A 57,671-nucleotide genomic window follows, 5' to 3' on the forward strand; every position below is an offset into this window, starting at 1 on the left:
GCTGGCTGAATTATCTGCTGGTGTGGTGGGTGCTCTATCAGCTCGGCATTGCCTGGCACGACGGCACACTGTGCCGGCGCGCGGCGATCGCGCTGGCGGTGCTTTCGGCGATCGTGTTGGCTCTGCTCGTCACGGTCGGGCCGTACCCGGTCAGCATGATCGGCGTACCGGGCGCGACCGTGAACAACACCGGTCCGCCCAACCTGGCGCTTCTGGCCCTCGGCGGCGTGCAGGCCGGCGTGGCGCTGGCGATCGCCCCGGCGGTCGACCGAATGGTGAAATCGGTTCGCGCTCGACGCATTCTGGCGGTCGCCAACGACAATGTGATGGCGCTCTATCTGTGGCACATGATTCCGGTCGTGATCGTGGCCCTCGCCGGGTATCCGACCGGTCTGCTGCCGCAACCGGAGCTGGGCTCGGCGGCCTGGTGGTGGTTCCGGCTGGAGTGGGTGGCGATCCTTGCCGTCGTCGCCGCCGTCGAGCTGGTGTTGTTGTGGTGGGGCCGCAGGTTGTTCTCCGCGCCGCTGCCGACATTTGGAGTCGCCATCCCGCCATCGCTGGGCGAGGTGCTGTTGTTCGCGGGCACCATCACGATCGCGGCGACGATCACGGTCTTCGCCACCCTCGGCTTCGCCCCGGCCGGGCGTGTCCCGGTCGCAGCGAGTGTCGGGTTCGCGGTGGGTGTGGCGCTGGTGGCGCTGGCGCCCGTCAATACGCGTCGAACCCGAGTTTGACCGCCAGCACCAGCCCGGCGGCACCGATGAGGATCCGCAGCGGGGTGCCTGGAGCGTGCCGCACGACGATCGGCCCCAGCCGTGAACCGATCAGGCAGCCCGCACCCAGTGGGATCACCGCGAGCCAGTGCACCGGCGCGAAGACCGCGAACACCACTGCCGCGACGCAGTTCGCCAGGCCGAGCAGGATGTTCTTGGCGGCGTTGGCGTGGGCCAGGCTGTCGGCGCCGGCGTTGAGGAGCAACGCCAGGAACAGCACACCGGCCGCGGCACCGAAATAGCCTCCGTAGAGCGCGATTCCGAAGATCGCGAGCGCCTCGGCCACCAGCACAGCACGGCGCCTGCGCCCGGGCTGGGGCGTACCGAGCGGCGCCACGATGGCCAGCGAGGCCACGCCGAGCAGTACCGGAACGACTTTTTCGAAGGCGTCCGCCGGGGTGGTCAGCAGCAGCACCGCACCGGTTGCACCGCCCGCGACGGTCAGCGGCGCCATCCGGGCGATGAAACGGCCCTGACCGACCAGTTCGGGCCTGGAGCCCCACGCCGAACCGATGCCGTTGAACACCAGCGCCACCGTGTTGGTCACATTCGCCGTGACCGGCGGCAGCCCGATCGCCAGCAGGGCCGGATAGGTCGCCACTGACGCCAACCCGGCGATACTGCCCGTCAGCCCACCGAGCACACCAGCGATCAGCAAGGTGACGGCGTCGAGTGCACTCAGTGCGGGTCCTCCCTACCGTTACGGACGGTCGGGCAGGAGTCTACGGATGCACCGCGGGGGTACCGCCGGCGTGGGCCCGGCGCCGATCTTTCCTCGGCGTCTCGTGCCGGACACGATCCGGAAACATTCTCGCCCTGGCTTCAATTGAGCATCAGCGACGGAAGCGTTCCCCGATTCCTGCAACGTCCATTCACGTTCGAGGGCAACGGATTAGACAAAGCCGTTGCTCATCGATGAATCACTGCGGTATGCGGTGCCGGCGGGGTCGGTGACTCAGCCGGTGTACTTCCGGGGTGGGCAACTCCACCGATGAGATGATCTCCGACGCTCTATTCCGAGACGGAAAATCGATGCGCTGGCCGACGACCGGACAGTGGCGTGCCCGTTGCGCGGTCACACCTTTCGATATGTGTTCCGGCGCAGCGGCTTCCGGCGCCAAATTGGCGGTACGCAGTTATCCGGTCACCGCAGTGAGAGGTTCGATCCGGATCAGCATGCCGACCGCGTGACCGGATCACGTCATCGCTGGGCCAATGCCCGCAGAAAGAACATCAGGTTGGCGGGGCGCTCGGCCAGTCGGCGGACGAAGTACCCGTACCACTGCGTGCCGAACGGAACGTACACCCGCACCTGACTGCCTTCGGCCGCCAGGCGGCGCTGCTCATCGTCCCGGATTCCGTACAGCATCTGATATTCGAATCGATCTGTGTCGCGGCCGAATTCGGCTGCCATTTTGCCGGCCGCGGCGATGACCAGCGGATCGTGGGAGGCGACCATTGGATATCCGGTGCCGGCCATCAGTGTCCGCAGGCAGCGCAGGTAGGACTCGGTGACCTCACCGGCGTCCCGGTAAGCCACCGACGCCGGCTCGTCGTAGGCACCCTTGCACAGCCGAATCCGCGCCCCGACGGCCGCGAACTCGGCACAGTCGGCCTCACTGCGCTTGAGGTAGGCCTGCAAAACGGTTCCCAGCCAATCGAACTCGGTGCGCAGTTCGCGCACGATCGCCAGCGTCGAGTCGGTGGTGGTGTGGTCCTCGGCGTCGACAGTAACCCAGGCGCCGACCTGCTGCGCCCGCTGACAAATCGTGTGCGCGTTCTCGAATGCGATCTTGTCGCCGTCCTTGGCCAGCGCCTGCCCGAGCGCGGACAGTTTCAGCGACACCTCGAGCGGACGGACGATCGCCGCGTTCTCGGCTCGGGCACCCAGTGCGCCGAGCAGCTGCAGGTAAGCCTCGACGGTGGCGTCGGCCGCGTCGACGTCGGTGACGTCTTCGCCGAGGTAGTCGATGCTGACCATGCGTTTCGAGTCACGCAGCGCCGCGACCGCGGTCAAAGCGTCATCGATGCTCTCCCCCGGCACGAACCGGGCCAGCACGTCCCCCGCGAGCGGCAGGTGCTCGACGCTGCGGCGTAACCGGTTCGAGCGGCTGGCGGCCAGAATGGCCGGCCGCGCAATCTTGGTGAAGGCGCTCATCAGTCCACCGCCATATGCGGGTAGACGTGGCTGGTCGGCGGGACGAACGTCTCCTTCATCGAACGCGCCGATGTCCAACGAAGCAGATTCAGCGGCGAGCCGGCTTTGTCGTTGGTGCCCGAGGCCCGCGACCCGCCGAACGGTTGCTGCCCGACAACGGCACCGGTCGGCTTGTCGTTGATGTAGAAGTTGCCTGCGGCGAACCGCAGCCGCTCGGCGGCCGTCTGGACGGCGGCCCGGTCGTCGGCGATCACCGCGCCGGTCAGCGCGTAACGTGCGCCGCCGTCGACGACGTCGAGGACGGCGTCGAACTCGTCGTCGGGGTATACGTGCACCGCGAGAATCGGCCCGAAGTACTCGGTACTGAACGCCTCATCGGTCGGATCGTCGGACAACAGAACAGTGGGACGGACGAAATAGCCTTCGCTGTCGTCACATTCGCCGCCGACCGCGATCGTGACACCGGGGGCGCTCTTGGCCCGCTCGATCGCACGCGAGTTCTTGACGAAGGCACGCTCGTCGATGACCGCCCCGCCGTAGTTCGACAGGTCGGTGACGTCGCCATAGGCCAACGCTTCGGTGGCGGCGAGCAAGTCGTCGCCCATCGTCTGCCACACCGAGCGCGGGACGAACGCCCGCGAGGCGGCCGAGCACTTCTGCCCCTGATAGTCGAAGGCACCCCGAATCAGCGCGGTCCGCAACACATCTGGGTTCGCCGAGGTGTGTGCGACCACAAAGTCCTTACCGCCGGTCTCCCCGACCAGTCGCGGGTAGCTGTCGTAGTCGGCGATGCGGGTGCCGACCTCACGCCACAGGTGCTGGAAGGTGGCGGTCGATCCCGTGAAGTGGATACCGGACAGCCGCCGGTCGGCCAGCAGCACATCGGAGACCGCAAGTCCGTCGCCCGCAACGAGATTGATCACGCCGGGCGGAAGGCCCGCGGCCTCGAGCAGCTGCATCGTCAGATAGGCCGCGAAGGTCTGGGTGATCGACGGTTTCCACACCACGGTGTTGCCCATCAGCGCCGGTGCGGTCGGCAGGTTGGCGGCGATCGCGGTGAAGTTGAACGGCGTGATGGCATAGACGAAACCGTCCAGCGGGCGGTAGTCGGTGCGATTCCAGACACCCGGGCCGCTGATCGGCTGCTGCGCCAGGATCTGCCGGGCGAAGGCGACGTTGAAGCGCCAGAAGTCGACCAGCTCGCAGGGCGCGTCGATCTCGGCTTGATAGGCGGCCTTGGACTGGCCCAGCATGGTGGCCGCCGCGATCTTTTCCCGCCAGGGGCCGGCCAGCAGGTCGGCGGCACGCAGGAACACCGCGGCCCGTTCGTCGAACGGGGTGGCCGCCCAGTCATGTTTGGCGGCCATCGCCGCGTCGACCGCGTCCACGGCGTCGGCGGCGGTGCCGTTGGACAGCGTGCCAAGCCGGGCGCTGTGCCGGTGCGGTTGGACCACGTCGATGCGCTCGCCGTCGCCAACTCGGCGACGGCCGCCGATGACGTGCGGCAGATCGATGGGCTCGGTGGACAGTTCGCGCAGGGCCGCGGTGAGGCGGGCCCGTTCGGCGGATCCGGGTGCGTAATCGTGTACCGGCTCGTTGGCCGGCGCGGGAACATCGGTGCGGGCGTCCATGCAGTTCAGGATGACGCGCCCGGCCGTCCGATCTGTTGGCTGATCGGCTAAGACTGCACATCGAAACTAGTAGGATCGGACAACATGCGTGAGACCGGCGTCGGCCTGGGTCAGCTGGTGTTGGCTCTGGATGCGACGCTGGTGCGGCTCGTCGAAGCGCCGCGTGGCCTCGACCGCCCGGTGCGCTCGGCCGCGCTGATCGATTCCGACGACGTGCGGTTGGGCCTGGCGATCAGCGCCGGCTCGGCCGACGTGTTCTTCCTGCTCGGCATCTCCGACGCCGACGCCGTCCGATGGCTGGACCGGCAGGTCGCCGCGCACGGCTCCCCCGCGGCGATCTTCGTCAAAGGCCCGTCCGAAGCCGTCGTCGCCCGCGCGGTCGCGGCGGGCACGGCCGTTGTCGCAGTCGAGGACAAGGCCCGCTGGGAGCGGCTGTATCGCCTGGTCAATCATGTCTTCGACCACCGGCGATCCGACGCGGTCACCGATTCGAGCACCGACCTGTTCGCCTTGGCTCAGTCGATCGCCGACCGCACCCACGGCATGGTCAGCATCGAGGACGCGCAGTCACATGTGCTCGCCTACTCGGCGTCCAACGACGAAGCCGACGAGCTGCGGCGGTTGTCGATCCTGGGCCGGGCCGGCCCGCCCGAGCATCTGCGGTGGATCGCCCAGTGGGGCATCTTCGACCGGCTTCGGGCGGGCACCGACGTGGTGGCCGTCGACGAGCGGCCCGAATTGGGACTGCGGCCGCGGCTGGCGATCGGCATCCATCGCCAAGACCAGCGCCCGGGCTTCGACGGCACGATCTGGGTGCAGCAGGGTTCGCGACCACTGGCCGACGACGCCGAGGAGGTGTTGCGCGGCGCGGCGGTGCTGGCGGCCAGGATGACGGCCCGCCTGGCCGCGCGGCCGTCGGCGCATCTGCTGGCCGTGCAGCAGCTGCTCGGGCTGACCGACACCGACGACGCGGACGTGCCCGCCGTGGCGCGGGAACTCCGCATCCCGCTCGACGGCCGTGCCGCCGTGATCGGCGTCGTCGCCGCCGACGGCGAGGCTCGGCTGTCCGATGTTCTGGCGCTGAGCGCCAGCGCTTTTCGCCCGGATGCCCAGGTCGCCGCCAACGGCTCCCGGGTCTACGTGGTACTGCCCGACTCCGGGCGCACCGCCGCGGTGGTGTCGTGGATCCGCGGCACCATCAGCACGCTGCGCGCCGAGCTCGGCCTCGACCTGCGTGCGGTGATCGCGGCCCCGATCGCCGGGCTGGCTGCGGTCGCCGGCGCCCGCCGCGAGATCGACCGAGTCTTCGACAGCGCGCAGCGCCACCCTGTGTTCGGTCAGGTGACAACGCTGGCCGAGGCGCGCACCACGGTGCTGCTCGATGAGATCGTCACGCTGGTGGCCGCCGACGAAAGGCTGATCGATCCTCGCGTGCGCGGACTGCGTCACTCCGAGCCCATCCTGGCCGAGACGCTGCAGGTGTATCTCGACTGTTTCGGCGACGTGGCAGCGGCCGCGGCGGCGCTGCAGGTGCACCCCAACACTGTCCGTTATCGGGTACGCCGCATTGAGCAGGTACTTTCCACTTCACTGAGCGATCCTGACGTCCGGCTACTACTCTCACTAAGCCTGCGGGCAACCGCTTGATCGGCACCGTCAAGCAGACGCGCCGCGTTCACCGAGAAATTTTTGGTCGAACCTGGTAACAATGTTGCATCTGTTGCCGATGAGGCTTTTGTCATGACTGGCTGTGAGGCCCGTCACGGCACCACAAAACCTCGGTGAACCGGGCCCCCCGATCACCGTCGAACCACTGAGCACAAGGGGTCAGCATGAAATACGTGGGTCGAGTGCTGGTGGCGATGATCGCTGCCGTCGCGGCGCTCTTTGTCGGGACAGGTACCTCGCACGCAGGTTTGGACAACGAGCTGAGTCTGGTTGACGGCGGTGGCCGCACGATGACTGTTCAGCAGTGGGACACCTTCCTCAATGGTGTGTTCCCCCTGGACCGCAACCGGCTGACTCGTGAGTGGTTCCACTCCGGCAAGGCCGTCTACAGCGTGGTCGGCCCGGGTGCCGACCAATTCGCGGGCACCTTGGAGCTGGGCTACCAGGTCGGCTTCCCGTGGTCACTGGGTGTGGGCATCAACTTCAGCTACACCACCCCCAACATCCTGCTCGACGACGCCAATATCTCCCCGACGGGCTTCAACCCGCTGGGCTCGGTGATCACCCCGAACCTGTTCCCGGGTGTGTCGATCTCCGCCGACCTGGGCAACGGCCCCGGTATCCAGGAAGTCGCCACCTTCTCGGTGGACGTCTCGGGCCCCAACGGCTCGGTGGCCGTGGCCAACGCCCACGGCACCGTCACCGGCGCGGCCGGCGGCGTGCTGCTGCGGCCCTTCGCCCGCCTGATCTCCAAGGCCGGCGACAGCGTCACCACCTACGGCGAACCCTGGAACATGAACTGACGCGTCTCTGACCCCGCTTGGGTGGAGCGGCTGGCTAACTCAGCCGCTCCACCGCGGCGGCGATACGTTCGTCCGTCGCGGTCAGCGCCACTCGAACGTGCTGGCTGCCCCGCGGTCCGTAGAACTCCCCGGGAGCCACCAGGATGCCGCGTTCGGCCAGCCAGGCCAGCGTCGTCCGGCACGGCTCACCGCGAGTGGCCCACAGATACAGACCGGCCTCGGAATGGTCGACGGTGAACCCCGCCGATCGCATCGCGGCCAGCATCACATCGCGGCGGCGCGCATAGCGCTGCCGCTGTTCGAGTTCGTGGGCGTCGTCGTCGAGCGCGGCGACCATGGCCGCCTGTACCGGCCCGGGCACCATCATCCCGGCGTGCTTGCGCACCTCGAGCAGCTCGGCGACCACAGCGGGATCGCCGGCGACGAATCCGGCGCGATACCCCGCCAGCGATGAGCTCTTCGACAGCGAGTGCACGGCCAACAGCCCGGTGTGGTCACCGCCGCTGATCGAGGGATGCAGGACCGACGTCGGCTCTTCTTCCCACGCCAGGCCGAGGTAGCACTCGTCGGACACCACGAGCGTGCCGCGTCCGCGGGCCCATTCGACGACCTTGCGGAGATGGTCGCGGCCCAACACCTTGCCGGTGGGATTGCTCGGCGAGTTGATGAAGAGGACGGCGGGCGACTCCGGACCGAGTTGGGTCACCGAGTCGGCCGGAATGACCCGGGCGTGCGCCAGCCGTGCTGCCACGTCGTAGGTCGGGTAGGCCAGTTCGGGAACCACGATCAGGTCGTCGGGGCCCAGACCCAGCAGGGTCGGCAGCCACGCGATCAGTTCCTTGGTGCCGATGACCGGCAGAACCGCCTGCTCGGGTAATCCGGTGATGCCGTAGCGCCGGTGCAGCGCGGCCACTGCGGAGGCCCGCAACGCGCGCGTACCCGCGGTGGTCGGATAACCCGGTGCCGAGCTGGCCGCGGCCAAGGCCTCCCGGATCACCGGCGCCACCGGATCGACCGGCGTTCCCACCGACAGGTCGACGATGCCGCCCGGGTGAGCTCGCGCGGTGGCCGTGACGTCGGCGAGGGTGTCCCAGGGGAAAACCGGCAGCTCCGCCGAGCGACGATGCCGAGCGTAGCGAGCAGGAGGAGCGGGCGAATCAGACATCAGCCGAAACCGGGCGACGCTGCGCGCGCAACGGGACGGGAGCCGTCAGGCCTCTTCCTTCGGCGGCAGGTCCTTGACCGCCTGCGGGTCGTTGTCGGTCTGGCCGACCTTGGAGGCCCCGCCCGGCGAGCCCAGCTCCGCGAAGAAGTCAGCGTTGATCTGCGTGTACTGGGACCACTGGTCCGGAACGTCGTCCTCGTAGTAGATGGCCTCGACGGGGCAGACCGGCTCACACGCACCGCAGTCCACGCACTCGTCGGGGTGGATGTACAGCATGCGTGCGCCCTCATAGATGCAGTCGACCGGGCATTCCTCGATGCATGCCTTGTCTTTGATGTCGACGCAGGGTTCAGCAATCGTGTAGGTCACTGAGGTTCTCCTCGGTCTGCTCTATTCGGTGTGGCTGTGTGTCTCACGGGGCAACTGGGAACGCCTAGTATCCGATGCCGGTTACCGGATAGCCGACTCAGTGTGCCCTAACTTGTCGCCCATCGGAGCACCGGTCCGCACATGGTGTTCCGCGCGGTTACTGATACTAGACGTTTCGTATATTAGCGAGCTACACCGGCAGTGTCCTTGCCGACACCGTCGGCGGGTCACCAGCGGCAGTACGTCGGCTTTCAGGCCGCAAGATCGGCGTAGGTCGTGGTGCGCTGCCGCGCCGGGCGGCCGATGCTCGCGGCGATGGCCACCAACTCCTCCGCGGACTTCGCCGAGCCGTTCTCCGAGCCCGCCATCCGGGAGATCGTCTCCTCCATCAGCGTGCCGCCCAGGTCATTGGCTCCGCCCTGCAGCATCACCTGGGTGCGCTCGACCCCCAACTTCACCCACGACGTCTGGATGTGGGAGATCCTGCCGTGCAGCATGATCCGTGCCAGCGCGTGCACCGCCCGGTTGTCCCGGTGCGTCGGGCCCGGACGCGCGCCACCGGCCAGATACAGCGGTGAGGACTGGTGCACGAACGGCAGCGGCACAAACTCGGTGAAGCCACCGGTGCGGTCCTGGATACCGCGCAGCACGTTGAGGTGCCCCACCCAGTGTTTCGGGGTGTCGACATGGCCGTACATCATCGTCGAGCTCGACCGCAGTCCCACCTCGTGCGCGGTGGTCACCACGTCGATCCATTCCGAGGTGGGTAGCTTGCCCTTGGTCAGCACCCAGCGCACCTCGTCGTCGAGAATCTCCGCCGCGGTGCCGGGGATGGACCCGAGGCCGGCCTCGCGCAGCGAGGTCAGCCATTCGCGTACCGACAGCCCGCTGCGGGTCACGCCGTTGGCGATCTCCATCGGCGAGAAGGCGTGCACGTGCATCGACGGCACCCGCGCTTTGACCGCCCGCACCAGATCGGCGTAGCCCGTGACCGGCAGTTCGGGATCGATCCCGCCCTGCATGCAGACCTCGGTCGCCCCGGCGACATGCGCTTCCCAGGCACGGTCGGCGACCTCGGCGGTGGACAGCGAGTACGCGTCGGCGTCGCCCTTGCGTTGCGCGAACGCACAGAATCGGCAGCCGGTGTAGCAGATATTGGTGAAGTTGATATTGCGGTTCACCACATACGTGACGTCGTCGCCAACGGCCTCCCGCCGCAGCGAATCAGCAAGAGCGGCAATGGCATCCAGGGCCGGACCGTCAGCGGTGGCCAAAGCCAGGTATTCGTCGTCGCTGCAGCCGCCCGGGTTGCGCTCGGCCGACCGCAGGGCCGCCAGCACATCGGTGTCGATCCGCTCGGGCGCACGGGCAGCCAACTCGGAGACCTTCTCCCGGATCGACTCCCAGTCGCCGAAGGCGCTACCGAGATCGCTGCGCGTCTCGGTCAGCCTGCCCTCGGTGTCGATGGCCGAGTGGAGGTCGGTGCGTCCCAACGACTCTGATGCCTCGTCGGGCTCCTGCCAGGGCCGGCCGACCGGCTTGGTGTCGAGAGCCCACCCGGTGTCCGGGTCAGCCAGGGCATCGACGTGCCCGCGCACCCGCGGATCGATCCAGGCCGCACCCGCCTGCACATACGACGGCTGGGCGGTAAGTCGTTCCACCAGTTCGTAACCCGCCGCGGCGGTCACCTCGGCCAGGTCGTCCAGCGCCGGCCACGGCCGTTCCGGGTTGACGTGATCGGGGGTCAGTGGAGAAACCCCACCCCAGTCATCGACGCCTGCAGCGACCAGCGCCAGGCATTCCTCCCGGGAGACCAGATTCGGTGGCGCCTGGATACGCATCTTCGGGCCGAGCACCAAGCGGCTCACCGCGATGGTGGCCAGGAATTCGTCGATCCCGGCATCGGGCACCGCGGCCATCGCGGTGTGATCCTTGGCCCGGAAGTTCTGCACGATCACTTCCTGAACGTGCCCGAACTCCTTGTGAGAGCGGCGGATCGCATGCATGGTTTCGGCGCGCTCAGTCAGGGTCTCGCCGATGCCGACCAGCAGCCCGGTGGTGAACGGAATCGACAACCGGCCCGCGTCATCGAGGGTGCGCAGCCGCACCACCGGATCCTTGTCCGGGCTGCCGTGATGCGCCAGACCCTTCGTTTCGTACAGGCGCCGCGAGGTGGTCTCCAGCATCATGCCCATCGACGGGGCCACCGGCTTGAGCCTCGACAGCTCCGTCCAGCTCATCACGCCGGGATTCAGGTGCGGCAGCAGGCCGGTCTCTTCGAGCACCCGGATCGCCATGGCACGCACGTAATCCAGGGTCGAGTCATAGCCGCGCTCGTCCAGCCACTGCTTGGCCTCGTCCCAGCGGGCCTCCGGCCGATCACCGAGGGTGAAAAGCGCTTCCTTACAACCCAACTCCGCGCCGCGCCTGGCGACGTCGAGGATCTCGTCGGGTTCCATGAACATGCCCTTGCCCTCGGCGCGCAGCTTGCCGGGCACGGTGACGAAGGTGCAGTAGTGGCAGGTGTCGCGGCACAGATGGGTCACCGGGATGAACACCTTGCGCGAATACGTCACCGGTAGCCGCCCACCCTTGCCCCGTCGGCCGGCCGAGTCCAAGCCGGCGTCGCGCACCCGGGCCGCGCTGGCGCACAGGTCGACGAGGTCGTCACCGCGGGCGGTCATCGCGATCGCCGCTTCGTCGACGTTGAGCGCGACACCGTCTCTGGCGCGACGCAGGACACGTCTGAGCGCCGCAGATGACGGAGCATCAGTCCGCGGCGGAACCACCGGCGTTGGCAGCGGACTACTTGGCTGCGAGTTCAGGGCCACTCCCCGGTAACCGTCGGCAGCAGAGAAATCATCCGCGCGTCTCACAATCTGAAACTCGGGCGACGGGCATAGGCCACACAGTAGTCCTCACGCTTGGCTGCGCGGCCCCACCCGCCGGTCCCTCTCGGTCATCGGGACACGGCCGAGAAATCTGTACCACTGACGCGCGCGCAACGTAGATTGTCGGTGTTAGCTGTGTTCGAAGCAGGGAGTTCGTCATGACCGTGTCCGTCCGTTCATATCTGACCGCCGGCGTGGCGGCAGCAGTCGTCGGCGCCATGGCGTTCGCACCCGTGCAGCCATCGACCCCTACCGTGCTCTCGGTTGACGCGCTCCGGCTCGCCGGCGCGGTGGAGCCGCTGGTCAAACAGGTCAACAACGCCGCAGCGACGTTGGGCCAGGCCGACCCGGGCACGGCGCCTCAGCAACCCCTGGCTGCGGCCTCGGCGACCGCCAACAACAACGCGTCGGACGCTATCGACGCGGCCTACAACGTGATCATGTACTGGGCCGACTACTGGGCCAACGACTTGGGCCCATATTTACTGGGGTGGGTTCCGTTCGGCTATCTCATCAGCGACCAGATCCAGATCTGGTACAACACCTTCACCGTGCCGGTGTCCGCCAGCTTCGTCTACGACTTTCTCGACCCGGTGGTCAACGACTTCTGGAACCCCGCGGTGTGGAGTGCCGGCCTGACAGCGCTCGCCCAGACCACCTTCAACAGCTTCGGCGCCACGGTGAACCAGGAGATCGCCTACGTCATCAGCTTGCAGTGGTTCCCGATCCCCCTGCCGCCCCTACCGCCGCTGCCGTTCGCCGCACTGAAGACGCCCGCCGCGGCGGCGAGTGCTGAGACAGCCGTCGCGAAGACCACCGACACGCCGAGCGCCAAGTCGGGCACGGGTCATTCCGGCCGGCCGCAGGTGGCCAAGCAGACGACCGACGCAGTTGACGACACGACCGTCGCCGAAACGGTCACCGGGACAACCGCATCGCCGGACTCCACTCTGAAGGCCGCCGCAGCCACGAAGTCGGCCAAAGACGACAACGCCGCGAACTCGGGCAAGACCGGTTCGGCCAAGTCCGGCGCCGACACCGGGAAAAAGAAGTCGACGGCGGGCTCGGCGCGCAGTCACGGCGCCACATCGGCAAAGGGTGACGGCTAGGAATTACGGTTCCCGGGTGCGTCGCCAAAGGAAGAGCGCCGGCGGGGCTGCGCCCAGGGCCAGAAAGAACAGCACGGAGTAGGCCATCACCCCTGGGCCGCCGAACACGATGTCACCGCCCGGCCCGCCCAGCGTCAGCCCCGCAACGGTGACCAGCCACGTCAGCAGCGGCAGCGCGGCAAGCCGGGGGGACTCCGTCCAGTGCCCGGCCGCCCACACCAGGGCCAGGTTCACCAATCCACTGACCAGCGCGCTGATCGGAACGGGAAAACCTCCGACATAGAACGGCAGCAGCAGAGCGCCGGCGACAGCGGAGATCACGCCGTCGACGGCCAGCAGCGCGAGCACCACGCCGCGGACGGCCGGGGCGGTCGCGCCCGGGTCCTGCGTGACCTCGACGGAACGTTTGGTGGCGGTCAGGTCGGGATGCTGTCGAGCAGCGACACCAGCGAGCCGACCACCCATTGGAAATTGTCGGCCCGGTCCTGCCAGTGCTGCAGGTTGGGATCGAGGTCGGGGTCCATGGCCGTCCCTTCGTCGCGCGTGCACCGAAGCCTACCCCGTGCGGACGTGCTTCAACCTACTGCCCGAGATCGAGCCCGCCCAGAAGGTCGGTCTCCCAACCTCGCTCGTTGGTTGGGCCCACCACGCCGTCGACGAGCACGTAGTGTTCGGCGGCCAGCACGGGCAGCACAAGTTTGTTGGACAGCGTGAACGCCCGCCGGGTGGGGCCGACCAGCATCTGTGTGGCGTGTGCGGCGACGGCGTCGACCTTGGCCTCGACATGCTCGGGCGCCTCAACGATCGCGGTGACCTTGTCGTCGGGAAAGCCGAATTCGACGTCGGGGGGCGGCATGATCCAGTCGGCCAGCACATCCTCGGGCCCGAGTGCATTGACGCCGTCGCGAAAAGCGCTGGCGCAGATGACACCCCAGTAGAACTTCGGCACCTTCCACGTCGCGGCGGCGACCGCGGCGGTGGTGATCTTGTGGGTCTGCACATGGTCCGGGTGGCCGTAGCCGCCGCCGGGGTCATAGGTGGCGACGACGTGCGGCCGCAGTTCGTCGATGACCTCGACCAGGAGGGCGACGGCTTCGTCGAAGTCGGCGTCGACGAACTTGGTCTGGTTGCGTGCGGGAGTGCCCGGCATGCCGGAATCGCGCCACTTGCCGGCCCCGCCCAGGAACCGCGGGCCGGAGACGCCCAGCGCCGCAAGCGCGGCCGTCAGTTCGCCGATCCGGTAGCCACCCAGTTGGTCGGCTTCGTCGACCCCGAGGCGCAGCCACCGCTCGTCGATGATCTCGCCCTCTTCACCGAGGGTGCAGGTGAGCACGGTGACATCGGCGCCGCGTTCTACGTAGCGCGCGATGGTGACGGCGTTGTTCATCGTCTCGTCGTCGGGGTGGGCGTGCACGAACAACAACCGCGGAGTCTCCTGCTCAGCCACGTGCGACACCCTACCGCCGCCAGTGACATAGATTCGGCCCGTGAACCGGCGCGACCTGGAGTTCGGCTGTGCGGTCCTGGCGATCGGGCTGCTGGCCGGGCTTGCGGGCGCCGCGACCACGCTGTTGCTGCACGCCGTCGAACACCTCACCTTCCACTACAGCTTCGGGACACTTCTTGAGGGCGTCACCGGGTCGAGCCCGGTGCGCCGCGCGGTCGGCCCGACGGTCGGCGGTGCGCTGGCCGGTTTGGGCTGGTGGCTGCTGCGGCGCCGGACCCGGGTGCCGTCACTCTCGGAAGCCATCAGTGCCCGCGGGCCGTTGCCGCGGCTGGCGTTGTCGCTCGACGCCGGCCTGCAAGTTCTGCTGGTGGGCACCGGTGCCTCGCTGGGTCGGGAAGGAGCACCGCGGCAGTTCGCCGCGGCGCTCGGCGATCTGGGCACGTCGAGGTGGGCGCTCACTGCCAGTGACCGTCGAATTCTGTTGGGCTGTGCGGCCGGAGCGGGCCTGGCAGCGGTGTACTCCGTGCCGATGGGCGGCGCCCTGTTCGCGATCCAGATCGCGCTGCCCGGAGCCGCCGGGCCGGCGACATCAGGCGGAAGCTGGAGCCTGCGCGCGGTGGGGACCGCGATGATCACCTCGAGCATCGCGGTGGCGGTGGCCGCCCCGGTCACTCACCTCGAGGTGCCGCTGCATTGGCCCGATCCCGAGCTGTCGTATTTGCTGACCGGATTCGCCGTCCTGATCTCACCGCTGGCGCTGGCAGTCGGCCGCGGCTTCAACCGGTTGATGGCCTACACCAAAGGCCATCGGGTCGGTGACTCATGGCTGCTGATACCGGCGATCGCGGCCGCCGGGCTGTTGGTCGGCGTGCTGTCGCATTGGTGGCCCGAACTGCCGGGCAACGGCAAAAGCGTGCTGACAGTCAGCGTCGCGTCCGGCCTGACCCTGGCCTCGGCCGGCGTCATCCTGCTTCTCAAGCCGCTGGTGACAGCGGTGTTCCTGCGCGCGGGCGCGGTCGGCGGCATGCTCACTCCCGCGTTGGCGACCGGCGCGGCGATGGGGTCGGTGGTGGCCGTGGTGGTGAATACCTGGACGCCGATGACGGTCAGCGTGCCGGCGGTGTCACTCGCCTGTGCCGCGGGGGTGCTGGCAATCACGCAGGGCGCCCCGGCCTGGGCAGCGCTGTTCGTGTGGGAGCTGGCCCGCCCGCCGTGGTGGCTGCTGATCGTCTTCGCCGCCGCCGCGTACGCCGCGAGTCTGCTCGACGGATTCCTGCGGCGCCGCCGAGAAATTCAGTTGAACTCCCCAGCGCGCCACTGACAACTGCGGCCGCATCGGGTAGAAGGACTCAGGTGGAGAACTTGCCGCTTCCCCCGACCGCAGGCTCATCGATTCAACGCGCCATGGAACGCCGGCTGCTCCGGCGTTCGATCGCCAGCGGTGAGATCACCATGCCCGCCGTGCCAGGCATGCTCGAGGCGTATGTGACCATGTGCGCCAACCTTTTCGGGACACTGGGCAGCGAATTCAGCGCCGAGCAGATCGACGAACTCCGCGGCATCCTGCATGCCCAGTTGACCGAAGCGTTCACCGCCTCCCCGCGTTCGGAGATCGTCATCTCCTACAGCGCCCCCGTCGGAACGGTGTTGAGCTACCACGTGAAAAGCCGGTGGTGGACGGTTGAAGGCGCGTACGAGAACTGGATCGCCACCCGCGAACCGCCGCTGTTCGGTTCGGAGCCGGACGCGCGGGTGTGGGCACTGGCCACCGAGGCGGCCGATCCCCCCTCCTTCCCGATCCTGGATCTGGGTGCCGGAACCGGACGCAACGCACTCGCCCTGGCGCGGCGCGGCCATGCCGTCGACGTGGTGGAGCTGACGGCCTCGTTCGCCGAAAGCATCCGCGCGGCCGCCCAGAGCGAGTCGCTCGCCGTTCGCGTGTTGCAACGCGACATCTTCGCGACGGCCGACGACCTCCGCCGCGACTACCAATTGATTTTGCTGTCGGAGGTCGTGTCGGACTTCCGGTCCACCGATCAGCTGCGCGGGATCTTCGACTTGGCCTCGCGGTGCCTGGCCCCCGGCGGCCGCCTGGTGTTCAACGCGTTCGTCGCGCACCGCGACTACATCCCCGATGACGGGGCACTTCAGCTGGGCCAGCAGTGCTACACCACGATCTTCACGCAACACCAGATGGCCGATGCATTGGCCGGGTTTCCGCTGACCCTGGTGTCGGACATGTCGGTCTATGACTACGAGAGGGACCATCTGCCGGCCGGGACCTGGCCGCCGACCAGCTGGTACGCCGAATGGGTCAGCGGGCAGGACGTGTTCGACGTCCCCCGCGACGAACGTCCGGTCGAGATGCGCTGGCTGGTGTACGAGAAGTCGAGCACACCACCTACGTGACGCACCGAAATTAGCCGGTTTGTGCGTATTCAAACTCCCTTAGCCGCCCTTAAGGTTTCCGGGAGAACTAATTGGGTTGGCTCCCAAGGATTTTGTGCCCTCACCTCGGTGAATGAGGGTTCTCGGGCAAAAAAATTCTCAGGCGGAGTCTTTACCCTTATCAGCCTTTTCTCAGGTATCGTTCTTGTAGCCGGTGCCGCAAACATGGATAGGGAGACGGCATGCGACGGGCGTTGGGGCCAGTCCTTACTACAGGAGTGGCACTCGTGGCGGCGACTGTGGTCGTGGCCAACCCCCTCGCGCCTCCGTCCAGGGACATGCAGATTTCGACCACCCAGTTGTCGACCAGCCCTGATCTGCTCAGCCCGTCGGACAAATCCCTGCTCAGCGCGTTGACTCCCAAGGTGGCCGTGTCCGATATCGGCCCGGCGCTTGCGCAGATTCTGGCCGCCCTCGCCGCCGACGCCGACCGGATCAGCCGCGAGGTCAGCTCGGCGATCAACCCGGAGCCGGTCGTAATTTCGGCGCTGCCCGAGCAAACCGCGTATCGGCCCGAACCCGTCGTTCCGGCCTTCGTCGAGTCGGCGAATGCCACTCCTGCGGCGCCCACCAGCTTCGCCTCCGCGGTCGTCAGCTCTGAGGTCGTAAAGGCACTGAACGGCCTGGTCCTGGACACCTCCGTTCTCAGCGGGAAGGTGGTCGAGGCTGCCTATGCCGTCGTCGACGTGATCTTGCGGGTGCCTCAGTACGTCATGACCGCCGCTCTGGACGTCCTCAAAGGTGATATCGCCGGCGCGCTGGACACCGTCAAAGCCGCACTCAACGCGATCTGGGCTCCCGGGCTGACCATTCTCGACGGCATCCGGGACTTCTTGTACGGCCGAGCCCCTGCGCCCATCCCGCCGCCCGCAGCATTCAAGACTGTCGCCGCATCGGCCACTGTGAGCTCCGGCATCGACACCACGCAGACCGAGAGTGACCCGTCGCCCAGCACCGGCACCGCGACGACGTCGTCGTCCGGCCGCGACAAGGCTGACTCCGCGCGCAAACGCGACACGGCGCCGTCGGCCGCGAGCCTGAAGCCGAGCGCGACGAAGTCGGCCGACACAGGCACGGACATCGGTACCTCCACCAAAGAGCCCGGCAGCAGCAAGCCGGCGACAGGCACAACACGCTCCACCGCCGGGTCGGGCCGGGCCTCGAAGAACTCCGCGAGCGCCAGGTCGTCGTCCGACTGAGCCGCCCGGCGCCGGGCGAAGTGGTTCACCGCTCAACCAACCCGCGCCAGATGTCCGCAACTCGCCGCTTATCAATTTGCTGTCGGGTAGGTTTTGCCTGGTCGGTACACCTTGGCGAAGGAGCCAGAAATGCCTGCCGCTGTCAACGCGTTCTATCGGACCACCATCGCGCTCGCCGGGGCGAGCGTCGTCGCCGCCAGCCCGCTGATCCCCAGCCACACCGCGCCCATCGCATCGGTGCAGCTCCCCCAGATCCAGCTCACCGACCTGAGCGTTCCGGCGCTCGGCGCCATCCCCTATCAGATCGGCATCAACATGCTCGGCGACTTCATCGCCGCAGCGCCGATCCTGCTCGGCAGCACCCAGCAGTGCGCGACCGTCTGCCTCGGGCCGAATACCCCGGCGCCGGACCCGAACTACGCCCCCTTCACCGGCTGGGGTCTCGTGGGTCTCGGCAACGGGCTGATCACCAGCCCGGCCGCATTCTTCGCCGCGCTGCAAGCCGGCCAGAATGCCGCCCAGGCAGTGGGCGTGGCACTGCTCGCCATCCAGGTGCCGATCGCCAACACATTCAGCCTGCTTCTCGCGCCGCGCATCCCGGCCGGGGGCTTCGAGTTGCGGGCCACGCTGGACCGTGCGTTCGCGGCCTACAAACACGCCGTCGACTACGGGGTCAACATCGCCGCCCAGGCCTTCGTGACCGGCCCGCTGACGGTTTTGGCCGGCGCGGTCGAGGGGACGACGGTGTTCGCCGGAACCCTGGCCCAGACCGGTGACGTCGCGGCCGCTTTCGCCGCCGGCCGCATCCCGTTCCAGAACTCGATCCGGACTGCCACCACCGACCTGGTCAACGAGATCAACGAGGGCCGTACGACCATCTACGCCGACCTCACCGCGGGACCCGGAGCAACCACCCGGCCGATACCCACGGTGACACCGCCGGCCGGGGCGGCCCTGCGGCCGGCCAACAAGACCACCTCGGTGAAGGCGAGCCCGGCCGACGCCACCGCCGGCAACGGCAAGTCCGCTGCCAAGAGCAGCGGCGTCGCGGGGTCCAAGCGAGCACACAAGGCCGCCGCCGGCGGGTAGGCCTACTGCGCGGCTTTGGCCCAACGGCCGGCGTCACCGACGATGCCGACCGGCACCGCCCCGCTCAGGCTGACGTTCTGCACGCTTGGGCCGACAGCGACGATCGTGGTGTCCTGCAGAATCGGCAACACTGCCGATAGGTTCCACAACCGAGGTTCGACCAGATCGATGACGTCGCCGATCTTGGCCGAACCATCAAGCGCCGCTTCAATATTGGGCTGAATGCTGCGATCGCAGATGCCGGTGAGGTTGGACGGCGCCTGCACCAGCGCACCGGATTCCGGGGCGGGCGGCGGCGGGCTCGTCGGCGTCATAGTGGTCGTGCTGGGCGACGGAGTCGTCGACGGCGTTGGCGATGTGCTGGCCGTCGTGCTGGTCGGGGCGGCCGTCGACACCGCCGTCGCCTCCAACGCGGGGCAGCCGTAGCGGGAGGCCAGCGCGGTGGCCAGGTCACCGCCTGCAGCGTGCCAGCCGACGATGGCGTCGACCCGGTTGTTCACCAGCGCGTCCCCGTAGAGCACGGGCGGATCCAGCGGCAGCACCGTCGCGGCGATCCCGACACTGCGCAGCTGATCGGCCGCGGTGTTGGCCACCGCCACCGCCGTCGGGTCGTTGGCCGCCACACCGATCACCAATGACAGGATCTCGCCGTCCTTGCTGACCCGCCCCCGGGTGAGCTCCGGCGGCCCGGGCTGCGGTGTCGGGGTGCGCGAGCCGGCCGACGGCGGCGACGGCACCGGAGATTCGGTGGGTGTGCGGTCGATCTGGAAGCCGACCTGTTCGAGTAGTTCCAGGGAGCGCTGCTTGCCAAGCGCCGGCGGCGCGGTGGGTACATAACCCGGATCGCTCGGGGCGCGCACCTGGGCCTGGGCCAGGGTGACGGTGTTGTCGCTGCCCGCGCCCACGGCGGCCAGCAGGTCGACGTCCAGCAGACCCAGAATCGCTTTGCGCACAGCAGGATCCGCCAGTTTGGGCTCGCTCGCCCGCAAGGTCATCTGCATGACGCGCGGGGTGACGATCCGCGCGGTGCGCACGTCGGGGATCGCCGACAGCTGGGCGAATGCCGCGGCGCCGCCGTGGACCTGCGCCACCTGAGTGTCGCCGTTGCGGATCGAATCGGCCAGCGCGGCGGGCGCGCCTGCGCGGCGGAACAGAATCTGGTCGGGGTGGGCCGGCGGTCCCCAGAACCTGTCGTTGCGCGCCAGCAGGATCTCGTCGCGTTGCGGGTCGATGTTGTCCACCCGGAACTGGCCCGCCGTCACCGGCATCGCGCGGGCCAGGCCGGCCGGGAAACCACCCGGCACATCCTTGACGATGTGGGCGGGCAGCAGGTCATTGAACAGTTCTCGCCACGCCGGGTACGGCTGGGCGAACGTCACCACCGCGGTCTTGCCGCCCTCGATCGACTGGACGCCAGTGATCAGGTCGTAGCCGGCAGGGTCGACCACGCCGGGCTGGCTGACCATCTGGCGCCAGAGGTACCAGAAGTCGTCGGCGGCGATCGGGGCGTTGTCGGTCCACGACGCTTCGGGCCGGATCTTGTAGGTGACGGTGAACGGGTTCTGGTTGGTCACCTCCGCCGAGACCAGCAGCGTCGGATCCATCTCCCAGCGGGAGCCGGTCGGCGTCGCGGGATCCGGGATCGGGCGGAACGAACTGGGCAGCACCAGCGCGCTGATGGCGGCGTTCACCGGGGATTGATCCGACAGCAGGTGCGGATTGAACCCGGCGCCGATCGAGTCGATGCCCATGATGATCTGGGTGGCCCGGGCCGGTGGCGGGGGCGGCGAATTCGTCGTCTCGGTGCTTTGCGGCGCGGGCGGCGGACTGACCGTACAGGCCGCCGTGACCAGCACGGACAGCAGTACAGCCAGGGCTTGCAGGCTGCGCAGTCCGGTCGGCACGCCCATCAGAGTAGCGATAGGTCGCAGGTCAGCCCCTGGCCTTGGCCCGAGCCTTCGCGCGCGCCCGGAGGGTGGCGTCGAGTTCGACCTTGCGGACCCGGACGATCTCCGGGGTCACCTCGACGCACTCGTCCTCGGCGCAGAACTCCATCGCCTGCTCGAGGCCGAGTTCCAGCGGTCGGGCCAGCGTCTCCATCACATCAGCGGTGGACGAGCGCATATTGGTGAGCTTTTTTTCGCGGGTGATGTTGATGTCGAGGTCCTCGGCCCGCGGGTTGATCCCCACGACCTGGCCCTCGTAGGTCTCCTGGCCGGGCTCGACGAAGAACTGCCCGCGGTCGGCGAGCTGGATCATCGCGAACGGGGTGATCTGGCCGGTGCGGTCGGACACCAGCGAGCCGGTGTGCCGGGCCCGGATCTCCCCCGCCCACGGGCGGTAACCGTCGAACACCGCGTTCGCGATGCCCGTGCCGCGCGTGAGCGTCAAGAAGTCGGTGCGGAACCCGATCAGCCCGCGGCTGGGCACGATGAAATCCATTCGTACCCAACCGGCGGCGTGGTTGGTCATCTCTTCCATGCGGCCCTTGCGCGCGGCCATCAACTGGGTGATGGCGCCGACGAATTCCTCGGGGCAGTCGATCGTCATCGCCTCGAACGGCTCGTGCAGCTTGCCGTCGATGGTGCGGGTCACCACCTGCGGCTTGCCGACCGTCAGCTCGAAGCCTTCGCGGCGCATCTGCTCGACGAGCACCGCCAGGGCCAGCTCACCGCGGCCCTGGACTTCCCAGGCATCCGGGCGCCCGATGTCGACGACCTTGATGGACACGTTGCCGACCAGTTCGGAATCCAAGCGGGACTTGACCATTCGCGCGGTCAGCTTGTGCCCGGACACCTTGCCGGCCAGCGGCGAGGTGTTGGTGCCGACGGTCACCGAGATCGCGGGCTCGTCGACGTGGATGCGCGGCAGCGCGTGGGCGTGCTCGGTGTCGGCGAGGGTGTCGCCGATCATGATCTCGGGAATGCCGGCGACCGCGACGATGTCACCGGCGATCGCCTCGTCCGTCGGGGTGCGTTCCACGCCCTCGGTGACCAGCAGCTCGGTGATCTTGGCGTTCGTGATGACGGGGTGCCCGTCGACGTCACGCATCCAGGCGACCTGCTGGCCCTTCTTGATGCGGCCCTTGTAGATCCGGATCAGCGCGAGCCGGCCCAGGAACGCCGACGCGTCCAGGTTGGTCACCAGGGCCTGCAGCGGCGCCTCGGGATCGCCCTGCGGCGGCGGGATGTGCTCGAGCAGGACGTCGAACAACGGGTCGAGGTTCTCTCCGTCAGGGTTCTCGCCGTTGGCCGGTTGGGTGGTGCTGGCGATGCCCGCGCGGCCGGAGGCGTACAGCGTCGGCAGGTCCAGTGCCTTCTCGGCGGCGGCCTGTGCCTCCTCGTCGAGATCGGATGCGACGTCGAGCAACAGGTCGTGGCTCTCCTCGACGACCTCGGCGATGCGAGCATCGGGCCGGTCGGTCTTGTTGACCACCAGGATCACCGGCAGGTGGGCGGCCAGCGCCTTGCGCAGCACGAACCGGGTCTGCGGCAGCGGGCCCTCCGAGGCGTCGACCAGCAACAGCACCCCGTCGACCATGGACAACCCGCGCTCCACCTCGCCGCCGAAGTCGGCGTGACCGGGGGTGTCTATGACGTTGATCACTGTCATCGAACCATCGGGGTGATGACGGTGCACGGCGGTGTTTTTCGCCAGGATCGTGATGCCTTTTTCCTTCTCCAGATCACCGGAGTCCATCAGGCGTTCGATCGCGTCGTCGCCGCGGTGCGTCAGGGCACCGGACTGCCGCAACATGGCGTCCACCAGCGTGGTCTTGCCGTGGTCGACGTGCGCCACAATGGCGACATTGCGGAAGTCTTGGTTGGTCACGTGCCTCATTCTCGCAGCGCAGGTGCCCTTTTGCGAAAACGAGGCAGCACCAGTAGGGCCGCACCGAGGAAACACAGTGCACCGAGGAAGGTGCCCAGGTTGGCCGCCAGCTCGTCCTCGGTGATCCCGGTGCGCCGCACGAAGGCACCCACCGCCGAGACCCCGAAGGCGATCGAGCCGACCATGTTGATCCATTCGGCCTGCCAGTCCCGCGAGCCCAGCGCGATGATGCCGACCGCGATCGTGGCCGCCGCGACACCCAGGGCAGCGCTCACCAGAAACGCGACCGACCCCAGGGCGTCCGGGGCCCACACATAGTGGCGACGAACCCCGGTCGCGTGCGCCCACACCGCGGCGCCGGTACTGATGTTGAACAGCACTGTCCCGGCGAATTGAATTGCTGCCGAGAGCCATTCGAGCTTGCTCGCCGGCTTGGCCAGCATCAGCTGCATGCCGGCCGCCGCGGTGAAGAACCAGGAGCCGACGAAGCAGAGCCAGTTGGCGGCGCCCGCACCGGCGACGGCCGAGAAGCCGGGGACCGTGGCCGAGGCGAAGAAGGCCGAACCGACCGCGAACAGCCAGCATTGCCGCGAAAGTGTCGCCAGCGTGCCCATCCTGGGCATTCCAACAGGCATTCCACACCATTCGCAAACCTGGCGGGGCTACCGTGAATCAGTACCGTCAAAGGAGGTTCGATATGACGGTCTATGAGGTTCTCACCGTCGCAGTCATCGTCGTGCTCGGGACGGCGGCGACCGCCGCCATCTACCTCGGGCTGCTCAACTGGATCGGCGCGGCTTATGTCGTGCGTTGCGCGGGTTGCCGCCACCTGACGGTCGCCGCAGACCGCCAGCAGCCTCAGACATGCGCACACTGCCGCCATCCGGTGCTCATGCATCCGGTGCACGCCGCGCACCACCCGCGACAGTTCGCCGACGTGCGGGTTGTGCGCGACCGGTTGAAGTACTAGGAATCCGCCCCGACGCCATGGTGGGGATTGCCATGACGCCGGGGCGGTGCACGCGCCGGGGGTAGCGCGCGAGTGGATGCTGTGCGGCCCCGTTGGCTCTCCTCCGCGGGGGCCGCACAGAGATCGAGGTGGCGGTCAGCCCCACATTCCGGCGGCACGACGGTCGGCATCCGCTACGTCGGCCGCCCCGTCCCGTACCGCGACACCCAGGCGCACCAGGATGTCCCGCAGCGCCGATGCGGACTGCTGCCACTGCACCTGTTCGGCCTGATACGCGGCCGCGGCATCTCTGGTCCACACCTGCTGAAGCGGCGCGATCTGGCGGCTCAGATCGTCCAAGGCCGCGCCGAGGCGCGCCGACGTGCCCTGGATGTCGGCAAGGACGGCCGCGTCGATCTCGGCGAAATCGTAGGAAAGGATGGGGTCCACAGTCATGCTCCTTCGCTAGAGATCGGCGGTAACGGCGGCGATGCGCTGCGCATGAAGTTGCGTGGCCTCCCGCAGTTGATGTTCGTTGTTGCGAATCGTGTCGGCGATCCCGGCCAACGCTTGTGACAGCTTGGCCGACTCGTCATTCCAGTGCGCGACGACGGTCCTGAATCGGGCGGCGGCCACGCCGCCCCACACTGTCGGCGGTACAGCCTCCATCCTGGTGATGAAGCCCTGCAACAGAACCCGTATCTCGTCATTGCGGGTATCGGCGGCCGCAGCGACGGAGCGCATCAGATCGAAGTCGGTGCTCAGAGTCGTCACGATGATCCTTAGAGTCGAGTTGTGCAGTCTTACAATAGATTCGACGCTCACGAGGCGCGATTGGTTCCATCCACTTCGCGCGCCGTTTCGATCGCCTGCTCGCAGGCCCGGGCGACCGTATCGGGCCGACCAGGTTCGCTTTGGCAGCCGATGCTTATTCGGGTCGAGCCGTCCAGAATGACCGCCCAGCGGATCTCACGGGAGATCCGAAGTTCCCGGTAGGTGACAGCCGGGCGTCCGCCACGCCGGTCCGCGGGGTTGAAGTCGACGAACACTTCCCCGGACTGCACGTTCACCGCCTTGCTCAACACCTCGGCGGCTCGTGCCAAAGTATCTCCGGGAGAATAGGATTGGGTGACGTGCAGGGCGACGTTCGATTCGGTCAGCGAGCTGGCCTGGACGCGGCGCGAGCCGGGGCCGGCCGTGATCCGGGTGACCACCCAATCAGATGGGATCCGCACAGCGATGCGGCCTTCGACGATGAGAACAGCGTTGGAGGTCGGCGCCGGGGTCCGATTTCGTGCGACGGTGACTCCAATTGCACAGAGGGTCAGTGCCATCCCGGCCGCCACGAGTAACGGTCCCCGCCAGCGTCGTCGCGGGGCCGAAGCGACGGTGGACCGGGCTCCCGGCAGCGGCGTCGCCGGACCGCGGATGCGTACCATCCGGGCGTCGACGCCACGGTGCCGCAGGACGGCACGCAGGCCGCGGGCATACTCCCCCGACCCGGGCACGGTCGGTGGGGCATCGATGAGAACCGCAGTGCCAGGCCGCGTCTCGATGATCGCGGCCACGTCCGCCGGAGTATCCGTGCGAGTCTGTATCACCGGTGTGAGCCCACCGGCGCTGATCGCGATGAGATCATCGGCGATCTCGACCACGGTGGCCACTTCACCGTCGGCGAGCACCGCCGATCGTGGCCGCGCATGGACCTCGGCGGCAACCGTCGCGGCTGCATCGACGATCTTGGCGACCCGGTCTTCGGTCCACCAGGTCGGATGCACAACAGTCATTGATTCGCAGTGCCTTTCGGCACTCGACGCGATGATTCTGCGCCAAAGGTCGGCGACGGCGACGGGCCGTTCGCGAAAGAGCACCACCGTGTCGTCGATGCCGGCCAGTGCGACGGCGACCAACTCTGCCTCCACCGGTGATCGCGAACGTGGCGAAAGTCGTGTCACCGCCGACGGGCCGACCTCCAGAACCATGTCGGTCACAGTGGACACCAGCCAACCTGGATCAGCTGCGCACCCGCCCGGGCCACCAGCAGACCGCGTCCGGGCGGCTGTGCAGCGGCGCGGTGGGGTCCGATCAGTGGGCTGTCTTCGGGGCTTCCGTCCATCAACAGCACGCCGCCGCCACTGTCACGCAGATGCATGAGCAGCGGTTCGAACATCGCCCGTGCGGATCCCGCGCACCGCCGCGCGACGACCATGTGTAAACCGATGTCGGTAGCATGTGGCAGCAGGGCGAGCAGCGGATTCAGCGCATCCGGTGAGGTGGCGGCGACGACGTCGTAGTCGTCGACCACGACGAAGATTTCCGGTCCGCTCCACCACGATCTGGCCCTTAGCTGCTCGAGTGGAGTGTCGGCGGAGGGAATCCTGCTCTGCAGCAACGAGATCAGGCTGGAGAGTCGATCAGCGAGTCCACGTTCGGAGAACGTGTAGTCGAGCACGTGCGGCGAATCGGCGAGGCCGAGCAGGTCACGTCGGTAGTCGACGACGAACAACTGCGCGGGCCGTGCCGTCACACGACGGATGATCTCACCGCACAGTGTTCTCAGTGCCGCGGTCTTACCGCATCCGCGCTCGCCCAGAATCAGAAGGTGCGCCTCTCGGCTGAAATCAATAGCCACCGGCGCGAAGTCGGCTTCCCCGAGTCCGAGCAGGATCCGGTCCGAGTCCTCGCCGGCCAACTCGATCACCTCGGTGAGGTCGACGAGTGCGGGTAGCAACCGGACCCTCGGAGCCCGCCACGACCCGGTCGAGTCGACGTGGACTCCGTCGGGCATGGCGATCAGGAAATGGTTGCCTTCGCGGGTGATGCCACGCCCGGGCACACCGATCGGAACCAGTGCCGCCTGCTTGCGGTCCATCTCGGAGTCGATCGGATCCCCCAGCCGCAGTTCGATTCTGGTACCGATCTGGTCCCTGAGAGCGGGTCGGATGTCGGCCCAGCGGCCGGCCGTGAGGATCAGATGGATTCCGAACGACAGACCGCGAGCGGCGATGCCGCCGAGCATCGTCTCGAGATCGGGATACTCCTCTCGCAGGGTTGACCAACCGTCGACGACGAGGAAGACGTCGCCGTACTCGTCGTCGCCGGTGCCAGATTCGCGCGCGGACAGGATCGCCGCCACATGGCTGAGCGTCCGGCGGACCAGCGCGGTCTCACGTCGGCCTGCCACCGTGCCCACATGCGGAAGCCGCCGGAGTATCTCCAGCGCACCGCCACCGAAATCGATGCAATAGAACTGAATCCGGCGAGGTTCGGTGCCGACAGCCAGCGCGGTGATCAGCGTGCGCACCGTGGTGGACTTGCCGCTTTGTGGCGCGCCGATCACTGCGACGTGACCGGCGGCACCCGCGAGGTGGACCACCATCGGCGCCTGTCGCTGCTCGAACGGCAGGTCGATGATGCCGATCGCAGCTGTGAGGTCGCCGGCTGAGACAGGCGCCAGTTCGGCAAGGTTCGCAGACCCACTCAGCGGAGGCAACCACAGTCGGTGCGCCGGATTGCCCAGTCCTTCGTACCGGTCGACGATCGCAGCCAGGGCGGTCGGGTGTGTCGCCGCCTCCCTGTCCGGCACCGGTGGCGGACTGTCGGAGGTGAACAGCGGGACGGTGGCGGACGACGGGGTGGTGCGGGCGCGGTGTGGCGCCGGGCCACCGAGGTACATTGCCTGGAACCGCACCAGCCGCCCGTCGCCGGTACGCAGCAGGGCAGCTCCAGGGGCGGCCGGAAGCTCGGCGGCGTCCGCGACACCGAGCACCGCCCGAGACTCGGCTGCCGTCGCGGTCTTCATGCAGATGCGGTACGACAGATGCGATTCGAGGCCGCGCAGGCGTCCCTCGTCGAGCCGCTGACTCGCCAGCAGCAGGTGCACGCCCAGTGAGCGGCCGACCCGCCCGATCATGGTGAAGAGATCGGCGAAGTCCGGCTGTTGAGCCAGCAGTTCGGCGAACTCGTCGACGACGACGAACAGAGCCGGCAGCACCGGTAGGCTCGGATCGGTGCTCCGGTGTCGCTGGTAGGCGGCGAGGTTGACCGCATTGGCGGCCCGGCGCAGAAGCTGTTGGCGGCGGTGGATCTCGCCACCGAGCGCGTCCTTGGCACGAGCGACCATCGGCGCGGCGTCGGCGAGATTGGTGATGACGGCCGAAACATGATTCAGGCTGTCCAAACCGAGAAACGTCGCGCCGCCCTTGAAGTCGATGAGGACGAGGTTCAGGTCGTCGGGTGAGTGGCGGGCGATCAGCCCGGCCACGATCGTGCGCAACAATTCGGACTTCCCCGAGCCGGTCGCACCGACGCACAACCCGTGCGGGCCATGTCCGCCATCGGCAGCTTCCTTGATGTCGAGGTCGACCCGTTCACCGGCCGTCGTGGTACCCAATGCCACCCGCAATCGTTGCGGTCCGGGCAGCGGACACCAACTCGGTTCCGCATCAGACCATTTCGCGGTGAGGTCGGTGTCGGTATCCCGGTGCCGCGCCAATCGGCGTGCGCACACCCGCGCCTGCACGGTCGTCATACCGTCGACGGTCGCGAACTCCTCGACCATCTCAGCGCCGCGCACCGCGAGTGTGTCGCCGTCGACCCGCAAGCACAGGGCGTCTGCGGCGAGCCCCACGTCCCCGACCGCGATGACCGTTGCACCGGGCCCGACGTGTGCTCGGTGATCGACGCCGTCGACGACCACGACCCGGTGGCGGCCACGAGCATCGACATCGACGTTGTGCGGCAACCACTTCAGCCAATCCCACTCGTGCCGATGGCCGGCGTCCGCATGCGCCGACATCACCACGATCTGCGGGCTGTGCAACGTCGCCAGCTGACAGACCATCGCGCGGACCAGGGATCGCGCACCTGTCGAATCGCCGGCGACGACGAGCACGCCCACCCCGCGCAGCGCCACCGCGACCGGCAGGTCGTCAAGCGTGGCGTGGTTGCGGACGAGGTGCCGCAGCGCATCGGCCGTCACCGGGTCCAGCTCGTCCACGGGGCCGACCGGCGGCAGCACCATGCGGCGCGCCAGCCGCTGTCGGCCCGCGCCGACGCGGACATGACAGAAGTCCGAATCGGTATCGCGGCGCTCCCACATCCGCGGCCCACCCACCAGCGTCCACAACGTCGCCGGCGCCGGATGAACCCACTGCAATGCTGCGTACTGGCGTTGCGCTGCCTCCTCCAGCTGCTCACCGAGCCGGTCGAGGTGACCCAGATAGCGTCTGCGGTGCTGATCGAGACTGGCGCCGGATCGCCGACTACCCGCGTGCAGTGCCATGCCGATGGCCGACACCAGCATCATGGCCGGCATCAGGACCGGCGCCGCGCCACGGGAGGCCATACCCGACCCCCACACCACCGCGCCGACGGCCACCATCGCAGCGACGCCGATCACCGGCGCGAACCACGAGATGGCCGACGGTGATTCGATCCGCGGCAACGCGCCGACGACCAGATCGTCGGTCGGGAACTCCGGCGCCAACCGGGCGGGCCGATCCATGCACGGACGGTAGACACCGCCGGTAGGTGCGGGCAATTCACCTGTGGACAGCGGAGTTCGACAACTCTGCTGGATCGCTACCGTCCGCTGTCATGGCTGCCACCGACCAGACGTGCCGGGTGTCGATCCGCACCACCGACCGCGAAGCCGACGTCGAGCTGCCCGCCCAGATCCCGATCGGCGAACTGATGCCCGCGCTGGTCGACCTGCTCGGCGCAGACCAGTTCGGGGGCGGCGATCCTCATCTCACCCGGGTGTGTGGGGGGCGGCTCGACCCGGCAGCGACACTCGCCCGATACGCGATTCCCGACGGCGAGCTGTTGATCCTCGCGACGGAGGTTCGGCCGCTGCCGATCACTCGTGTCGATCCCAGCGACATCGTCGAGGGCGAGATAACGGCCATGGCGCAACCGATGTGGCGACTCACCCGGAGCACAGCAGGATGGTGTGCGCTGGGATGGGTGGCCGCGGTGCTGCTGGTGTTTCTCGGGCAACCGATCCTGGATCCGGAAGCACGTCGGCATCCCGTGATCGGTGCACTGGCCGCGCTTCTCATGCTCGCGGGTGCGGTCGCCGTACATCGAGGCGCACCAACGCGGGCGGGCGCGGTGAGCTTGGGCGTGCTGGCCGCGGCATTCGCCGGCGTGACGGCGGCGCTGGCTCACCCGGGACGGCCCGGTATGCCGGCATTTCTGCTGGCGATGGCCGGGATCGCGTCGGCGTCGATGTTCGCGTGGCGCATATTGAGCTGCGCTCCTTCAGTTTTCGTGTCCATCGCCGCGACTGCGATGGCGTGTTCGAGTGCCACGGTGGGCGCGGTGATGGGATGGTGGCCAACGGCCACCGTAGGGCCGATGCTCGCGGCCGCATCGCTGGCCGTCCTGGCGGTGTCGGCGCGACTGGCGGTGCACAGTTCCGGCCTGGCGAGGGCCGGTCTGGCTGACGTGGACCTCGCCGCCCGGGCGCGAGCCGCTCACCGCCGGCTGGCCGTGGTCGTGGTGTCCGCGGCTGCGACGGCAGCCCTGGGCGCTGCGCTCACCGCAGTGACCACCGCGTATCCCGTCATCGCGGGAACCTTCATCGCGATCGTCGCGGCCGATCTACTCATCCGGGCTTCCCGGCAGGTCGGCTCGTACGCCGTTGCAGCGCAGATGATTTCCGCGGCCGTGGCGGTGACGGTGCTGGTCGGCCTGTGCATTGCTGAATGGCCGCCGAGTGCGCCGTGGCTGTGCGGCGTCCTTCTGCTCATCGCGGCGGGCGCGATCGGGGTCGCGCAGCGTACGCCGGGGCGGCCCTCCGCTGCGATGAGCCGGGCGATCTCGGCGCTGGAGCTTCTTCTCGGCGCGGCGATCGTGCCCGCTGCGGTCGCGGCGGCCGGAGCTTTCGGCGGTCTCACCCAGATCGGATTGCCTCGATGAACTTCATTTTCCGCATCGCGACGGTACTCGGCGCGGTGCTGCTCGTCTCGGCGCACTGCGCGCCACCGGCGTTGGCAGTCACTCCACCACCGATCGACAATTCCCTGCTGCCGCCACCCGCGCCGCCCGCTCCACCGCAGCCGACCGAACGGCGTCAGGCGTGCACGGTGCCACCTCCCATCACGAAATCCGGCGTATCGGCAACGCAGCTGGCACGTTTCGACATGGCAGCACTGTGGCGGCTGACGCGCGGGGCCGGCCAGCGGGTGGCTGTGATCGACACCGGGATCGCGCCACATCCCCGGTTGTCCGGTGTCGTCGCCGGTGGCGACTATGTCTCGACCGGCGACGGCCGACAGGACTGCGACGGGCACGGGACCGTGGTGGCGGGAATCATCGCAGCGGAACCCGACCCGGCGGATGCGACCGGGTTCACCGGGATCGCGCCGGAGGCAACCCTGATCACGATTCGGCAGTCCAGCAACAAGTTCGGCCCGCTGGCGAATCCCTCCGAACGCGGCGTCGGCGATGTCGGCACGCTGGCCATGGCGGTGCGCACCGCCGCCGACATGGGTGCGTCGGTGATCAACATCTCGTCGGTGGCCTGCGCCGAGTCGGTTCTGGACGACCGCGCCCTCGGTGCTGCGCTGTCGTACGCTGTCGACGTCAAGGATTCGGTCGTGGTCGTCGCCGCGGGCAACGTCGGTGGCGACGGTCAGTGCCCGGGTCAGAACACCACCGCCGCGCCCACCGAGATCGCCAGCCCCGCTTGGTACGACGACTACGTCCTGGCCGTCGCCTCGGTGAGCGCCCGCGGCGCACCGTCGGAGTTCAGCCTCCACGGGCCGTGGGTCGATGTCGCGGCGCCTGGCGAAAACGTCGTGTCCCTGGATCCGGACGGCGACGGCGTGATCGACGCGATGCCCACGCCGGCAGGCCAGTCGGCGATGTCGGGGACGAGCTATGCGGCACCGGTGGTCGCCGGCTTGGTGGCCCTGGTGCGCTCACGTTTCCCTCGGCTCTCGGCGCGACAGGTGATGACACGCATCGAGACCACCGCACACCACCCGGCCGACGGGTGGAACGCCACAGTGGGCAACGGTGTCGTCGACCCCATGGCCGCACTGAGCGACCAAACCGCCGCACCTCCTCAGCCCGCACCACGGCCGTCCACGCCGCCCGCGTCGGCCGGCTCTGACATCCACCACGGGTACGCGGTCGTGGGAACCGCTGCAGCCCTGTGCCTCACCGGATTGGGCGCCGCCGCATCGAAGCGACTACGGCGTCGCGAGGAGGACGTCGCGACTGACTGATGCGGCGCCTCGGTCCAGCTGCGGACCGGCAGGCAGCGCGCCGATGATCGTCCATGGCGCGTCGGCCGGGGTATCGCTGAGCCCCAGCGCGGCGATCGCCGAATCATCCACGGGGAAGCGGACTCCCGCACTCGTGATGAGATATCGCCCCATCGCCGGCACGTCGGTGACGTCCAGGCTGGTACCGGGTGTCATCCGCACGACGTCGACGGCGGGCCCGTCACCGTCGGCGCCGGCCAGCGTCACGGCGCCGGGAGGTCCGGCGAGGTGCGGCCCGAGGGCGACGCCGCTACGGCCGGACAACCAGGTCGCGCAGAGGTCACCGACACCGCCGAGGAGTGCCGGAGGCTGATCGGGATAGGCACCCACCGGCAGGGCGTCGACGAGCGGGCTGCGCGCGATCAGTTCGGGTGGTACCTCGTCGATCTCGGCTGGTGCGGACGGGTCGGCGAACCGGATCAGCTCGGCAGCCAAGCGCCCGATGCGCTGAAGTCCGCCCGGGAGTGCGACGTAGTACTCGGACGAGTCCGTGCGCACCACCCGCATGACCGCACCGATCAGAACACCTCGGATCCCGGAAGGCTGCCCGATCCCCGCGATGCGCGGCGGGAGGATGGCCGGCACCTCGGGGATCGCGTTGAGCACCGTCGGCGAGACCGTGCGCACTGCCACCCCATCGATGCGCAACGCGCGTGCCGTGGCGGGGTCACCCGGATCGAACATGGCGCGCTTGCCGTCGTACAGCAGGTACGTCGACCCGTCGCCATGCGCCGCAGTGGCGACGACGGCGGTGTGCGGGTCGAGGTCGGGTGGTACCGAGTCCTCACCGGCGGTGACAGTGGTGTTCCCATCGGCATCGTCACAGAGGGCCCATCGCAGATCGGGGGGCGCCGTCGTCTGCCCTTGGGCGGACGGCGCACCGGGGATACCGAGCATGGGGCCACCGGCGGTATCCCGCAGCGCCGCCTCGTCAACCAGTTGTGGTGTCGCCGGGGAGCCGAGGATCAGACGAGCGGACGTGAGGTTGGCTACCGGACGCAGTCGGTCGTCGACCCGGACGAATAGAGCGCCGGACTGTCGCGATATCACCACCGCGGCGTCGCCGGGGATCGCGCTGCGCCCGGACGCCCCGAGGACCGCATCGGCGACCAACACCACGCAACCCACCCCGGACCCGACGAGCAGCGAGAGCTTCTGTGCGCGAAGGGGGTCCCGCCGGGGCGGCATCTTGCGCCCGAGAACCGCATACTCCAATCGGCGCTGCGCGAAGCGCTTCGCACTCCACTGAGCTCGAAGAAACGGGCCACCGGCCATCCCGGTGACGCTAGAGCAGTTGGCTACGAGGCGGTTTCACTCATCAACAGCCCCCTCTTTCGAGCGGCGCTCCCGATATGCGGCGACGTGCTGACGGTTGCCGCAGTTGCCGGTGTCGCAGAACATTCGAGAGCGGTTGCGGGACAGGTCGATCAGCACCGCGTCGCAGTCCGGGGCGGCGCAGATCTTCAGCCGCCGCAACTCCCCGGCGCGCACCAGATCGGCCAGCGACATCGCCATCTCCGCACCCATTCGCTGCGCGAGTGGGTCGTGGATCGACGCGAGGTGCAGATGCCACTCCGGCATCTCGGGGTGGCGGGTCAGCCACGGCGAGGCGCGGGTGTCGGACAGCAGCGCGTTGATCTGCCCGACGGCCCGCTCCTCGTCGCCGGCGGCCGCCCAGATCCGGCCCAGCCGGCCGCGCAGCGTGTGCACCGCGGACACCTCGGCGTCGTCGCGGTCGCGCCGGCCGGTCCAGCCGTAGCTGTCCAGGTACCCGTCCAGTGCGGGCTGGTCGGCCAGCTGCTCGCCGTCCACGCGGTCGCTGTTGACCAGCGCACAGGCCGCACGCAACGTGAGCTCCGTGTCATGACTGAAAAGCATTTGACTCATGACTTCCTCCGGACGTAGTGTCATGACCAACGATCATTTTACTCATTACATCCCGGGAGTACCTCATGTCGACGCTGGTCCGCGGCCACGATCACTTCCGGCTCGGGCTGATGTTCGCCATCGGGTCGGCGTTTACGTTCGGCATGTCGGGCCCGTTCGCCAAGTCGCTGATGGGCGCCGGTTGGTCTCCGACGGCTGCGGTCACCGCCCGGCTGGCCGGTGGCGCCCTGGTGATGGCGATCTTCGCCACCATCGTCAAGCCCGGCTGGGTCCGCGAGGCCCGCGCCCATGCCCGCACGGTGGTGGCCTACGGGCTCGTCCCGATCGCCGGTGCCCAGCTCTGTTACTACAACGCCGTCTCGCATCTGTCGGTCGGGGTGGCACTGCTACTGGAGTACACCGCCCCCCTCCTCGTCGTGGGCTGGATCTGGGGGACCACCCGGCGCCGACCGCGCACCATGACGCTGGCCGGCGTGGCTCTGGCCATCGCCGGAATCATGTTGGTGCTCAACGTCTTCGAGGGCGCCCACATCAACACGGCCGGCGTACTGTGGGGCCTGGGCGCCGCAATCTGCGCGGCCTGCTACTTCATGATGTCCGACGAGGTCAGTGCCGACGGCACTGGACTGAACTCGATAACCCTGGCCGCAGGCGGGCTCGTGGTCGGCGCGATCGCTGTGGCACTGCTGGGTCTGACCGGCGTGATGCCGCTGACGTTCACCGCCAACAACGCCGACGTCGCCGGCTTCACGGTGCCGTGGTGGGTTCCGGTCGTGATGCTGGCCGTGGTGGCCACCGCGATCGCCTACACGCTGGGGATCAGCGGCGTGGCACGGCTGCGGCCGAGTTTCGCGTCCCTGGTCGGTCTGGGCGAGGTGCTCTTCGCCGTGCTGACGGCGTGGCTGCTGCTCGGTGAGGCGATCACCGCGGTGCAGGCCATCGGCGGCCTGGTGGTGCTGCTCGGCCTGGCGCTGGCGCGTCAGGGCGACCGCACGGTCACGGCAGCGACCTGGCCCGACGCCGGACCGATCGAGGAAGTCGCCGGTAAAGCCCGCGCGTGACACACGGCACGCCGAGCAAACATCGGGAATGAATCACCGCTCTCATCTGTAACATCCAGATGTGACGTCTACCGCTGTGTCCAAGCGCTTCCTGCCAGCCGCCACGGCGGCTGTGTTGACCGCCATGTTTGCGCTGGTCAGCCCCGCCACGCTGCCGACCGCAGCGGCCGCCTGCAACGACGTGCAGGTGGTGTTCGCCCGCGGCACCGACGAGCCACCGGGCATCGGCCGGGTGGGGCAGGCGTTCGTCAACTCGCTGCGCGGCAAGATCGGCAACCGCTCGATGGGCGTCTACGCCGTCAACTACCCGGCCAGCTACGACTTCCTGGCCGCCGCCGACGGCGCCAACGACGCCAGCGCATTCATCCAGGGCGTGGTCAACGACTGCCCCAACACCCGCTTGGTGCTCGGCGGCTATTCGCAGGGTGCGGCGATCATCGACATCATCACCTCGGTCCCCTTCCCGGCGATCGGCTTCAACAATCCGCTGCCGCCCAACGTGCCGGACCACGTCGCAGCCCTGGCGGTCTTCGGCAACCCCACCGCCAAGGTCGGTCTGCCGCTGACCACCAGTGCGGTCTACGGCGGGCGGGCCATCGATCTGTGCAACGCCGGCGACCCGATCTGCACCAGCGGCGACGACGTTCCCGCCCACCGTTCGTACGGCAGTGACGGATCGGCAACGCGCGCCGCTTCGTTTGTCGCCGGACTGCTCTAGGTCACAAACGGTTTGGGCGTCTGAGCTCGGTATGTGAGTATTAGCCGACTGCTCGCTACCAAGGGGGTCTCATCAGCATGGCCAGCCCGACCATGACACCAGCCCGCAAACTCGGCGTTGCGTCGATGGTTGCGTTGACGATCATGATGCCGGTCGCCGTCGTTCCGGCCGCGCAGGCCGACCCGTGCCCGGACGTCGACGTGGTCTTCGCCCGCGGCACCAGCGAGCCGGTCGGCATCGGCCGCGTCGGACAGGCCTTCACCGACTCCCTGCAGGCCCAACTCGGCGGCCGCTCGGTGAGCACCTACGCGGTGAACTATCCCGCCACCTACGATTTCCTCGGCGCAGCCGACGGCGCCGCCGATGCAACCAACCACATCGCGGTCACCGCCGCCGCGTGCCCGTCGACCCGTTTCGTGCTCGGCGGCTACTCCCAGGGCGCCGCGGTGGTCGACATGCTCGTCGGCATCCCGCCCCTGGGCAACAAGGTCGGTGACATCGGCTCCGCACCGCCGCTGCCGGGCAACCTGGCCAACCGGGTCGCCGGCCTGGCAGTCTTCGGCAACCCGTCCACCAAATTCGGCATTCCCATCACGTCGGCCGGCGGGGTGTTCGCCGGCAAGGGTGTGGACTACTGCAACGACGGTGACCCGATCTGCTCGCGTGGCCGCAATCCATTCGCGCACACCGATTACGAGAAGGGCCCCTCCCCCGCGGAGGCCGCCGGCTTCCTCGCCGGCCTGCTCTAGCCCGCAATTTTATTTGCTGCCAGCATTCTCCAAGGCTCGTCTACCATGGCTGGCATGCGCGTCAAAGCGGTGGTGAGCATAGCGGCGGCGGTGATGTCCGTCGCCGCATCGCTGTTGTCGACGGCCGTGGCGTCCGCCGCGGACTGTCCCGACGCCGAAGTCATCTTTGCGCGCGGTCGCTACGAACCGCCCGGCATCGGTCGCATCGGCCAGGCGTTCGTCGACTCGTTGCGCGCCAAGACCCCGAAAAGCGTCGGCGTGTACGAAGTCAATTACGTCGCCGACTGGAACGTCGTGCCGGGCGCCAACGACTTGAGCAGGCACATGCAGTACATGGCGACCAACTGCCCGAACACCCGTCAGGTGCCGGGCGGGTACTCGCTGGGCGCTGCGGTCGTCGACGTCGTGCTGGGCTCGGACCGAGCGCAATTCGGCTTCAACAATCCGCTGCCGGCCTCGGTCGCGAATCACGTTGCCGCCGTGGTGCTCTTCGGCAACGGCACCCGCAGCATCTTCGGTCCGGTGGAGGCGGCCAACAGCCCGCTGTATGGTCCGAAGACGCTCGACCTGTGCAACGTGGACGACCCGATCTGCAACGGCATCGACCCCAACACCCTGGTCGACAACTGGAACGCTCACCTGCAGGATGCATATATCGATGGCGGCTTGGTCGATCAGGCCGCCCAATTCACCGCAGACAGGCTATAACTCATGCATATTCGGGGGACGCTGACCAGTGCGGTCGCGGTACTCATCGCGGCCGCAGCGATGTTGGTTGGGCCATCGACGATGCCGAGTGGCGTAGTCGGTGCACCGCAGGCTGCGGCCGCCGGGTGTCCCGACGTCGAAGTGATCTTCGCGCGCGGCCGCCTGGAATCCCCCGGCGCGGGGATCATCGGCAACGAATTCGTCAGCGCACTGCGATCCCGGGTCCACCGCAACATCGGCCTCTATGCGGTGAAGTATCCCGCCGACAACCAGGTCGACATCGGCGCCAACGACATCAGCCAGCGGATCATCTACAACATCAACAATTGCCCGAACACCCGGCTCGTCCTCGGTGGCTACTCGCTGGGGGCGGCAGCCACCGACATGGTGCTGGCACTTCCCATTACGATCCTGGGCTTCAAGACCCTTCTTCCCCCCGACGCCGGCAGCCACATCGCGGCAGTCGCCTTGTTCGGCAACGGAACCCAGTGGCTGGGCCCCATCACGAACTTCAGCCCCGAATACCGGGACCGGACCATCGAGCTGTGTCACGGTGCCGACCCGATCTGCAACCCGGCCGACCCGGACACCTGGGAGGCCAACTGGCCCGATCATCTGGCCGCGGCTTATCGGAAAGCCGGAATGATCGACCAGGCCGCCGATTTCGTGGCGGGCAGGCTCTAGGGCTTGTTCAGCGTCCGCAGGTCGCGGGTGACGTTGATCCGAGCCGCCAGTTCGTCATCGGGCGGATAATCCACCCCCGTCAAGGTCAGGCCCCGGGCCGGTGCGGCGGCGAAGTCGCTCGAACGGGCGTCCGCGGTCAACAGCGTTGCGCACCAATCAGGTTGGCGGCGACCCTCACCCACGGCCAGCAGTGCACCGACCAACGACCGCACCATCGACCAACAGAATGCGTCGGCGGTGACGTAGGCGGTCACCGCATCGCCGTCGCGCGCCCAGTCCAGGCGCTGAAGGTCACGGATCGTCGTGGCGCCGGGCCGGTGGCGACAGAACGCGGCGAAATCGTGCAACCCCACCAGATGCCGGGATGCCACCGACATGGCCTCGACATCCAGCGGCCGCATCCACGCCGTCACATACCGTGCGAACTGCGGATCGACACCATAGGGTGCCAACGACAGCCGGTACTCGTAGTGCCGGCGCAACGCCGAGAATCGGGCATCGAATCCGGCTGGAGCACGGCTGATTTGGCGCACCCGCACATCCTGGGGCAGGAAGCGGGCCAACCGGCGCACCAGCGGCAGGAATTCGGGCTCACCGGGCCGGGCATGCCGCGGATACGCGTGGCCCAGTGCGTCGGCCGCGACGTCGAGATGAGCGACCTGGCCGGTCGCGTGCACACCGGTGTCGGTGCGACCGGCTCCGAAAACCCGCACCGGAGTCCGGAACACCGTCGAGAGTGCCTCCTCGAGTACACCGCAGACGGTGCGAAAACCCTCCTGCGCCGCCCAGCCGGTGAAGTCGGTTCCGTCGTAAGCGACATCGAGCCGCAACCGAACCTGCCCGCCACCGTTACCGGTGACGGGCAGGAACGCACTCATGAGTCTTACGCCTTTTCGGAGTCCGAACCCTCGGCAGCCTCGGCGGCCTGGGCGTCGGCGACGGCAGCGTCCTCCGCCTGCTCCTCAGCGACCTCATCGGCAGCCTCGGCGGTTTGGGCGTCGGCGATCGCCGAATCCTCGGCCTTGATCTCCTCGACGGAGTCCTCGGCGTCCGGACCGACAGCCTCTTCGGGCTCCACCGCGGCCTGCGGTGCGGCAGCGGCTGCCACCGGCGCGGCCTTGGCGGCCGAGCTCTTGCGTGCCCGGTTGGCCTCCGAGGTCACCGTCTTCTCCCGAACCAGTTCGATGACCGCCATGGGGGCGTTGTCGCCCTTGCGCGGCTCGACCTTGATGATGCGGGTGTAGCCGCCGTTGCGGTCGGCGAAGAACGGCGCGATCTCGGCGAAGAGAGCGTGTACGACGTCCTTGTCACGGATCTTCTTCATCACCTCACGCCGGTTGTGCAGCGCACCCTTCTTGGCGTGGGTGATGAGCTTCTCCGCGTACGGACGCAACGCCCGCGCCTTGGGCTCGGTGGTCTTGATCCGGCCGTGCTCGAAGAGCGAGGTGGCCAGGTTGGCCAGGATCGCCTTCTGGTGCGAGGACGACCCGCCGAGGCGAGGACCCTTGGTGGGTTTGGGCATTGCGACTTCTCCTAAATGGGGCCGGTCCCCGTATCAGGTAGGACCGGGACGGTTCTCTTGCGAGGTTGGGCGGGTGGAGCTGGGTGGGAATGTGCCCTGTGGGTTAGAGCTCTTCGGTTTCGGTGTAGTCCTGCTCGGCGTCGAGGTCGTAACCCGCATCGCTGTTCCAGGTGCCGGTGGCGACGTCGTAGCCGGCGACCTCGGACGGATCGAAGGTGGCCGGGCTGTCCTTGAGCGACAGACCAAGCTGATGCAGCTTGATCTTGACCTCGTCGATCGACTTCTGGCCGAAGTTACGGATGTCCAGCAGATCGGACTCCGTACGGGCGACCAGCTCGCCGACGGTGTGCACACCTTCGCGCTTGAGGCAGTTGTACGAACGGACGGTCAGGTCCAGATCGTCGATCGGCAGCGCGAACGCCGCGATGTGATCGGCCTCGGCAGGCGACGGGCCGATCTCGATGCCCTCGGCTTCGACGTTGAGTTCCCGTGCCAGACCGAACAATTCGACCAGGGTCTTGCCGGCCGACGCCAGGGCGTCACGCGGGCTGATCGAGTTCTTGGTCTCGACGTCCAGGATCAGCTTGTCGAAGTCCGTGCGCTGCTCGACGCGGGTGGCCTCCACCTTGTACGTGACCTTGAGCACCGGCGAGTAGATGGAATCGACTGGAATGCGGCCGATTTCGGCACCGGAGGCCTTGTTCTGCACGGCAGGCACGTAACCACGGCCGCGCTCGACGACGAGCTCGACCTCGAGCTTGCCTTTGTCGTTGAGGGTGGCGATGTGCATGTCGGGGTTGTGCACCGTCACACCGGCCGGCGGGACGATGTCACCGGCGGTCACCTCACCCGGACCCTGCTTGCGCAGGTACATGGTGACCGGCTCGTCCTCCTCGGAGGAGACGACCAGGCCCTTGAGATTCAGGATGATGTCGGTGACGTCTTCCTTCACACCGGGCACGGTGGTGAACTCGTGCAGCACACCGTCGATGCGGATGCTCGTCACGGCCGCGCCGGGGATCGACGACAGCAGCGTACGCCGCAGCGAATTGCCAAGGGTGTAACCGAATCCCGGCTCCAGCGGTTCGATGACGAACTGCGACCGGTTCTCGGCGATGACCTCTTCGCTCAGTGTGGGGCGCTGAGAAATCAGCATGGTTTTTCTATCTCCTTCTCGGCAACCGCTATTTGATGCCGTTAAGTGATCCGCGGAACGGTTGCCCCGCGGACGTCTTCATTACTTCGAGTAGAACTCGACGATCAGCTGCTCGGCGAGCGGAACCTGGATCTGCTCACGAGTGGGCAACTGGTGCACGAGGATTCGCTGACGCTCGCCGACGACCTGCAGCCAGGACGGGATCGGACGGTCGCCCGCCGCCTGACGGGCAGCCTCGAACGGGAAGGTGTTGATCGACTTGTCCTTGATGTCGATGATGTCGTACTGCGACACCCGGTAGCTCGGGATGTTCACCTTGACACCATTGACGGTGAAGTGGCCGTGGCTGACCAGCTGGCGGGCCATCCGGCGGGTACGCGCCAGGCCGGCGCGGTACACGACGTTGTCCAGCCGGGTCTCGAGGATCTGCAGCAGATTCTCACCGGTCTTGCCTGCGGACCGGTTGGCCTCTTCGTAGTACTTGCGGAACTGCTTCTCCATCACGCCGTAGGTGAAGCGAGCCTTCTGCTTCTCCTGCAGCTGCTGGCGGTATTCGCTCTCCTTGATCCGCGCGCGGCCGTGCTGGCCGGGCGGGTAGGGACGCTTCTCGAACGACTGATCACCACCGACCAGGTCGACGCCGAGGCGGCGCGACTTGCGGGTGGCGGGTCCGGTATAACGAGCCATTGTTCAGATCCTCCCTAGACCCTGCGCCGCTTGGGCGGACGGCAGCCGTTGTGCGGCTGCGGAGTGACGTCGGAGATGGCGCCGACCTCGAGGCCGGCTGCCTGCAGCGAGCGGATCGCCGTCTCGCGGCCCGAACCCGGGCCCTTCACGAAGACGTCGACCTTCTTCACGCCGTGCTCCTGCGCCTTGCGGGCAGCATTCTCGGCGGCGAGCTGCGCGGCGAACGGGGTCGACTTGCGCGAACCCTTGAAGCCGACGTGACCCGACGAAGCCCAGGCGATGACATTGCCCTGGGGATCGGTGATCGAGACGATCGTGTTGTTGAACGTGCTCTTGATGTGAGCGGCGCCGTGCGGGACGTTCTTCTTTTCCCTGCGACGGGTCTTCTGACCCTTCTTGGCGCCGGTGCCCTTCTTTGCCTGTGCCATCCGGGGTTACCTGGCCTTCTTCTTGCCGGCGATGGTGCGCTTGGGGCCCTTGCGGGTGCGCGCATTGGTCTTGGTTCGCTGGCCACGCACCGGCAGGCCGCGGCGGTGCCGCAGTCCCTGGTAGCAGCCGATCTCGATCTTGCGGCGAATGTCGGCCTGAACCTCGCGGCGCAGGTCACCCTCGACCTTGAGGTTGCCTTCGATGTAGTCGCGCAGCTGGGTCACCTGATCATCGGTGAGGTCCTTGGTGCGCAGGTCCCGGTCGATGCCGGTGCCGGCCAGGATCTCCTGGCTACGGGTACGGCCGATGCCGTAGATATAGGTCAGCGCGATCTCCATGCGCTTGTCGCGCGGGAGATCAACGCCCATGAGACGTGCCATCAGGCAGTGATTCCTTCTCTTTGCGGAGGTCTGATCCCAGTCCGTTCCCCGTCTGTCGGGGTCCGGCCTCCGTGCCGGACGTGGATGAGAGCGCTGATTCGTCTTTGTGGCGCTGACGCGCCGGGCCCTCAGTGGTACTGGGAGGTCTGCATTCAGTTGTGGGTACTGCTTCGGCTGTGGGCCTAGCCCTGCCGCTGCTTGTGGCGCGGATCAGAGCAGATCACCATGACCCGCCCATGCCGGCGGATCACCCTGCACTTGTCGCAGATCGGCTTGACGCTCGGGTTCACCTTCACGGCTGTTCGATCCTTCTGGTTCTCGTCGTTTTCTTGGCGCTAATCGAAGTCTTGGAACTACTTGTACCGGTACACAATGCGCCCGCGAGTCAGGTCGTAGGGAGACAACTCCACCACCACCCGGTCCTCGGGGAGGATGCGGATGTAGTGCTGCCGCATCTTGCCGCTGATGTGAGCGAGTACCTTGTGTCCGTTCTCCAGCTCAATGCGAAACATCGCATTGGGCAGGGGCTCGACCACGCGGCCCTCGACCTCGATGGCACCGTCTTTCTTGGCCATGTCCTCTTCGATCCTGCTTTCTCGGTTTGGGGCAGCCTTCGCCCCGACTGCAAAACGTGAGCCGGGAGCAGGAAATTCCAGAAGTTCCAGACAGGGCACGCAAGAGTCGGCGCGGATGCCGCACCGTTGGTCAACGATACCCGGTTGGCGGCGGTACTCCAAAACCGCGCCGCAGCCGTGCTGACCTCACCTTAATCTCTGGGCGAACGCGATGCGAAGACGACACCAACGCCAGAAGCCCACCCTAATAAGCACTGGACATCGGGCGCATACTTGACGGTGATGACTGGACCCGCCCCCCAGCCCCGCAAACCCGTGATCCTCACCGTGGACGACGACCCGGCCGTGTCGCGCGCCGTAGCCCGTGACCTTCGCCGCCATTACGGCGAGCGGTACCGGATCGTCCGCGCAGAATCCGGCCTCGATGCGCTGGAAACGATCAACGAACTCAAGCTGCGCGGCGAGACCGTCGCGGTGTTCGTCGCCGACTACCGGATGCCTCAGATGAGCGGTATCCAGTTCCTCGAAGAGGCGATGGACGTCTACCCGATGGCCCGCCGCGTTCTGCTGACGGCATACGCCGACACCCACGCCGCGATCGACGCCATCAACGTCGTCGACCTGGACCACTACCTGCTCAAGCCGTGGGATCCGCCGGAGGAGAAGCTCTACCCGGTGATCGACGCGCTGCTGGAGGCGTGGCACGCCACCGGCGACCGGGCCATCCCGCACACCAAGGTGATCGGGCACCGGTGGAGCGAACGATCGTGGGAAGTCCGCCAGTTCCTGGCCCGCAATCTGCATTCGTTCCGCGCGTTCAACGCCGACGAGCCCAAGGGCAAGCAGCTGCTCGACGCCGGTGGGCTCGACGACTTCGAGCTGCCAGTCGTCATCAGCGAGCAGGGCCAGATCATGGTCAACCCGACTGACGCCGAGCTGGCCGCGATGCTGGGACTGTCGACCAGCCCGTCGCTGGAGATGTACGACCTGGCTGTCATCGGCGGCGGCCCGGCCGGTCTCGCGGCGGCGGTATACGGCGCCTCCGAAGGACTCAAGACGGTGTTGATCGAGGAGACGACCACCGGCGGGCAGGCCGGCCGCAGCTCCCGGATCGAGAACTACCTGGGGTTCCCGACCGGTGTCTCCGGCGCCGAGCTCACCACGTCGGCGCGCCGGCAGGCCGAGCGCTTCGGCGCCGAAGTGATCACCACCCGCAGGGCGATCAAGCTGAGCGCAGGGGAATCCGGCACCGCACGCACCATCGAGTTCGAGGACGGCACCACCATCGCCGCTCGCGCGGTGATCCTCGCCACCGGCGTGGCCTACCGTCAGCTGCAGGTCACCGGCTGTTGGGACAACCCTGACGATCCGTCGTGCAACTACGTCGGGCGTGGTGTCTACTACGGCGCCTCGGTCTCCGACGCCTCGGAGTGCCGCGGCGAGGACGTCTACATCGTGGGCGGCGCCAACTCAGCCGGGCAGGCCGCGATGTTCATGTCTCGTGAGGCGCGCTCGGTGACCATGCTGGTGCGCGGGCCGTCGCTGGAAGCGTCGATGTCGCACTACCTGATCCAGCAGATCGAGAAGAACCCCACGATCACGGTGCGGACCTGCACCGAGGTGGTGGACACGCTCGGCGAGGACGACCACCTGACCGGCCTGGTGCTGGAGAACCGGCAGACCGGCCAGCGGGAGACCGTCGAAGCCGGCCGGATGTGCTGCTTCATCGGCGCCGAGCCCCGCACCGACTGGCTCAAAGAGGTCGTCGCCGTCGACGACCATGGTTTCGTCCTGGCCGGACCAGACCTGCTCAACGTGGCCGGATGGACGCTGGACCGCCCGCCGCACCACCTGGAAACAAGTGTGCCCGGTGTGTTTGTTGCAGGAGACGTGCGCTCCGAGTCCGCAAAACGGGTGGCGGCCGCCGTCGGCGAAGGTTCGATGGCGGTGATGTTGGTGCACCGGTACCTGGCGGAGGCATAAAGATTATGGGCGAAACCTGTCTGCCCGACGAGCTGCGGACACTGTTCCTGTTCGAGAAGCTGTCCACCGAACAGCTGCAGACGCTGTGCCAAAACGGGCATATCGCGACATTCGAGACCGGCCCGGTCGTCGTGGAGGGCGAGCCCGCCACGTGCTTCTATGTCCTGCTCGACGGTGAGCTGGTGATGTCCAAACGCTCCGGCGGGGTCGACGTCGAGACCACCCGTACATCGCAGCGCGGCGTGTACTGCGGCGCCTGGTCGGCGTACATCCCCAACGAGGAGCAGGTGTACCAGGCCTCGGTACGCGTGACGAAGCCGTCCCGGTTCTTCGTGCTCGACGCCGAGGCCTTCGCGCAGTTCATGAAGACCGAGTTCCCGATGGCCGTGCATCTGCTCGAGGGCCACATGGTCGGCGGGCGGCGCCAGAGCCAGATCATCGGCCAACGTCAGAAGCTGCTCGCGCTGGGCACCATCACCGCCGGGCTGACCCACCAGCTCAACAACCCGGCGGCGGCGACCGCGCGGGCCGTGGCCGACCTGCGCGAAGGCGTCGGCAAGATGCGCCACAAGCTGTCCATGCTGGCCGACGGCAAGTTCAGCCCCGAGGCACTACGGACGCTGGTCCGTATCCAGGACGAGGTGGCCGAACAGGTCGCCAAGTCCAAGGTCCAGGAACTGACCGCACTGGAAACCTCCGACCGCGAGGACCAGATCGGTGACTGGCTCGAAGAGCACGGCATCGCCAGCGCGTGGGACTATGCGCCCACCTTCGTCGAAGCCGGCCTGGACGTCGACTGGCTGGAGCGCATCGAGGCATCCATCGACTCCGTCGACTGCTCGGCCACCATGCAGAGCGCGATCGGATGGCTGAAATACACCATCGACACCGAGCTGCGGATGAACGAGATCGCCGACGCCAGCGAGCGCATCTCGGGCCTGCTGGCCGGCGCAAAGAAATACTCCCAGATGGACCGGGCCGAATATCAGGTCGCGAATGTCCATGAGCTGCTGCACAGCACGCTGAAGACACTGTTCGGCGACAAGGTCGGCCCCGACAAGCCGATCAAGCTGGTCAAGGACTGGGACAAGTCACTACCCGAAATCGCTTGCTATCCAGGCGGTTTGAACGAGGTATGGGACGTCATCATCAACAACGCCATCCAGGCGATGAAGGGCCGCGGCACGCTGACGATCCGGACCGCACGCCAGGGCGACGACCAGATCCGGGTCGAGATCTGCGACGACGGTCCCGGCATTCCGGAAGAGATCATCGACCGGATCTTCACCGCGTTCTTCACCACGAAGCCCTTCGGTGAGGGCGACGGACTGGGCCTGGATCTTGCTCGCCGGATCATCGTCGAGAAGCACCAGGGCGATATCCGGGTCGAATCCGAACCGGGCAACACCCGCTTCATCATCTTGCTGCCGCTGGTGGCGTCCGCACCGGTTGCGGTAACACCGGGTGAACTTTCCGCCGCTGCGGAATAGCGAGCGTTCGGGCGCGGGTTGTAGCCGCCATGAGCGCCAAGCCCGATCTCGGCACGTTCGCATCATTCGGTATGGGGGTCACCCCCGACGATGCCGCCGCAATCGAAGCGCTCGGTTACGGCGCCGTGTGGGTGGCCGGCTCGCCGCCCGCCGAGCTGGACTGGGTCGAGCCTGCGCTCGCTCAGACCCGCACGCTGAAGCTGGCCACCGGCATCGTCAACATCTGGACGGCCCGCCCGGAGGCGGTCGCCGCTTCGTTCCATCGCATCGAGAACGCGTATCCCGGCCGGTTCCTGTTGGGCCTGGGTGTGGGCCATCCCGAGGCCGACGCGCAGTTCACCAAGCCCATCGGCGCACTCAACGCCTACCTCGACGTGCTGGACGAACACGGCGTTCCGCCCGAGCGGCGCGCACTGGCCGCGCTGGGTCCGCAAGTCCTGAAGCTGTCGGCCCGCCGCAGCGCCGGTGCCCACCCGGTACTCGTCACCCCCGAGCACACCGCACGGGCACGCGAGCTGATCGGGCCCGATGCATTCCTGGCGCCCGCGGTGCCCGTCGTTCCGACCACCGACGTCGAGCAGGCCCGGGCCATTGGCCGCAAGACCCTCGAGCTTTACCTCGGGCTGAGCAATTACCTCAACAACTGGAAGCGGCTCGGCTTCACTGATGAAGACATCACCCGCCCCGGCAGCGACCGGCTCGTCGACTCCCTGATCGTCTACGGCACAACCGAGACGATTGCGTCCCGGCTGGGAGAGCACATCGACGCCGGGGCCGACCACGTCCCGATCCAGCTGTTGACCACACCGGCCAGGGTGCTCCCCACCTTGGCCGACCTCGCCGGCCCGCTCGGGCTGGGCTGACCGAAAGGAAGATCGATGACAGACAAGCCGGATCTGGGCAGGTTCGGGTCGTTCGGTCGCGGGGTCACGCCGGCGCAGGCCGCGGAGATCGAAGCGCTGGGCTACGGCGCGGTCTGGGTCGGTGGGTCACCGCCGGCCGAATTGGATTGGGTGGAACCCATTTTGGCGAACACCAGCAGGTTGAAGGTAGCGACCGGCATCGTCAACATCTGGACCGCCGCGGCCGGGCCGGTGGCCGAGTCGTTCCACCGCATCGAGGCGGCCTACCCCGGCCGGTTCATCCTCGGCATCGGCGTCGGGCATCCCGAGGCGCACCAGGAATACCAGAAGCCCATCGACGCGCTGCGCGACTACCTCGACAAGCTCGACGAGTACGGGGTCGCCAAGAACCGTCGAGTGGTCGCCGCGCTGGGTCCGCAAGTGCTCAAGCTGTCGGCGGCACGCAGCGCCGGTGCGCATCCGTACCTGACCACACCCGAGCACACCGCCGAAGCACGCCGGCTGATCGGGCCCGAGGCGTTCCTGGCACCCGAGCACAAGGTGGTGCTCACCACCGACGCAGGCCACGCCCGCGAGGTCGGCCGCAAGGCTCTGGAGATCTACCTCAACCTGCAGAACTATCTCAACAGCTGGAAACGGTTGGGATTCACCGACGAAGACGTGGCCAAGCCGGGCAGCGACCGGCTGGTGGACGCGGTCGTGGCTTACGGCACGCCGGAGGCGATTGCGGCCCGGCTGACCCAGCATCTGGAGGCCGGCGCCGACCACGTGCCGGTCCAGGTGCTGACGTCGTCTGACAAGCTGGTGGATGCACTGGCCGCGCTGGCCGGTCCGCTGGGGCTCAACCAACCGTAACGAGGGGGACTCGTGACCAATCCGTCGCTGCTCAAACCAGATCTCGGCCGTTATGGGGTGTGGACTTCTGGCCCGGTCAAACCGGAACAGGCTGTCGAGATCGAACGGCTCGGGTACGGCGCGGTGTGGGTCGGCGGCTCCCCCGCTGCCGATCTTTCGTTCGTCGAGCCCATCCTCGAGCAGACGGAGAATCTGTCGGTCGCGACGGGGATCGTCAACATCTGGAACGCACCGGCCGACGAGGTGGCGGAGTCCTACCACCGCATCGAAAAGGCTTACCCGGGGCGGTTTTTGCTCGGCGTGGGCGTCGGCCATCCCGAACACACTCAGGAGTACACCAAGCCCTACGGGGCGCTGGTGAGCTATCTGGACCGGCTCGACGACAAGCATGTGCCGACCAGCCGTCGGGTGATCGCCGCGCTCGGGCCCAAGGTGCTGCAGCTCGCCGCGCAACGCAGCGCCGGCGCGCACCCGTACCTGACCACCCCCGAACACACCGGACAGGCCCGCAATCTGGTCGGCCCGACGGTGTTCCTGGCGCCCGAGCACAAGGTGGTGCTGAGCACCGACGCCGAGGAAGCCCGCAAGCTGGGTCGCGACAGCGTGGGCTTCTACCTGAAGCTGAGCAACTACGTGAACAACTGGAAGCGGCTGGGATTCACCGACGCCGACGTCGAGGAGCCCGGCAGCGACAAGCTGATTGACGCGGTCGTCGCGCACGGCACGGCCGACGCGATCGCCGCGAGACTGGCCGAACACCTCGACGACGGCGCTGACCATGTGACGATCCAGGTGCTCGGCGGCTGGGACAAATTGTTGCCGACGTTGACCGAGCTGGCCGGGCCGCTGGGGCTGACCGCGAAAGGCTGACGCCCCAGCCCGCCCGTTAGGGTGGCATCATGCGGCTGTTGGTGACTGGCGGCGCCGGATTCATCGGCGCCAATTTCGTCCACAGCACCGTGCACGAGCGGCCCGGCGTGTCGGTGACGGTGCTCGACGCGCTCACCTATGCAGGCAGCCGTGAGTCACTGCGGTCCGTCGAGGACCAGATCCGCCTGGTCGAAGGCGACCTGATCGACGAACCACTGGTGGACAAGCTGGTCGCCGAGTCCGACGCCGTCGTGCACTTCGCCGCCGAAACCCATGTGGACAACGCGCTGGCCGGACCCGCGCCGTTCGTGCGCAGCAACGTCGTCGGCACGTTCTCGGTTTTGGAATCCGTCCGCAGACACGGGGTGCGTCTGCACCACATCTCCACCGATGAGGTGTACGGCGACCTGCCCCTGCACGGCGGCGAGCGGTTCACCGCGGCGACCCCGTTCAACCCGTCGAGCCCGTATTCGGCGACCAAGGCCTCGGCCGATCTGTTGGTGCGCGCCTGGGTGCGGTCCTACGGTGTGCGCGCGACAATCTCCAACTGCTCCAACAACTATGGGCCTTATCAGCACATCGAGAAGTTCATCCCCCGCCAGATCACCAATATCCTGACCGGTCGCCGGCCCAAGCTCTACGGCGCCGGCGCCAACGTGCGCGACTGGATCCACGTCGAGGATCACAACAGCGCCGTCTGGCGCATCCTCGAAGATGGCGCCCATGGGGCGACGTACCTCATCGGCGCCGAGGGCGAACGGGACAACCTGTCGGTACTCCGCCTGATCCTGCAATTGATGGGCCGTGACGCAGACGATTTCGACCACGTCCCCGACCGGGCCGGTCACGACCTGCGCTACGCGATCGACGCCAGCGCGCTGCGCGCCGAACTCGGCTGGACGCCCAAGCACACCGACCTGACCGAGGGATTGACGAGCACCATCGCCTGGTACCGCGACAACGAATGGTGGTGGGGTCCGCTCAAAGGCCAGGTCGAGAACAGCTACGCCGAACGTGGTCAGTGACAAGGCTTCTCGCACCCGGACAGTTTTGATCGTGAGGCCACGGTCCAATCAGAACCGTTGAGCGGCAATCGAGCCGACGGCGCCCGAAGGTATGGGTCAGGCGCCTCGGCGGCACACCGGCCAGGGACTTTGGCCTCTGATGCCGACCCGGCCCCGGATCAAGAATCGTGGCAACTTCGCCCAGCTGAGCGGGTTTTCCCGGGAGTCCGGACGAAGTCCGTCAAGAGCCGGCGCGGCACCGTAAAGAAACCGTCAACAACGCGCTTGCTGGTGCGGTCCGCGACTTAACTTCGTGGTGGTTCCGGGCGCGAGCGGCGGGACCACGTCGGTTCGTCGTGAACGGAGAAGACACATGGGTGTCGTCATATACGTGCTGCTGACAGTGGCGATCTTCGCCCTGCTCGGCCTGGTGCAAAAGCTGGTCGAGCGACTGTGAGCTACGAGAACGTCGTCGGCTTGATCTTGTCCGTGCTGCTGGCCGTGTTCATCGCGGCCGCCTTGTTGTTCCCGGAGAGGTTCTAGTGACCACCACGTCGGCGGGAATCGTGTTTCTCGTCCTGCTTATCGTTGCACTGGCCGCCGTGCATGTGCCACTGGGCGACTACATGTACCGGGTCTACACCTCGGACCGGGACAACCGGGCCGAGCGCGGCATCTATCGGCTCATCGGCGCCGACCCGAAGGCCGAGCAGACCTGGGGTGCCTACGCCCGCAGTGTGCTGGCCTTCTCGGCGGTCAGCATCCTGTTCTTGTTCGTCTTCCAGCTGGTGCAGGGGACATTGCCGCTGCACCTCAACAACCCCGGCACCGCGATGACGCCCGCGCTGGCGTGGAACACCGCCGTCAGCTTCGTCACCAACACCAACTGGCAGGCGTACTCGGGTGAATCCACCCAGGGTCACCTCGTTCAGATGGCCGGCCTGGCAGTGCAGAACTTCACCTCCGCCGCGGTCGGTATGGCCGTCGCGGTCGCGCTGGTGCGGGGGTTCGCCCGCCGCAACGCCACCGAATTGGGCAACTTCTGGGTGGACCTCGTTCGCGGCACCCTGCGGATCCTGCTGCCGATCTCGGTTCTGGCCGCGATCATCCTGATCGCCGGCGGCGCGATCCAGAATTTCCATCTACACGACCAGGTGGTCAACACCCTTGCCGGCGCGCAGCAGACCATCACCGGCGGCCCGGTGGCCAGCCAGGAGGCCATCAAGGAGTTGGGCACCAACGGCGGCGGGTTCTATAACGTCAACTCGGCACATCCGTTCGAGAACCCCACCACATGGACCAACTGGGTCGAGATTTTCCTGCTGCTGGTGATCAGCTTTTCGCTGCCGCGCACCTTCGGCCGCATGGTCGGCAGCGGAAAGCAGGGGCGCAGACAAGGATTGGCCATCGCCGCGGTGATGGGTGTCCTCGCGCTCATCAGTGTCACGCTGATGCTCCAGTTTCAGTTGCAGGGCCACGGCACCGTCCCCACCGCCGTCGGATCGGCGATGGAGGGCGTGGAGCAACGGTTCGGGATAGCCGACTCGGCGGTCTTCGCCGACGCGACCACCCTGACCTCGACCGGCGCGGTGGACTCGTTCCACGACTCCTACACCAGCCTCGGCGGCTTGATGACGATGTTCAACATGCAGCTCGGCGAGGTCGCGCCCGGTGGTACCGGATCGGGCCTCTACGGCATGCTGATCCTGGCTGTCATCACGGTTTTCGTCGCCGGACTGATGGTCGGCCGCACCCCGGAGTACCTGGGCAAGAAGATTACTCCCCGCGAAATCAAGCTGGCCGCAAGCTATTTCCTCGTGACGCCGCTGATCGTACTGACCGGTACGGCGATCGCCATGGCCATGCCCGGTCAGCGAGCGGGCATGCTCAACACCGGTCCGCACGGATTGTCGGAAGTGTTGTACGCCTTCACTTCTGCGGCCAACAACAACGGCTCGGCGTTCGCCGGCATCAGTGTCAACACCGAGTGGTACAACACCGCGCTGGGACTGGCGATGGCGTTCGGCCGGTTCCTGCCGATAATCTTGGTGCTCGCTCTCGCCGGTGCCCTGGCCAAACAGGGCCACACCCCGGAGTCGATCGGAACCCTGCCCACGCATCGGCCCCAGTTCGTCGGCATGGTCGCCGGCGTGACACTCATCCTGGTGGCCTTGACCTTCCTGCCCATGCTTGCGCTCGGGCCCCTTGCCGAAGGAATTCACTGACCATGACCGTTACCGCAGTGCAAGCCCGTCCCGACTCGGGCGCCACGAAGAAACAGGTGCAGGGCGGGCTGCTGGACCCCAGGATGCTCCTGACCTCGCTGCCCGACGCACTACGCAAGCTCGACCCGCGCACGCTGTGGCGCAACCCGGTCATGCTGATCGTCGAAGTCGGTGCGGTGTGGGCAACTCTGTGCACCATTCTGTCTGAGAGCTGGTTCGGCTGGCTGATTGTCTTCTGGCTGTGGCTGACCGTGGTGTTCGCGAACCTGGCCGAGGCGGTTGCTGAGGGGCGCGGCAAAGCACAGGCCGAGTCGCTGCGAAAGACCAAGGCCGACACCATGGCTCGCCGACTCGTCGGATGGGAGCCGGGCAAACCCGGCCGTGAGGAGGAAGTCGCCGCACCCCTGCTTCGCCAGGGTGACACCGTCGTCGTCGAAGCCGGACAGGTGATACCCGGTGACGGTGATGTGCTCGAAGGCATTGCCTCGGTGGACGAGTCGGCCATCACCGGCGAATCGGCCCCGGTCATCCGGGAGTCCGGCGGCGACCGTTCGGCAGTCACTGGTGGAACCACCGTGTTGAGTGACCGGATCGTGGTCCGGATCACCCAGAAGCCGGGAGAAAGCTTCATCGACCGGATGATCGCCCTCGTCGAGGGCGCCAATCGGCAGAAGACGCCCAACGAGATCGCGCTGAACATCCTGCTCGCCGCGCTGACGATGATCTTCATCTTCGCGGTGGCGACATTGCAGCCGTTGGCGATCTTCTCCAAGGCCAACAATCCCGGTGTGCCGGACTCACTTTCACTGACCGCCGACGGAGTTTCCGGCATCGTCATGGTCTCACTGCTGGTGTGCCTGATCCCGACGACCATCGGCGCGCTGCTGTCGGCAATCGGTATCGCGGGCATGGACCGGCTGGTGCAACGCAACGTGCTGGCCATGTCCGGCCGCGCGGTCGAAGCCGCCGGCGACGTCAACACACTGCTGCTGGACAAAACCGGCACGATCACGCTGGGCAACCGGCAGGCGTCGGACTTCGTCCCACTGGACGGCGTCACACCTGAACAACTTGCCGACGCGGCGCAGTTGTCCAGCCTGGCCGACGAGACTCCCGAGGGCCGTTCCATCGTGGTGTTCGCCAAGTCGAACTTCGGCCTGCGCGCCCGCACCCCCGGTGAGCTCGTGAATGCGAACTGGGTTGAATTCTCGGCCGCCACAAGGATGTCCGGTGTCGACCTCGAGAACGGACACCTGCTGCGCAAGGGCGCGGCAAGTACCGTCGCGCAGTGGGTACGCGACCAGGGCGGTTCCGTGCCCACGCAGCTCGGCGACATCGTCGACGGTATCTCCGCGGCCGGCGGCACACCGCTGGTGGTCGGCCAAGTGGTCGACGAAAAGGCGGAGGTCCTCGGTGTGATCCACCTCAAGGACGTCGTCAAGCAGGGTATGCGGGAACGCTTCGACGAGATGCGAAAGATGGGCATCCGCACGGTGATGATCACCGGCGATAATCCGTTGACCGCCAAGGCGATCGCCGACGAAGCCGGCGTCGACGACTTTCTGGCCGAAGCCACCCCGGAGGACAAGCTCGCACTGATCAAGCAGGAGCAGGAGGGCGGCAAGCTCGTCGCGATGACCGGTGACGGAACCAACGACGCACCGGCGCTGGCGCAAGCCGACGTGGGAGTGGCGATGAACAGCGGCACTTCGGCGGCCAAAGAGGCCGGCAACATGGTCGATCTGGACTCCGACCCGACGAAGCTCATCGAGATCGTCGAGATCGGCAAGCAGCTGTTGATCACCCGCGGCGCGCTGACCACTTTCTCGATCGCCAACGACATCGCCAAGTACTTCGCCATCATTCCGGCGATGTTCGTGGCGTTGTTCCCCGGCCTGGACCTGCTCAACATCATGCGGCTGCACAGTCCGCAGTCGGCCATCCTGTCCGCGGTCATCTTCAACGCGCTCGTCATCATCGCACTGATTCCGTTGTCGCTGCGGGGCGTTCAATACACCCCGAGCAGCGCCTCGAAGCTGCTGAGCCGCAACCTCTACATTTACGGCCTCGGTGGGATCATCGCCCCCTTCATCGGGATCAAGCTGATCGACCTCGTCGTCCAATTCTTGCCAGGGATGTGACATGAACTTCTCCAGTCTCGTTCGTCAACACTGGGCGGCGCTGCGGGCGCTGCTGGTGCTCACCGTCATCGTCGGAGTCGGCTACCCGCTGTTCATCTGGCTGGTGGCTCAGATTCCCGGGCTCAAGGACAAGGCCGACGGTTCGATTATCGAGGTGAACGGAAAGCTGTTGGGCTCCAGCCTGATCGGCCAGTCGTTCACCGACGACAAAGGCAATCCGCTGCCGCAGTACTTCCAGAGCCGTCCGTCGGCCGCCGGCAACGGATACGACCCGCTGGCCACCAGCGCGTCGAACCTCGGCCCGGAGAGCATCGTCGACACACCCGACAAACCGAGTCTGCTGACCCAGGTCTGCACCCGCAGCAAGGCGGTCGGCGAGCTCGACGGCGTCAACGGCGCGCGCCCGTTCTGCACCGGCGGCGGCGTGGGTGCGGTGCTCTCGGTGATCGGGCCGCGCGATGCGGCAGGCGATGTCGCGCATCCGACGACGGTGGTCAGCGTCAACGAGCCGTGCAACACCACCGCCCGGCCGTTCCTGGACACCTACGAGGGCGTCCGCGTGCAGTGCGCCAAGCCCGGGGAGGACTACTCGACCGGGCAGATCGTCCCGGTCAAGGGTGCCGTGTCCGATCCGGCGGTGCCCGCCGACGCCGTCACCGCGAGCGGCAGCGGCCTGGACCCCGACATCTCCCCCGCTTACGCCGATCTGCAGATCGCCCGGGTCGCGACCGCCCGCGGGGTCGGCGCCGAGCAGATTCGGCGCCTGGTCGCCGACTACACCGACGGGCGCACTCTCGGCATCTTCGGTGAACCAAGGGTCAACGTCCTCGAGCTCAACATTGCGCTGGACGAGAAGTTCGGTATGAAGAGCTGACGTCGCAGTGGATCGATCTGCGAATAATAGGGACGTGGACACCGTGCAACCGCCACGCGTGACGTCCGGCGGCGACCCGCCGCCGGACACGTCGTCCGAGAGCGACTCCCAGCCCGCCTCGCCCGGCCCCCGGCCGAAGCGAGGTGAGTTGCGCATCTACCTCGGTGCCGCGCCGGGTGTGGGCAAGACGTTCGCGATGCTCGGCGAGGCGCATCGCCGTCTGGAACGGGGCACGGATCTGGTGGCCGCCGTGGTCGAGACACACGGGCGCAAGAAGACGGCCGAATTGCTGAGCGGAATCGAGGTCATCGCGCCGCGCTACATCGAGTACCGGGGCAGCAGCTTTCCTGAACTCGATGTTCCGGCCGTACTGGCCCGCAAGCCGCAAGTCGTGCTCGTCGACGAGCTGGCCCACACCAATACACCCGGCAGCAAGAACGCCAAACGCTGGCAGGACGTCGAGGAGTTGCTCGAGGCCGGCATCGCGGTGATCTCGACCGTCAACGTCCAACACCTGGAGAGCCTCAACGACGTCGTCGCACAGATCACCGGTATCGAGCAGCAGGAGACGGTGCCCGACGAGATCGTGCGCGGCGCAGCTCAGATCGAACTGGTCGATATCACTCCAGAAGCTCTGCGGCGCAGGCTTTCTCATGGCAACGTCTATGCCCCGGAGAAGGTCGACGCGGCGTTGTCGAATTACTTCCGCCGGGGCAACCTGACCGCGCTTCGAGAACTCGCGCTGCTGTGGCTGGCCGACCAGGTGGACGCCGCGCTGGCCAAATATCGTGCCGACAACAAGATCACCGCGACGTGGGAGGCCCGGGAACGCGTCGTCGTCGCCGTCACCGGCGGAGCGGAGTCGGAGACGTTGGTGCGCCGGGCATCTCGAATCGCATCGAAGTCCAGCGCCGAACTGATGGTCGTGCACGTGGCGCGCGGCGACGGGTTATCCGGCGTCTCAGCGCCTCAGATGGGCAAGGTGCGCGAGCTGGCGACCAGCGTGGGCGCGACCGTGCACACCGTCGTCGGTGACGATGTGGGCAAGGCGCTGTTGGATTTCGCCCGCGAGATGAACGCCACCCAGCTGGTGATCGGAACGTCGCGGCGCTCCCGGTGGGCCCGCGTCCTCGACGAAGGCATCGGAGCGGCGATCGTTCAGGACTCCGGCAAGATCGACGTGCACATGGTGACCCACGAGGAGGCCAAGCGGGGCTTCTCGGTCCGGGCGGCGTCGCCCCGCGAACGCCGTGTGCTTTCCTGGCTGGCCGCCGTCATCGTGCCGTCGGTCATCTGCGCGCTGACCGCGCTATTCCTCGACAAGTACCTGACCATCGGCGGCGAGAGCGCGTTGTTCGTGGTCGGGGTGCTGGTCGTCGCCCTGCTCGGCGGGGTGGCACCGGCGGTGCTGTCGGCCATGCTGTCCGGTCTGCTGCTCAACTATTTCCTGACCGAGCCGCGGTACTCGTTCACCATCGCCGAACCCGACGCCGCGATCACCGAACTCGTCCTGCTGATGCTGGCCGTTGCGGTCGCCGTGCTCGTCGACCGAGCGGCCAGCCGGCAGCGCGAAGCCCGGCACGCCTCCCAGGAAGCCGAGTTGCTGACGCTGTTCGCCGGCTCGGTGTTGCGCGGCGCGGATCTGGCGACCCTGCTCGAGCGGGTACGGGAGACCTACTCCCAGCGCGCCGTGAGCGTCGTGCGAATCCGCGGCAACGACGAGCAGATCGTCGCCTGTGTCGGCAAAGATCCCTGTGTGACAGTCGATTCGGCTGACACGGCGATCGAGGTCGGTGACGACGAGTTCTGGATGCTGCTGGCCGGCCGCAGCCTGCCCGCCCGCGACAGGCGGGTGCTCACCGCCGTCGCCAAACAGGCCGCCGGGCTGGTGCGGCAGCGGGAGCTGGCCGCGGAGGCGAGCAAGGCCGAGGCCATCGAGAAGGCCGACGAGTTGCGCCGCTCGCTGCTGTCGGCGGTCAGCCATGACCTGCGTACCCCGCTGGCGGGTGCCAAGGCCGCGGTGTCCAGCCTGCGTTCCGACGACGTCGGCTTCTCCGCGGAGGACACCGCCGAACTACTTGCCACGGTCGAGGAATCGGTCGACCAGTTGACCGCGCTGGTGGACAACCTGCTGGACTCCTCGCGGCTGGCCGCGGGCGTCGTGCGCCCCGAACTCAAACGGGTCTACCTCGAGGAGGTGGTTCAGCGCGCACTGCTGAGCATCGGGCGCGGATCGACGGGGTTCGCCGCCCTGCGGCTGGACCGGGTCAAGATCGACGTCGGGGATGCGGTGGCGCTGGCCGATGCCGGCCTCCTGGAGCGGGTGCTGGCGAACCTCGTCGACAACGCGCTGCGCTACGCACCGGATTCCATCGTGCGGGTCAACGCGGGCCGGATCGCGGACCGGGTGCTGATCAACGTCGTCGACGAAGGGCCCGGCGTGCCGCAGGGCGCCGAGGAGCAGCTGTTCGAGCCGTTCCAACGCCTGGGCGACCGCAATAACAAATACGGTGTCGGACTGGGCCTTTCGGTGGCCCGGGGGTTCGTCGAAGCGATGGGCGGAACGGTCTCGGCCACCGACACCCCCGGTGGCGGTCTGACCGTGATCGTCGATCTGGCCGCACCGCCGGGAGGCCGGTGAGTGAGCAAGGTCAAGGTGCTGGTGATCGACGACGAGCCGCAGATCCTTCGGGCACTGCGGATCAATCTGAGCGTGCGCGGCTACGAGGTGACCACCGCCGCGACCGGCGCCGGCGCGTTGAAGGCCGCCGCCGAGCACCCGCCGGACGTGATCGTGCTCGACCTGGGGCTGCCCGACATGGACGGCATCGAGGTGCTCGGCGGACTGCGCGGCTGGCTGCGCGCACCGGTGATCGTGCTGTCGGCCCGCACCGACTCCGCGGAGAAGGTCGACGCACTCGACGCCGGCGCCGACGACTATGTGACGAAGCCGTTCGGGATGGACGAGTTCCTGGCCCGGCTGCGTGCCGCGGTGCGCCGAGGC

Annotated in this window: 53 protein-coding genes (2 of these 53 cut by a window edge); 28 read left to right on the forward strand and 25 right to left on the reverse strand. The window is 67.4% G+C overall.

Annotated features, from left to right (window positions below):
• A protein-coding gene (locus AB431_RS23235; protein ID WP_369802943.1) for an acyltransferase family protein crosses the window boundary here: on the forward strand, positions 1–734 show its 3' portion. It extends 568 nt beyond the left edge of the window; only the last 734 of its 1,302 coding nucleotides appear in the window; its start codon lies off the left edge, out of view; its stop codon occupies positions 732–734.
• On the opposite strand, the gene AB431_RS23240 is transcribed toward AB431_RS23235, so the two are convergent.
• The 3 genes from AB431_RS23240 to pruA all read right to left on the reverse strand — a co-directional run bounded on the left by AB431_RS23240 (position 709) and on the right by pruA (position 4,562).
• Positions 709–1,431, reverse strand: coding sequence for a sulfite exporter TauE/SafE family protein (locus AB431_RS23240; RefSeq protein ID WP_235435741.1), 723 nt, complete (start codon positions 1,429–1,431; stop codon positions 709–711). The genes AB431_RS23235 and AB431_RS23240 overlap by 26 nt on opposite strands.
• A gap of 543 nt (positions 1,432–1,974) precedes the next feature.
• A complete protein-coding gene (locus tag AB431_RS23250) occupies positions 1,975–2,931 on the reverse strand; it encodes a proline dehydrogenase family protein (protein WP_047331925.1) in 957 nt (318 codons plus the stop codon).
• A complete protein-coding gene (gene pruA, locus AB431_RS23255; RefSeq protein ID WP_047331926.1) occupies positions 2,931–4,562 on the reverse strand; it encodes an L-glutamate gamma-semialdehyde dehydrogenase in 1,632 nt (543 codons plus the stop codon). The genes AB431_RS23250 and pruA overlap by 1 nt, the downstream gene beginning before the upstream one ends.
• An 84-nt stretch (positions 4,563–4,646) precedes the next feature.
• On the opposite strand from pruA, the gene AB431_RS23260 reads away from it, so the two are divergent.
• Together AB431_RS23260 and AB431_RS23265 are read left to right on the forward strand one after the other, a co-directional pair.
• Positions 4,647–6,209, forward strand: coding sequence for a CdaR family transcriptional regulator (locus AB431_RS23260; protein ID WP_047331927.1), 1,563 nt, complete (start codon positions 4,647–4,649; stop codon positions 6,207–6,209).
• A 185-nt stretch (positions 6,210–6,394) separates the two neighbouring features.
• On the forward strand, positions 6,395–7,033 hold the full coding sequence (locus tag AB431_RS23265; RefSeq protein WP_047331928.1) for an MspA family porin: 639 nt from the start codon (positions 6,395–6,397) through the stop codon (positions 7,031–7,033).
• A gap of 34 nt (positions 7,034–7,067) precedes the next feature.
• Here the strand turns inward: AB431_RS23265 and dapC are convergent, their stop codons facing one another.
• The 3 genes from dapC to AB431_RS23280 form a co-directional block, all read right to left on the reverse strand.
• A complete protein-coding gene (dapC, locus tag AB431_RS23270; RefSeq protein ID WP_047331929.1) occupies positions 7,068–8,198 on the reverse strand; it encodes a succinyldiaminopimelate transaminase in 1,131 nt (376 codons plus the stop codon).
• 45 nt (positions 8,199–8,243) lie between these two features.
• A complete protein-coding gene (gene fdxA, locus AB431_RS23275) occupies positions 8,244–8,567 on the reverse strand; it encodes a ferredoxin (protein ID WP_047331930.1) in 324 nt (107 codons plus the stop codon).
• Positions 8,568–8,818: 251 nt separating this feature from the next.
• Entirely contained in the window at positions 8,819–11,398 is a 2,580-nt protein-coding gene (locus AB431_RS23280; protein WP_047331931.1) for a bifunctional FO biosynthesis protein CofGH, read from the reverse strand.
• A 218-nt stretch (positions 11,399–11,616) separates the two neighbouring features.
• On the opposite strand from AB431_RS23280, the gene AB431_RS23285 reads away from it, so the two are divergent.
• Positions 11,617–12,567 (forward strand): hypothetical protein, encoded by a 951-nt coding sequence (locus AB431_RS23285; RefSeq protein WP_052960377.1) that lies wholly within the window; start codon positions 11,617–11,619, stop codon positions 12,565–12,567.
• Between the two features lie 3 nt (positions 12,568–12,570).
• On the opposite strand, the gene AB431_RS23290 is transcribed toward AB431_RS23285, so the two are convergent.
• Complete coding sequence (locus tag AB431_RS23290; RefSeq protein WP_047331932.1) at positions 12,571–13,032, reverse strand: hypothetical protein; 462 nt, start codon at positions 13,030–13,032, stop codon at positions 12,571–12,573.
• 115 nt (positions 13,033–13,147) lie between these two features.
• Complete coding sequence (gene mshB, locus AB431_RS23295) at positions 13,148–14,014, reverse strand: N-acetyl-1-D-myo-inositol-2-amino-2-deoxy-alpha-D-glucopyranoside deacetylase (RefSeq protein WP_082135949.1); 867 nt, start codon at positions 14,012–14,014, stop codon at positions 13,148–13,150.
• A 40-nt stretch (positions 14,015–14,054) separates the two neighbouring features.
• On the opposite strand from mshB, the gene AB431_RS23300 reads away from it, so the two are divergent.
• The 4 genes from AB431_RS23300 to AB431_RS23315 all read left to right on the forward strand — a co-directional run bounded on the left by AB431_RS23300 (position 14,055) and on the right by AB431_RS23315 (position 18,750).
• Positions 14,055–15,335, forward strand: a complete 1,281-nt coding sequence (locus tag AB431_RS23300) for a chloride channel protein (RefSeq protein WP_047331933.1) — start codon at positions 14,055–14,057, stop codon at positions 15,333–15,335.
• Between the two features lie 32 nt (positions 15,336–15,367).
• A complete protein-coding gene (locus tag AB431_RS23305) occupies positions 15,368–16,423 on the forward strand; it encodes a bifunctional 2-polyprenyl-6-hydroxyphenol methylase/3-demethylubiquinol 3-O-methyltransferase UbiG (RefSeq protein WP_047331934.1) in 1,056 nt (351 codons plus the stop codon).
• Between the two features lie 266 nt (positions 16,424–16,689).
• Positions 16,690–17,661, forward strand: a complete 972-nt coding sequence (locus AB431_RS23310; RefSeq protein ID WP_144418350.1) for a hypothetical protein — start codon at positions 16,690–16,692, stop codon at positions 17,659–17,661.
• A 129-nt stretch (positions 17,662–17,790) separates the two neighbouring features.
• Positions 17,791–18,750 (forward strand): hypothetical protein, encoded by a 960-nt coding sequence (locus AB431_RS23315; protein WP_047331936.1) that lies wholly within the window; start codon positions 17,791–17,793, stop codon positions 18,748–18,750.
• A gap of 2 nt (positions 18,751–18,752) precedes the next feature.
• Here AB431_RS23315 and AB431_RS23320 read toward each other — a convergent pair whose 3' ends face one another.
• From AB431_RS23320 to AB431_RS23330, 3 genes are read right to left on the reverse strand one after another with little or no spacing between them, the layout of a single operon-like run.
• A complete protein-coding gene (locus AB431_RS23320; protein WP_047331937.1) occupies positions 18,753–20,660 on the reverse strand; it encodes an ABC transporter family substrate-binding protein in 1,908 nt (635 codons plus the stop codon).
• 22 nt (positions 20,661–20,682) lie between these two features.
• Entirely contained in the window at positions 20,683–22,581 is a 1,899-nt protein-coding gene (typA, locus tag AB431_RS23325) for a translational GTPase TypA (RefSeq protein ID WP_235435742.1), read from the reverse strand.
• A gap of 5 nt (positions 22,582–22,586) precedes the next feature.
• The gene (locus tag AB431_RS23330) at positions 22,587–23,216 is read right to left on the reverse strand and encodes a hypothetical protein (RefSeq protein WP_235435743.1); all 630 of its coding nucleotides are present in this window, start codon (positions 23,214–23,216) and stop codon (positions 22,587–22,589) included.
• Positions 23,217–23,278: 62 nt separating this feature from the next.
• Between AB431_RS23330 and AB431_RS23335 the strand changes: the two genes are divergently transcribed.
• Positions 23,279–23,551, forward strand: coding sequence for a hypothetical protein (locus AB431_RS23335; protein WP_047331940.1), 273 nt, complete (start codon positions 23,279–23,281; stop codon positions 23,549–23,551).
• Between the two features lie 135 nt (positions 23,552–23,686).
• On the opposite strand, the gene AB431_RS23340 is transcribed toward AB431_RS23335, so the two are convergent.
• From AB431_RS23340 to eccCb, 4 genes are read right to left on the reverse strand one after another with little or no spacing between them, the layout of a single operon-like run.
• Positions 23,687–23,980 carry a WXG100 family type VII secretion target gene (locus AB431_RS23340; RefSeq protein ID WP_047333730.1) on the reverse strand — a complete coding sequence of 98 codons (294 nt, stop codon included), beginning with the start codon at positions 23,978–23,980 and terminating at the stop codon, positions 23,687–23,689.
• 15 nt (positions 23,981–23,995) lie between these two features.
• Complete coding sequence (locus tag AB431_RS23345) at positions 23,996–24,304, reverse strand: WXG100 family type VII secretion target (protein WP_082135781.1); 309 nt, start codon at positions 24,302–24,304, stop codon at positions 23,996–23,998.
• 47 nt (positions 24,305–24,351) lie between these two features.
• Positions 24,352–25,530, reverse strand: coding sequence for a type VII secretion-associated protein (locus AB431_RS23350; protein ID WP_144418351.1), 1,179 nt, complete (start codon positions 25,528–25,530; stop codon positions 24,352–24,354).
• Positions 25,518–29,036: a type VII secretion protein EccCb gene (gene eccCb, locus AB431_RS23355; RefSeq protein WP_047331942.1), complete on the reverse strand. Its 3,519-nt coding sequence runs from the start codon at positions 29,034–29,036 to the stop codon at positions 25,518–25,520. Before eccCb ends, AB431_RS23350 begins: the two co-directional genes overlap by 13 nt.
• A 92-nt stretch (positions 29,037–29,128) precedes the next feature.
• On the opposite strand from eccCb, the gene eccD reads away from it, so the two are divergent.
• Both eccD and mycP read left to right on the forward strand, forming a co-directional pair.
• A complete protein-coding gene (gene eccD / locus AB431_RS23360) occupies positions 29,129–30,454 on the forward strand; it encodes a type VII secretion integral membrane protein EccD (protein ID WP_047331943.1) in 1,326 nt (441 codons plus the stop codon).
• On the forward strand, positions 30,451–31,767 hold the full coding sequence (gene mycP / locus AB431_RS23365; RefSeq protein WP_047331944.1) for a type VII secretion-associated serine protease mycosin: 1,317 nt from the start codon (positions 30,451–30,453) through the stop codon (positions 31,765–31,767). The genes eccD and mycP overlap by 4 nt, the downstream gene beginning before the upstream one ends.
• Here mycP and eccB read toward each other — a convergent pair.
• On the reverse strand, positions 31,732–33,081 hold the full coding sequence (eccB, locus tag AB431_RS23370; protein ID WP_047331945.1) for a type VII secretion protein EccB: 1,350 nt from the start codon (positions 33,079–33,081) through the stop codon (positions 31,732–31,734). The genes mycP and eccB overlap by 36 nt on opposite strands.
• A 36-nt stretch (positions 33,082–33,117) precedes the next feature.
• Entirely contained in the window at positions 33,118–33,684 is a 567-nt protein-coding gene (locus tag AB431_RS23375) for a CGNR zinc finger domain-containing protein (protein ID WP_047331946.1), read from the reverse strand.
• Between the two features lie 74 nt (positions 33,685–33,758).
• Between AB431_RS23375 and AB431_RS23380 the strand changes: the two genes are divergently transcribed.
• The 5 genes from AB431_RS23380 (at position 33,759) to AB431_RS23400 (ending at position 37,613) form a co-directional block, all read left to right on the forward strand.
• Positions 33,759–34,754, forward strand: a complete 996-nt coding sequence (locus AB431_RS23380; RefSeq protein WP_047331947.1) for a DMT family transporter — start codon at positions 33,759–33,761, stop codon at positions 34,752–34,754.
• Positions 34,755–34,878: 124 nt separating this feature from the next.
• Positions 34,879–35,472, forward strand: a complete 594-nt coding sequence (locus AB431_RS23385) for a cutinase family protein (RefSeq protein ID WP_047333732.1) — start codon at positions 34,879–34,881, stop codon at positions 35,470–35,472.
• A 77-nt stretch (positions 35,473–35,549) separates the two neighbouring features.
• On the forward strand, positions 35,550–36,221 hold the full coding sequence (locus tag AB431_RS23390; RefSeq protein ID WP_082135782.1) for a cutinase family protein: 672 nt from the start codon (positions 35,550–35,552) through the stop codon (positions 36,219–36,221).
• A 45-nt stretch (positions 36,222–36,266) separates the two neighbouring features.
• Positions 36,267–36,929, forward strand: coding sequence for a cutinase family protein (locus AB431_RS23395; RefSeq protein WP_047331948.1), 663 nt, complete (start codon positions 36,267–36,269; stop codon positions 36,927–36,929).
• 3 nt (positions 36,930–36,932) lie between these two features.
• Entirely contained in the window at positions 36,933–37,613 is a 681-nt protein-coding gene (locus tag AB431_RS23400) for a cutinase family protein (RefSeq protein ID WP_047331949.1), read from the forward strand.
• On the opposite strand, the gene truA is transcribed toward AB431_RS23400, so the two are convergent.
• The 8 genes from truA to infA form a co-directional block, all read right to left on the reverse strand.
• Complete coding sequence (truA, locus tag AB431_RS23405; protein WP_047331950.1) at positions 37,610–38,491, reverse strand: tRNA pseudouridine(38-40) synthase TruA; 882 nt, start codon at positions 38,489–38,491, stop codon at positions 37,610–37,612. The genes AB431_RS23400 and truA overlap by 4 nt on opposite strands.
• Positions 38,492–38,496: 5 nt before the next feature.
• Positions 38,497–39,135 carry a 50S ribosomal protein L17 gene (gene rplQ, locus AB431_RS23410; RefSeq protein WP_047331951.1) on the reverse strand — a complete coding sequence of 213 codons (639 nt, stop codon included), beginning with the start codon at positions 39,133–39,135 and terminating at the stop codon, positions 38,497–38,499.
• A 103-nt stretch (positions 39,136–39,238) separates the two neighbouring features.
• A complete protein-coding gene (locus AB431_RS23415) occupies positions 39,239–40,291 on the reverse strand; it encodes a DNA-directed RNA polymerase subunit alpha (protein ID WP_047331952.1) in 1,053 nt (350 codons plus the stop codon).
• A gap of 81 nt (positions 40,292–40,372) precedes the next feature.
• Positions 40,373–40,978 carry a 30S ribosomal protein S4 gene (gene rpsD / locus AB431_RS23420; RefSeq protein ID WP_047331953.1) on the reverse strand — a complete coding sequence of 202 codons (606 nt, stop codon included), beginning with the start codon at positions 40,976–40,978 and terminating at the stop codon, positions 40,373–40,375.
• Positions 40,979–40,992: 14 nt separating this feature from the next.
• On the reverse strand, positions 40,993–41,406 hold the full coding sequence (gene rpsK / locus AB431_RS23425) for a 30S ribosomal protein S11 (protein WP_047331954.1): 414 nt from the start codon (positions 41,404–41,406) through the stop codon (positions 40,993–40,995).
• Positions 41,407–41,412: 6 nt separating this feature from the next.
• Positions 41,413–41,787, reverse strand: a complete 375-nt coding sequence (gene rpsM, locus AB431_RS23430) for a 30S ribosomal protein S13 (RefSeq protein ID WP_047331955.1) — start codon at positions 41,785–41,787, stop codon at positions 41,413–41,415.
• A gap of 182 nt (positions 41,788–41,969) precedes the next feature.
• A complete protein-coding gene (gene rpmJ, locus AB431_RS23435; RefSeq protein ID WP_003879483.1) occupies positions 41,970–42,083 on the reverse strand; it encodes a 50S ribosomal protein L36 in 114 nt (37 codons plus the stop codon).
• A gap of 57 nt (positions 42,084–42,140) precedes the next feature.
• Positions 42,141–42,362 carry a translation initiation factor IF-1 gene (gene infA / locus AB431_RS23440; RefSeq protein ID WP_005140011.1) on the reverse strand — a complete coding sequence of 74 codons (222 nt, stop codon included), beginning with the start codon at positions 42,360–42,362 and terminating at the stop codon, positions 42,141–42,143.
• 282 nt (positions 42,363–42,644) lie between these two features.
• Here infA and AB431_RS23445 point away from each other — a divergent pair, with 282 nt between their 5' ends.
• The 12 genes from AB431_RS23445 to AB431_RS23500 form a co-directional block, all read left to right on the forward strand.
• Entirely contained in the window at positions 42,645–44,345 is a 1,701-nt protein-coding gene (locus tag AB431_RS23445; protein ID WP_047331956.1) for an FAD-dependent oxidoreductase, read from the forward strand.
• A gap of 5 nt (positions 44,346–44,350) precedes the next feature.
• Positions 44,351–45,835, forward strand: a complete 1,485-nt coding sequence (locus AB431_RS23450; RefSeq protein ID WP_047331957.1) for an ATP-binding protein — start codon at positions 44,351–44,353, stop codon at positions 45,833–45,835.
• A gap of 29 nt (positions 45,836–45,864) precedes the next feature.
• Entirely contained in the window at positions 45,865–46,698 is an 834-nt protein-coding gene (locus AB431_RS23455) for an LLM class F420-dependent oxidoreductase (protein ID WP_047331958.1), read from the forward strand.
• A 15-nt stretch (positions 46,699–46,713) separates the two neighbouring features.
• The gene (locus tag AB431_RS23460) at positions 46,714–47,553 is read left to right on the forward strand and encodes an LLM class F420-dependent oxidoreductase (RefSeq protein ID WP_047331959.1); all 840 of its coding nucleotides are present in this window, start codon (positions 46,714–46,716) and stop codon (positions 47,551–47,553) included.
• 12 nt (positions 47,554–47,565) lie between these two features.
• A complete protein-coding gene (locus AB431_RS23465) occupies positions 47,566–48,423 on the forward strand; it encodes an LLM class F420-dependent oxidoreductase (protein ID WP_047331960.1) in 858 nt (285 codons plus the stop codon).
• Between the two features lie 29 nt (positions 48,424–48,452).
• On the forward strand, positions 48,453–49,448 hold the full coding sequence (gene rfbB / locus AB431_RS23470; RefSeq protein ID WP_047331961.1) for a dTDP-glucose 4,6-dehydratase: 996 nt from the start codon (positions 48,453–48,455) through the stop codon (positions 49,446–49,448).
• Between the two features lie 432 nt (positions 49,449–49,880).
• Complete coding sequence (locus tag AB431_RS31330; RefSeq protein ID WP_144418354.1) at positions 49,881–49,970, forward strand: potassium-transporting ATPase subunit F; 90 nt, start codon at positions 49,881–49,883, stop codon at positions 49,968–49,970.
• The gene (gene kdpA, locus AB431_RS23480; RefSeq protein ID WP_047331962.1) at positions 49,970–51,652 is read left to right on the forward strand and encodes a potassium-transporting ATPase subunit KdpA; all 1,683 of its coding nucleotides are present in this window, start codon (positions 49,970–49,972) and stop codon (positions 51,650–51,652) included. Before AB431_RS31330 ends, kdpA begins: the two co-directional genes overlap by 1 nt.
• 2 nt (positions 51,653–51,654) lie before the next feature.
• Complete coding sequence (kdpB, locus tag AB431_RS23485) at positions 51,655–53,793, forward strand: potassium-transporting ATPase subunit KdpB (protein WP_047331963.1); 2,139 nt, start codon at positions 51,655–51,657, stop codon at positions 53,791–53,793.
• A gap of 1 nt (position 53,794) precedes the next feature.
• Positions 53,795–54,667 (forward strand): potassium-transporting ATPase subunit C, encoded by an 873-nt coding sequence (locus tag AB431_RS23490; RefSeq protein ID WP_047331964.1) that lies wholly within the window; start codon positions 53,795–53,797, stop codon positions 54,665–54,667.
• 148 nt (positions 54,668–54,815) lie between these two features.
• Positions 54,816–57,308 (forward strand): sensor histidine kinase KdpD, encoded by a 2,493-nt coding sequence (locus AB431_RS23495; RefSeq protein WP_047333734.1) that lies wholly within the window; start codon positions 54,816–54,818, stop codon positions 57,306–57,308.
• Between the two features lie 15 nt (positions 57,309–57,323).
• Positions 57,324–57,671, forward strand: partial view of a response regulator gene (locus AB431_RS23500; protein WP_200902788.1) — the 5' portion only. 324 nt of this gene lie beyond the right edge of the window; 348 of the gene's 672 nt are visible here — the first part of the coding sequence; it begins with the start codon at positions 57,324–57,326; its stop codon lies off the right edge, out of view.

The organism is Mycobacterium sp. EPa45, from assembly GCF_001021385.1.
Classification (GTDB): domain Bacteria; phylum Actinomycetota; class Actinomycetes; order Mycobacteriales; family Mycobacteriaceae; genus Mycobacterium.

Excerpts from the sequence above, each read along its gene's own strand:
- AB431_RS23250 (WP_047331925.1), bottom strand. The coding sequence starts at position 2,931 with ATGAGCGCCTTCACCAAGATTGCGCGGCCGGCCATTCTGGCCGCCAGC.
- pruA (WP_047331926.1), bottom strand. The coding sequence starts at position 4,562 with ATGGACGCCCGCACCGATGTTCCCGCGCCGGCCAACGAGCCGGTACAC.
- AB431_RS23260 (WP_047331927.1), top strand. The coding sequence starts at position 4,647 with ATGCGTGAGACCGGCGTCGGCCTGGGTCAGCTGGTGTTGGCTCTGGAT.
- AB431_RS23265 (WP_047331928.1), top strand. The coding sequence starts at position 6,395 with ATGAAATACGTGGGTCGAGTGCTGGTGGCGATGATCGCTGCCGTCGCG.
- dapC (WP_047331929.1), bottom strand. The coding sequence starts at position 8,198 with ATGTCTGATTCGCCCGCTCCTCCTGCTCGCTACGCTCGGCATCGTCGC.
- AB431_RS23285 (WP_052960377.1), top strand. The coding sequence starts at position 11,617 with ATGACCGTGTCCGTCCGTTCATATCTGACCGCCGGCGTGGCGGCAGCA.
- AB431_RS23290 (WP_047331932.1), bottom strand. The coding sequence starts at position 13,032 with ATGGGTGGTCGGCTCGCTGGTGTCGCTGCTCGACAGCATCCCGACCTG.
- AB431_RS23315 (WP_047331936.1), top strand. The coding sequence starts at position 17,791 with ATGCCTGCCGCTGTCAACGCGTTCTATCGGACCACCATCGCGCTCGCC.
- AB431_RS23320 (WP_047331937.1), bottom strand. The coding sequence starts at position 20,660 with ATGGGCGTGCCGACCGGACTGCGCAGCCTGCAAGCCCTGGCTGTACTG.
- AB431_RS23330 (WP_235435743.1), bottom strand. The coding sequence starts at position 23,216 with ATGCCTGTTGGAATGCCCAGGATGGGCACGCTGGCGACACTTTCGCGG.
- AB431_RS23335 (WP_047331940.1), top strand. The coding sequence starts at position 23,279 with ATGACGGTCTATGAGGTTCTCACCGTCGCAGTCATCGTCGTGCTCGGG.
- eccCb (WP_047331942.1), bottom strand. The coding sequence starts at position 29,036 with ATGGATCGGCCCGCCCGGTTGGCGCCGGAGTTCCCGACCGACGATCTG.
- eccD (WP_047331943.1), top strand. The coding sequence starts at position 29,129 with ATGGCTGCCACCGACCAGACGTGCCGGGTGTCGATCCGCACCACCGAC.
- mycP (WP_047331944.1), top strand. The coding sequence starts at position 30,451 with ATGAACTTCATTTTCCGCATCGCGACGGTACTCGGCGCGGTGCTGCTC.
- eccB (WP_047331945.1), bottom strand. The coding sequence starts at position 33,081 with ATGGCCGGTGGCCCGTTTCTTCGAGCTCAGTGGAGTGCGAAGCGCTTC.
- AB431_RS23375 (WP_047331946.1), bottom strand. The coding sequence starts at position 33,684 with ATGCTTTTCAGTCATGACACGGAGCTCACGTTGCGTGCGGCCTGTGCG.
- AB431_RS23380 (WP_047331947.1), top strand. The coding sequence starts at position 33,759 with ATGTCGACGCTGGTCCGCGGCCACGATCACTTCCGGCTCGGGCTGATG.
- AB431_RS23385 (WP_047333732.1), top strand. The coding sequence starts at position 34,879 with ATGTTTGCGCTGGTCAGCCCCGCCACGCTGCCGACCGCAGCGGCCGCC.
- AB431_RS23390 (WP_082135782.1), top strand. The coding sequence starts at position 35,550 with ATGGCCAGCCCGACCATGACACCAGCCCGCAAACTCGGCGTTGCGTCG.
- AB431_RS23395 (WP_047331948.1), top strand. The coding sequence starts at position 36,267 with ATGGCTGGCATGCGCGTCAAAGCGGTGGTGAGCATAGCGGCGGCGGTG.
- AB431_RS23400 (WP_047331949.1), top strand. The coding sequence starts at position 36,933 with ATGCATATTCGGGGGACGCTGACCAGTGCGGTCGCGGTACTCATCGCG.
- truA (WP_047331950.1), bottom strand. The coding sequence starts at position 38,491 with ATGAGTGCGTTCCTGCCCGTCACCGGTAACGGTGGCGGGCAGGTTCGG.
- rplQ (WP_047331951.1), bottom strand. The coding sequence starts at position 39,135 with ATGCCCAAACCCACCAAGGGTCCTCGCCTCGGCGGGTCGTCCTCGCAC.
- AB431_RS23415 (WP_047331952.1), bottom strand. The coding sequence starts at position 40,291 with ATGCTGATTTCTCAGCGCCCCACACTGAGCGAAGAGGTCATCGCCGAG.
- rpsD (WP_047331953.1), bottom strand. The coding sequence starts at position 40,978 with ATGGCTCGTTATACCGGACCCGCCACCCGCAAGTCGCGCCGCCTCGGC.
- rpsK (WP_047331954.1), bottom strand. The coding sequence starts at position 41,406 with ATGGCACAGGCAAAGAAGGGCACCGGCGCCAAGAAGGGTCAGAAGACC.
- rpsM (WP_047331955.1), bottom strand. The coding sequence starts at position 41,787 with ATGGCACGTCTCATGGGCGTTGATCTCCCGCGCGACAAGCGCATGGAG.
- infA (WP_005140011.1), bottom strand. The coding sequence starts at position 42,362 with ATGGCCAAGAAAGACGGTGCCATCGAGGTCGAGGGCCGCGTGGTCGAG.
- AB431_RS23445 (WP_047331956.1), top strand. The coding sequence starts at position 42,645 with ATGACTGGACCCGCCCCCCAGCCCCGCAAACCCGTGATCCTCACCGTG.
- AB431_RS23450 (WP_047331957.1), top strand. The coding sequence starts at position 44,351 with ATGGGCGAAACCTGTCTGCCCGACGAGCTGCGGACACTGTTCCTGTTC.
- AB431_RS23455 (WP_047331958.1), top strand. The coding sequence starts at position 45,865 with ATGAGCGCCAAGCCCGATCTCGGCACGTTCGCATCATTCGGTATGGGG.
- AB431_RS23460 (WP_047331959.1), top strand. The coding sequence starts at position 46,714 with ATGACAGACAAGCCGGATCTGGGCAGGTTCGGGTCGTTCGGTCGCGGG.
- rfbB (WP_047331961.1), top strand. The coding sequence starts at position 48,453 with ATGCGGCTGTTGGTGACTGGCGGCGCCGGATTCATCGGCGCCAATTTC.
- kdpB (WP_047331963.1), top strand. The coding sequence starts at position 51,655 with ATGACCGTTACCGCAGTGCAAGCCCGTCCCGACTCGGGCGCCACGAAG.
- AB431_RS23490 (WP_047331964.1), top strand. The coding sequence starts at position 53,795 with ATGAACTTCTCCAGTCTCGTTCGTCAACACTGGGCGGCGCTGCGGGCG.